The organism is Thermophagus xiamenensis, assembly GCF_900112795.1.
GTDB lineage: Bacteria > Bacteroidota > Bacteroidia > Bacteroidales > Marinilabiliaceae > Thermophagus > Thermophagus xiamenensis.
Map to the genome: position 1 here is coordinate 1 of NZ_FONA01000022.1, position 57,671 is coordinate 57,671.

49 protein-coding genes are annotated in these 57,671 nt (G+C 38.7%); 40 read left to right on the plus strand and 9 right to left on the minus strand.

What is annotated here, in order from left to right; translation table 11 throughout:
- The first annotated feature begins 217 nt into the window (after positions 1 to 217).
- Positions 218 to 1,453, plus strand: a complete 1,236-nt coding sequence (locus tag BM130_RS12520) for a M48 family metallopeptidase (protein ID WP_010528602.1) — start codon at positions 218 to 220, stop codon at positions 1,451 to 1,453.
- 223 nt (positions 1,454 to 1,676) lie between these two features.
- On the opposite strand, the gene BM130_RS12525 is transcribed toward BM130_RS12520, so the two are convergent.
- The gene (locus BM130_RS12525; RefSeq protein WP_010528601.1) at positions 1,677 to 4,664 is read right to left on the minus strand and encodes an insulinase family protein; all 2,988 of its coding nucleotides are present in this window, start codon (positions 4,662 to 4,664) and stop codon (positions 1,677 to 1,679) included.
- A 552-nt stretch (positions 4,665 to 5,216) separates the two neighbouring features.
- Between BM130_RS12525 and BM130_RS12530 the strand changes: the two genes are divergently transcribed.
- The 10 genes from BM130_RS12530 (at position 5,217) to mnmL (ending at position 16,534) form a co-directional block, all read left to right on the plus strand.
- Positions 5,217 to 5,540: a hypothetical protein gene (locus BM130_RS12530; protein WP_010528600.1), complete on the plus strand. Its 324-nt coding sequence runs from the start codon at positions 5,217 to 5,219 to the stop codon at positions 5,538 to 5,540.
- 12 nt (positions 5,541 to 5,552) lie between these two features.
- On the plus strand, positions 5,553 to 6,560 hold the full coding sequence (gene hemH / locus BM130_RS12535; protein WP_010528599.1) for a ferrochelatase: 1,008 nt from the start codon (positions 5,553 to 5,555) through the stop codon (positions 6,558 to 6,560).
- Between the two features lie 257 nt (positions 6,561 to 6,817).
- The gene (gene sucD, locus BM130_RS12540) at positions 6,818 to 7,687 is read left to right on the plus strand and encodes a succinate--CoA ligase subunit alpha (protein ID WP_010528598.1); all 870 of its coding nucleotides are present in this window, start codon (positions 6,818 to 6,820) and stop codon (positions 7,685 to 7,687) included.
- A gap of 709 nt (positions 7,688 to 8,396) precedes the next feature.
- Positions 8,397 to 9,143, plus strand: a complete 747-nt coding sequence (locus tag BM130_RS12545; RefSeq protein ID WP_010528597.1) for an SIR2 family NAD-dependent protein deacylase — start codon at positions 8,397 to 8,399, stop codon at positions 9,141 to 9,143.
- Positions 9,144 to 9,483: 340 nt separating this feature from the next.
- Positions 9,484 to 10,230 carry a 3-oxoacyl-[acyl-carrier-protein] reductase gene (gene fabG / locus BM130_RS12550; protein ID WP_010528596.1) on the plus strand — a complete coding sequence of 249 codons (747 nt, stop codon included), beginning with the start codon at positions 9,484 to 9,486 and terminating at the stop codon, positions 10,228 to 10,230.
- 204 nt (positions 10,231 to 10,434) lie between these two features.
- On the plus strand, positions 10,435 to 11,598 hold the full coding sequence (locus BM130_RS12555) for an iron-containing alcohol dehydrogenase (RefSeq protein ID WP_010528595.1): 1,164 nt from the start codon (positions 10,435 to 10,437) through the stop codon (positions 11,596 to 11,598).
- Positions 11,599 to 11,609: 11 nt separating this feature from the next.
- Positions 11,610 to 12,665: a DUF6340 family protein gene (locus BM130_RS12560; RefSeq protein ID WP_010528594.1), complete on the plus strand. Its 1,056-nt coding sequence runs from the start codon at positions 11,610 to 11,612 to the stop codon at positions 12,663 to 12,665.
- Positions 12,649 to 14,076, plus strand: a complete 1,428-nt coding sequence (dacB, locus tag BM130_RS12565) for a D-alanyl-D-alanine carboxypeptidase/D-alanyl-D-alanine endopeptidase (protein WP_010528593.1) — start codon at positions 12,649 to 12,651, stop codon at positions 14,074 to 14,076. The genes BM130_RS12560 and dacB overlap by 17 nt, the downstream gene beginning before the upstream one ends.
- A 151-nt stretch (positions 14,077 to 14,227) precedes the next feature.
- Entirely contained in the window at positions 14,228 to 14,995 is a 768-nt protein-coding gene (locus tag BM130_RS12570; RefSeq protein ID WP_010528592.1) for an amidohydrolase, read from the plus strand.
- A gap of 570 nt (positions 14,996 to 15,565) precedes the next feature.
- Positions 15,566 to 16,534 carry a tRNA modification radical SAM protein MnmL/YtqA gene (mnmL, locus tag BM130_RS12575; RefSeq protein ID WP_010528591.1) on the plus strand — a complete coding sequence of 323 codons (969 nt, stop codon included), beginning with the start codon at positions 15,566 to 15,568 and terminating at the stop codon, positions 16,532 to 16,534.
- Here the strand turns inward: mnmL and BM130_RS12580 are convergent.
- Positions 16,496 to 17,248 (minus strand): DUF4197 domain-containing protein, encoded by a 753-nt coding sequence (locus tag BM130_RS12580; protein WP_010528590.1) that lies wholly within the window; start codon positions 17,246 to 17,248, stop codon positions 16,496 to 16,498. The genes mnmL and BM130_RS12580 overlap by 39 nt on opposite strands.
- A 44-nt stretch (positions 17,249 to 17,292) precedes the next feature.
- Positions 17,293 to 19,182 (minus strand): YgiQ family radical SAM protein, encoded by a 1,890-nt coding sequence (locus BM130_RS12585; RefSeq protein WP_010528589.1) that lies wholly within the window; start codon positions 19,180 to 19,182, stop codon positions 17,293 to 17,295.
- Between the two features lie 190 nt (positions 19,183 to 19,372).
- Here BM130_RS12585 and msrA point away from each other — a divergent pair, with 190 nt between their 5' ends.
- Entirely contained in the window at positions 19,373 to 19,978 is a 606-nt protein-coding gene (gene msrA, locus BM130_RS12590) for a peptide-methionine (S)-S-oxide reductase MsrA (protein WP_010528588.1), read from the plus strand.
- Between the two features lie 12 nt (positions 19,979 to 19,990).
- Here the strand turns inward: msrA and BM130_RS12595 are convergent, their stop codons facing one another.
- The 3 genes from BM130_RS12595 to BM130_RS12605 all read right to left on the minus strand — a co-directional run bounded on the left by BM130_RS12595 (position 19,991) and on the right by BM130_RS12605 (position 21,780).
- Positions 19,991 to 20,515 carry a HEAT-like fold family protein gene (locus BM130_RS12595; protein WP_010528587.1) on the minus strand — a complete coding sequence of 175 codons (525 nt, stop codon included), beginning with the start codon at positions 20,513 to 20,515 and terminating at the stop codon, positions 19,991 to 19,993.
- Between the two features lie 67 nt (positions 20,516 to 20,582).
- Positions 20,583 to 21,293: a protein-L-isoaspartate(D-aspartate) O-methyltransferase gene (locus tag BM130_RS12600; protein ID WP_237706171.1), complete on the minus strand. Its 711-nt coding sequence runs from the start codon at positions 21,291 to 21,293 to the stop codon at positions 20,583 to 20,585.
- A gap of 58 nt (positions 21,294 to 21,351) precedes the next feature.
- On the minus strand, positions 21,352 to 21,780 hold the full coding sequence (locus tag BM130_RS12605; protein WP_010528585.1) for a hypothetical protein: 429 nt from the start codon (positions 21,778 to 21,780) through the stop codon (positions 21,352 to 21,354).
- 728 nt (positions 21,781 to 22,508) lie between these two features.
- Between BM130_RS12605 and truA the strand changes: the two genes are divergently transcribed.
- The 17 genes from truA (at position 22,509) to BM130_RS12695 (ending at position 40,806) form a co-directional block, all read left to right on the plus strand.
- Complete coding sequence (gene truA, locus BM130_RS12615; RefSeq protein WP_010528583.1) at positions 22,509 to 23,300, plus strand: tRNA pseudouridine(38-40) synthase TruA; 792 nt, start codon at positions 22,509 to 22,511, stop codon at positions 23,298 to 23,300.
- A 278-nt stretch (positions 23,301 to 23,578) separates the two neighbouring features.
- Positions 23,579 to 24,826, plus strand: coding sequence for a competence/damage-inducible protein A (locus BM130_RS12620; RefSeq protein ID WP_010528582.1), 1,248 nt, complete (start codon positions 23,579 to 23,581; stop codon positions 24,824 to 24,826).
- Between the two features lie 255 nt (positions 24,827 to 25,081).
- The gene (gene rpmB / locus BM130_RS12625) at positions 25,082 to 25,324 is read left to right on the plus strand and encodes a 50S ribosomal protein L28 (protein ID WP_010528581.1); all 243 of its coding nucleotides are present in this window, start codon (positions 25,082 to 25,084) and stop codon (positions 25,322 to 25,324) included.
- A 17-nt stretch (positions 25,325 to 25,341) separates the two neighbouring features.
- Positions 25,342 to 25,530, plus strand: a complete 189-nt coding sequence (rpmG, locus tag BM130_RS12630; protein ID WP_010528580.1) for a 50S ribosomal protein L33 — start codon at positions 25,342 to 25,344, stop codon at positions 25,528 to 25,530.
- Between the two features lie 12 nt (positions 25,531 to 25,542).
- Positions 25,543 to 25,695, plus strand: coding sequence for a DUF4295 domain-containing protein (locus tag BM130_RS12635; RefSeq protein WP_010528579.1), 153 nt, complete (start codon positions 25,543 to 25,545; stop codon positions 25,693 to 25,695).
- 283 nt (positions 25,696 to 25,978) lie between these two features.
- Positions 25,979 to 27,493 carry a RimK family ATP-grasp domain-containing protein gene (locus BM130_RS12640; RefSeq protein WP_010528578.1) on the plus strand — a complete coding sequence of 505 codons (1,515 nt, stop codon included), beginning with the start codon at positions 25,979 to 25,981 and terminating at the stop codon, positions 27,491 to 27,493.
- 84 nt (positions 27,494 to 27,577) lie between these two features.
- A complete protein-coding gene (locus BM130_RS12645) occupies positions 27,578 to 28,813 on the plus strand; it encodes a carboxylate-amine ligase (protein ID WP_010528577.1) in 1,236 nt (411 codons plus the stop codon).
- 529 nt (positions 28,814 to 29,342) lie between these two features.
- On the plus strand, positions 29,343 to 31,385 hold the full coding sequence (locus BM130_RS12650; protein WP_010528576.1) for a TonB-dependent receptor: 2,043 nt from the start codon (positions 29,343 to 29,345) through the stop codon (positions 31,383 to 31,385).
- Positions 31,386 to 31,907: 522 nt separating this feature from the next.
- Complete coding sequence (locus tag BM130_RS12655) at positions 31,908 to 32,201, plus strand: hypothetical protein (protein ID WP_010528575.1); 294 nt, start codon at positions 31,908 to 31,910, stop codon at positions 32,199 to 32,201.
- A gap of 9 nt (positions 32,202 to 32,210) precedes the next feature.
- On the plus strand, positions 32,211 to 32,501 hold the full coding sequence (locus BM130_RS12660; protein ID WP_010528574.1) for a cell division protein ZapA: 291 nt from the start codon (positions 32,211 to 32,213) through the stop codon (positions 32,499 to 32,501).
- A gap of 137 nt (positions 32,502 to 32,638) precedes the next feature.
- Entirely contained in the window at positions 32,639 to 34,177 is a 1,539-nt protein-coding gene (gene rny / locus BM130_RS12665; protein WP_081474956.1) for a ribonuclease Y, read from the plus strand.
- Between the two features lie 229 nt (positions 34,178 to 34,406).
- Entirely contained in the window at positions 34,407 to 35,411 is a 1,005-nt protein-coding gene (locus tag BM130_RS12670) for an SDR family oxidoreductase (RefSeq protein ID WP_010528572.1), read from the plus strand.
- Positions 35,412 to 35,528: 117 nt separating this feature from the next.
- Entirely contained in the window at positions 35,529 to 36,644 is a 1,116-nt protein-coding gene (gmd, locus tag BM130_RS12675; protein WP_010528571.1) for a GDP-mannose 4,6-dehydratase, read from the plus strand.
- Positions 36,644 to 37,738: a GDP-L-fucose synthase family protein gene (locus tag BM130_RS12680; RefSeq protein ID WP_010528570.1), complete on the plus strand. Its 1,095-nt coding sequence runs from the start codon at positions 36,644 to 36,646 to the stop codon at positions 37,736 to 37,738. The genes gmd and BM130_RS12680 overlap by 1 nt, the downstream gene beginning before the upstream one ends.
- Before the next feature lie 142 nt (positions 37,739 to 37,880).
- Positions 37,881 to 38,378 (plus strand): DUF4625 domain-containing protein, encoded by a 498-nt coding sequence (locus BM130_RS12685; protein WP_237706170.1) that lies wholly within the window; start codon positions 37,881 to 37,883, stop codon positions 38,376 to 38,378.
- A gap of 143 nt (positions 38,379 to 38,521) precedes the next feature.
- Positions 38,522 to 39,694: a MalY/PatB family protein gene (locus tag BM130_RS12690; RefSeq protein ID WP_010528568.1), complete on the plus strand. Its 1,173-nt coding sequence runs from the start codon at positions 38,522 to 38,524 to the stop codon at positions 39,692 to 39,694.
- A 2-nt stretch (positions 39,695 to 39,696) separates the two neighbouring features.
- Positions 39,697 to 40,806: a glycerate kinase family protein gene (locus BM130_RS12695; RefSeq protein ID WP_010528567.1), complete on the plus strand. Its 1,110-nt coding sequence runs from the start codon at positions 39,697 to 39,699 to the stop codon at positions 40,804 to 40,806.
- On the opposite strand, the gene BM130_RS12700 is transcribed toward BM130_RS12695, so the two are convergent.
- Positions 40,798 to 41,679, minus strand: coding sequence for a DMT family transporter (locus BM130_RS12700; RefSeq protein WP_010528566.1), 882 nt, complete (start codon positions 41,677 to 41,679; stop codon positions 40,798 to 40,800). The genes BM130_RS12695 and BM130_RS12700 overlap by 9 nt on opposite strands.
- A 180-nt stretch (positions 41,680 to 41,859) precedes the next feature.
- Here BM130_RS12700 and BM130_RS12705 point away from each other — a divergent pair, with 180 nt between their 5' ends.
- On the plus strand, positions 41,860 to 42,483 hold the full coding sequence (locus BM130_RS12705) for an energy transducer TonB (RefSeq protein ID WP_010528565.1): 624 nt from the start codon (positions 41,860 to 41,862) through the stop codon (positions 42,481 to 42,483).
- Positions 42,484 to 42,669: 186 nt separating this feature from the next.
- On the opposite strand, the gene ndk is transcribed toward BM130_RS12705, so the two are convergent.
- The gene (gene ndk / locus BM130_RS12710) at positions 42,670 to 43,095 is read right to left on the minus strand and encodes a nucleoside-diphosphate kinase (RefSeq protein WP_010528564.1); all 426 of its coding nucleotides are present in this window, start codon (positions 43,093 to 43,095) and stop codon (positions 42,670 to 42,672) included.
- Between the two features lie 289 nt (positions 43,096 to 43,384).
- Here ndk and BM130_RS12715 point away from each other — a divergent pair, with 289 nt between their 5' ends.
- The 10 genes from BM130_RS12715 (at position 43,385) to trpB (ending at position 56,190) form a co-directional block, all read left to right on the plus strand.
- A complete protein-coding gene (locus tag BM130_RS12715; RefSeq protein WP_010528563.1) occupies positions 43,385 to 44,407 on the plus strand; it encodes a DHH family phosphoesterase in 1,023 nt (340 codons plus the stop codon).
- Between the two features lie 53 nt (positions 44,408 to 44,460).
- Positions 44,461 to 45,003, plus strand: a complete 543-nt coding sequence (locus BM130_RS12720; protein WP_010528562.1) for an FKBP-type peptidyl-prolyl cis-trans isomerase — start codon at positions 44,461 to 44,463, stop codon at positions 45,001 to 45,003.
- Positions 45,004 to 45,259: 256 nt separating this feature from the next.
- Entirely contained in the window at positions 45,260 to 45,799 is a 540-nt protein-coding gene (locus tag BM130_RS12725) for a hypothetical protein (protein WP_010528561.1), read from the plus strand.
- A gap of 143 nt (positions 45,800 to 45,942) precedes the next feature.
- Entirely contained in the window at positions 45,943 to 46,599 is a 657-nt protein-coding gene (locus tag BM130_RS12730) for a NigD1/NigD2 family lipoprotein (protein WP_010528560.1), read from the plus strand.
- 258 nt (positions 46,600 to 46,857) lie between these two features.
- The gene (locus tag BM130_RS12735) at positions 46,858 to 48,255 is read left to right on the plus strand and encodes an MFS transporter (protein ID WP_010528559.1); all 1,398 of its coding nucleotides are present in this window, start codon (positions 46,858 to 46,860) and stop codon (positions 48,253 to 48,255) included.
- A gap of 95 nt (positions 48,256 to 48,350) precedes the next feature.
- A complete protein-coding gene (locus tag BM130_RS12740; RefSeq protein ID WP_010528558.1) occupies positions 48,351 to 49,328 on the plus strand; it encodes an ROK family protein in 978 nt (325 codons plus the stop codon).
- A gap of 202 nt (positions 49,329 to 49,530) precedes the next feature.
- Positions 49,531 to 50,097, plus strand: a complete 567-nt coding sequence (locus BM130_RS12745; protein ID WP_010528557.1) for a TetR/AcrR family transcriptional regulator — start codon at positions 49,531 to 49,533, stop codon at positions 50,095 to 50,097.
- A 152-nt stretch (positions 50,098 to 50,249) separates the two neighbouring features.
- Positions 50,250 to 52,805, plus strand: a complete 2,556-nt coding sequence (locus BM130_RS12750; protein WP_010528556.1) for a TonB-dependent receptor — start codon at positions 50,250 to 50,252, stop codon at positions 52,803 to 52,805.
- 23 nt (positions 52,806 to 52,828) lie between these two features.
- Positions 52,829 to 54,691, plus strand: coding sequence for a choice-of-anchor J domain-containing protein (locus BM130_RS12755; protein ID WP_010528555.1), 1,863 nt, complete (start codon positions 52,829 to 52,831; stop codon positions 54,689 to 54,691).
- Positions 54,692 to 54,978: 287 nt separating this feature from the next.
- Positions 54,979 to 56,190 carry a tryptophan synthase subunit beta gene (gene trpB / locus BM130_RS12760; protein WP_010528554.1) on the plus strand — a complete coding sequence of 404 codons (1,212 nt, stop codon included), beginning with the start codon at positions 54,979 to 54,981 and terminating at the stop codon, positions 56,188 to 56,190.
- 99 nt (positions 56,191 to 56,289) lie between these two features.
- Here trpB and BM130_RS12765 read toward each other — a convergent pair whose 3' ends face one another.
- Complete coding sequence (locus BM130_RS12765; RefSeq protein ID WP_010528553.1) at positions 56,290 to 57,180, minus strand: tetratricopeptide repeat protein; 891 nt, start codon at positions 57,178 to 57,180, stop codon at positions 56,290 to 56,292.
- Positions 57,181 to 57,671: the final 491 nt, after the last annotated feature.

Sequence of the window (57,671 nt, forward strand, 5' to 3'; positions counted from 1 at the left end):
GAATGCAAAAAGGCGACCCTGGATGGACGGAATATTTGCGAAAGTGGAAAGCCTAAGTCCACCTTTTAATTATTCTAATGCATAATCCGGGATAAACTGTTTATGCATTAAGTTTGCACCATCAAAGTCCGTAAAGGGCTTTTGTTGTTTAGTAACCATTATAAACCGGAATTAAAGCGCTGGATTTGGACCGGCGAGGTAAAGAATCATTCAAACTATGCATACCACACTATTTTACGTTATTATAGGTCTGTTACTGGCCGATGCCCTTTGGGGCTGGATATTGGAAGAGTTGAACCGTCGCAGTTGGGCAGAGAGTGTCCCCGACCGTCTGGCCGATGTTTATCCTCAGGATAAATTCGAAAAACAAAAGCAATATCGTCGTGTGAACCATCGGTTTGGGAAGATATCTTCCACTTTTAGTCTGGTCGTGTTATTGGTATTTTTGTGGTTTCATGGTTTTGCCCTGGTCGATAATTGGGTGCTTCAATATACCGATCATTGGCTTTGGCGGCCTTTAATATTTTTTGGTATCATGGGATTGGCATCATATATTATTGGTTTGCCGTTTGACATTTACCAGACCTTTGTGATTGAAGAACGTTTTGGCTTCAATAAAACTACGCCAAAAACTTTTGTGTCCGATCAGATTAAAAGTTTGGTGCTGGGCGCTGTGATAGGTGGTATTTTGCTGAGTTTGGTTATCTGGTTTTATCACTTTGCTGGTAAGTGGTTCTGGTTATATGCATGGGTTGGTCTTTCCCTCTTTATGATTTTTATTAGTAAGTTTTATACTACCCTTATACTTCCGTTATTCAACAAACAAACCCCTTTGGAAGAGGGCCCTTTGCGTAAGGCCATAGAGGAGATGAGCCAAAAAGCGGGGTTCGCCCTTGAAAACGTCTATGTGATGGATGGTTCAAAACGCTCAACAAAGGCGAATGCCTTTTTTAGCGGCTTCGGAAAAAATAAGCGAATTGTACTGTTCGATACCCTGATTAATGATTTGGAAATTAATGAAATTGTTGCTGTGCTGGCTCATGAAATTGGTCATTACCGACTTAAGCATATCATTTGGGGAACCATCTTAAGTGTATTGCAAACGGGACTTACGCTCTATTTGTTAGGCTGGTTCGTTAATGAGCCGGCGTTGTCACAAGCCCTTGGGATTAATGAGCCGGTGTTTCATATCGGACTTATTGGCTTTGCAATACTATATAGTCCGGTGAGTGAAATTTTAGGTTTGGGAATGAACATCTTTTCTCGCCGCAATGAGTTTCAGGCCGATGCTTTTGCCGGTAAACATGCCGATGCTGCAGCATTGCAGTCGGCCCTTAAGAAAATTTCGGCCAATGCGTTAAGCAATCCAACGCCTCATCCCTGGTATGTCTTCTTTAACTATTCACATCCACCTTTGCTGAAACGTCTGGAAGCGTTGGATAAGGTAGATTGAAGAGATTTGTGAGATTGAAGAGATTGAAGCGGTTGATGTGCTAAATAGACTAATCACTAATCCCTAACCACTAACCACTAATCACTAACAACTAACCACTAATTACTAACATTTATTCCATTCTACCAATAACTTAGGTAAACTTTATGCAAAACAAAATCCCCTGCCAAATAAAATGTTTGACAGGGGATAGCTTTATATTTACAAATTAGTCTTGCTTAATTTATTTCACTACGGCACGGGTAGATTTAAACAGTTCTTTATTGTCATTAATCTTCTTGTCATTACCATAAACACACCAGATGTTTTGTTTCATAACGTCAGAAATCATCGGTGCGAAAGCTCTGATGTCTTCCGGTGTGGTGTTGAGTATGGCATTTCGTTCCGCTTCCATCTCTTCTTTTGTGGTTTTTGTTAAATAGTAATAATAGGCTCTTGCCCCACGAATAGATGGGGTCGTGGGACCATCAATATTAGCTATAGTACCAATAATGTATCTCGTCATTTCGGTAGAATCGGCTTCAAAATTTTTGATATAATCCACCGCAGCATCGTAATTTTCAAGTGTTTCAGATAAATTGGGATCACGATACGACCCAAAATAGATATTTCCCGAGGGTGAAACAGAGGCCCAACCGCCATAAGCACCACCTAAAACTCGAATCTTGTTTTGCAGGTATTCTCGCGATAATATTTGATTTAGAACCCTCATTTTTCCGTCCCATTCATATCCAAGCTTTTTGTAATCATATCCCTTAACAACATATTGTACCATCGATGAGGATGTTAACCCTTCGTTTTTAGCATTCAAATCAAAGGTCCATGTTTGGGGGGTTACCTCCCTGTCGGGAAGTTGACCGATAAATTGAGATACGGCACCCTGTATGTCTGTATAGTTTTTATCAGAACAGGTAATACCGAGAATCAGATTTTTCTTTTGGAAAAGTAATGCTGCAGCTCTTTCCAGATTTTCAATAATTTCATCATTTTTTGAATTGAAGTTATCGGTAATATCGGTTACGAAGTCGTAATAGCTTAAACCATTAACCAATTCGTTAAACATTCCCTGATTAGAATAATAAGAACTCAAACGGGTTGTGGCATAACCGATACCATTGTTTTTCGCCATAGCCTCGGTTTGGGAATGATGGCGTATGAGTACTTCTTTTAATCGTTCTTTATCATTTAATTTAGAACGCTGAAGAATTTCCTCTGTCAATTCATATAATTTGCCGGCCTTGTCAACTGTTGCTTTGGCCGAAATTCTGAATTTGGCGATTAATTTATCATCGGAATTATTCTCCAAATAGGTGCTTAAGTATGTATTAAATCCTCCCGTATGGATGTTTAGTGCGTTATCTAATTCTCCATAGGAATAGTTTTCGGTATTCATTTTTCCAAGCACTTGTGTCAGTAGACGTCCATAGGGGATAAGCTCTTGCGGAAGGGTATGAAGATCAAAAAATAAATCGGTGTAAACGATGTTATTGGTAAAATCTTCATAATGCAAAACCGGAATTCCGTTGATGCTTTTTTCTGTGGGTTCATACCATTGCACTTCTTTACTGATATCTTTAAGCGATAGCATGGGGATAGAAGCCAAAGCTTCGGGGTCGTCTTTTTGCTGTTGGTATTCTTTTAGGGCTTTGGTCTCTTCTATTAATTGATTTAATTCTTCCCGGCTGAGCGATGCTTTATATTCGGCCAGTTTTTTTCTGGTTTTTTCGGCAATTTTGTTTTCCAGTCCGGGTTCCGGTTTAAAGACCATCAGCAGTGCATGTGGGTTGTTGATAAAGTGTTCTTTAACAATGTTTTGAAGCAGGCCGCTTTTTATGCCTTCTTTTACTCTGGCCAGTGGCTTTTCAAACTCCAAACCGGCAAAGGGATCATCTCCAAAGAATACACTATTTTTCATAGAATAAAGATACATTAGCCCTTTTTGAGGGGTGTCACCTTCTCTCAGGCGGAACTCCATCCGGTTGATAATACCATCGATGGTTGCTGAATCCAGTCCTTCGCTGACAACTTTCTGCAGGGTGCTAAAAACAATGTCGTTAAAACGCTCCTTATCCGCCGGATTGGCATTTTTTACCATTATCTGAAATACATTTTGCTGAATATCTCTCACCCATGCGTTCACATCTTTCCCAATACCGGCCTCTTGCAGTGCCAAACGCAGGGGGGCCGACTGGTGGTTCACCAGGGCATCGCTTAAAATATCCAGTGCCATGACCAATTCCTGATCAGTATTTCTCCCTATTACAAAACTATAGCTCAAAAAGGTTTTATCTTTAGTATCCGTACCTTCGGGAACACTGTAACTTTCTTCGGCCTCTTTCCTTGCCTTAAAAGGTGCCTGCAGCGGAATTTCTATTTTCTTATCTGATTTCTGATAGTGCGAAAAATATTCTTTATCCAAAAAAGCCAGTTCTTTGTCTAAATCGGCATCACCGTATAACAGTACAAAAGAATTGGAAGGATGATAATAGGTCTTATGGAACTCTTTAAAATATTCATACGTTAACTCCGGTATTGCCTCTGGGTATCCGCCCGAAGAAACACCATATGTGTTGTCGGGGAATAGGATCTTGTCAATATGATAACCCAACTGTCTTTCGGGACTTGAGAAGGCACCTTTCATTTCGTTGTATACTACCCCTTTTATTGTTATTTCGCCTTCCGGATCGTCCAATTCATAGTGCCACCCTTCCTGCTTAAATATTCTGGGGTCGCTGTGCAAAAGAGGATTAAAAACAGCATCCATATATACATGCATCAGGTTAAAATAGTCGGTCATATTCATACTGGCTACCGGATAGGTGGTATAATCCGAACCCGTCATGGCGTTTAAAAAGGTGTTGAGCGATCCTTTTGCCAATACATCGAAAGGACTCTTTACAGGAAAATTTTTAGAACCATTCAGTACCGAATGTTCCATGATGTGCGGGGTGCCATAATCCTTCCTGGGGGTGGTTTTAAACGATATGGAAAAAAGCTTGTTGGCATCATCCGCAGCAATTTTCATCAAACGGGCACCACTCTGCTCATGCTCGAAATAAAGACAATGGGCATTTACTTCTTTAACAAATCGATTTTCAATCAGTCGAAATCCATGATAAACTTTCCCTTCTTCAAAGGCCGGCTTTTCTGTGCACGACCATAATAATAAGAAAATTAGCGAAAGAAATACGGCTAAAATGTTGTTCTTCATTTTTCGATTTAATTTAAAATAGGTTATTGATTAATTTGTGCCTATAGGTGTTCGTCCGTTATTGAAATATTAAACTAAAAATTAGTTCATATATTAAATTTTTTTGCCTTAATTTTTTCATATATTCCATATCAAATTAATAATTCCCTGTGGCTTTTTTATGTCTTTATCTGTTTTTATGAACTTGAATGTTTTGTTTTTCAGTTAAAAAATATTGGGCAAAAATGATAGGATTTACCAAACAGATAAAATGTGTATAATTATATATTTTGTATTTTCTTTTTTTTCAGAGACTAAAAATAATATTTTTCTGTTAATTAAATTTTCTGACATGCAAAAAGAAACCGAAATTTTTAAGAAGTAACCTACTATTTGCTTAATTTTTTATTTTTTTTAAGCTTCCCTGCTTCTATGAGCTGATAACTTTTTTCATTGAATTTAATGTCTCAAGGGATTCTGTTCCGGGATAATTTAAGTTAGCTATGGCAATCTTTTTTCGTGTAAGATTAATTGTTCTCTGCTGTTAAAATAGTATCAACGCATCAGGCGTTAATGCCCCGTTTAGAGATGTTTATGCGTAGCCCGGAAAGGCTTATGCGCAACCCGGAGGGGTTTATGCGAAGGTCGGAGAGGCTTATGCGAAGGTCGGAGATGATTATGCGCAGCCCGGAGAGGTTTATGCGCAACACCGAGACCTTTATGCGCAGCACTGAGAGGTTTATGCGCAACACCGAGAGGCTTTTGCAGACTTTTAAGTCCGAATTGCAAGCCTTGTTGCAACAAATTAAGTGGCTTTGTTGTTCTTTATTTTTTGAAAAGCGCGTTTGTAATATAGCTAATAAGGGCCGGAAAAGCATTAATTTAGATGCCGCATAAAACAAAAATATCATGTCCAAAAAAGTAATTCTATTAACCAACCTTGGTTCACCCAATTCGTTTCAGGTTCGAGATGTACGAAAATATTTGCGGGAATTTTTAATGGACAAGCGGGTTATCGACCTTCCTTTTCTTTCTCGATGGTTATTGGTCAATGGCATTATTGCGCCTTTCAGGGCGCCGCGAAGTGCCAAAAAATATAAAACCATTTGGACCAAAGAGGGCTCGCCATTAATTGTGTTAACCCAAAAACTGGTTGAAAAGGTAGCTCATGCAACCGGTTTGTCAACCTATATGTGTATGCGTTATGGTTCGCCCTCGCCCAAAGTGGCATTCGAAAAAATTGTGTCTGAAAACCCCAATGTAGAAGAGGTGGTTTTATTTCCACTATACCCGCACTATGCCATGAGCAGTTACGAAACGGCAGTGGAGCATGTTAAGCAATGGTGGCAAAGAGGCAACTATAATTTTAAACTGACGGTTGTTGAACCATTTTATAATCATCCGTTGTACATCAAGGCGCTGGCAGAAACTATTAAGCCTTTTCTTGAGGATGAATATGATCACTTATTGTTCAGTTATCACGGCGTTCCGGAAAGGCATATATTAAAGAGTGATCCTACCGGTCAACACTGTTTAAAGACGGAAGATTGTTGCCGGCAGCCATCCGGGGCACACAAATATTGTTACCGTCATCAGGTTTTTGAGACTACTCGCCTTGTTGTCCGACAGCTGCAAATACCCGACAACAAATATAGTGTTTCTTTTCAGTCGCGCCTGGGAAACGATAAATGGTTGGGACCTGCCACGGCCGACGTTTTATCGCAGTTGCCTATGCGTGGCGTTAAAAATTTGTTGGTGGTGACACCCGCTTTTGTCAGCGACTGCCTTGAAACATTAGAGGAAATACGCCAGGAAGGGCGTGAGACTTTTTTATCTGCCGGCGGGGAAAAATACCAGCATATCCCTTGTTTGAATTTGGATGACACTTGGGTGAACACCATCGCTAAACTGATATAGGATTATATTTTTGGTCAGTGTTCATTTATTAATGGTCGTAGTCTGGTTAATAAAAATGCACCAAAAAGTGCTGTCACGGTTAATACAATATCAAACCCCAGTACCAATTTGTAATGGATTTTCAAGGATTGCCGGTTCATAGGATGAGAATCTTTTTTGGGTTTTAAAACAAAATTAAACTCTTTGGTGCCTTGGTGTGTTAACTGTATATTATGAATTATTTTAATTTTAGTTCAAACTATTCAAATTAGTATTATATGAGTGTATTGATTGACCAAACCTCCAAAGTATTGGTACAGGGGTTCACCGGCAAAGAAGGGACCTTTCATGCAGGATTGATGATTGAATATGGCACAAACGTATGTGGAGGGGTAACCCCCGGAAAAGGGGGAACCCGGCATTTGGGTTTGCCTGTTTTTAACACCGTATCAGAAGCGGTAGAAGCAACCGGAGCCGACACTTCGGTTATTTTTGTGCCTCCTCAGTTCGGGGCCGATGCTATAATGGAAGCCGCCGATGCAGGCATTGCCCTTATTGTTGCCATTACTGAAGGAATTCCCGTAGCCGATATGGTGAAAGTGAAACATTATCTGGCATCACGTAATAGTCGCCTAATCGGGCCTAACTGTCCGGGCATTATATCACCCGGTAAAGCAAAAGTGGGCATAATGCCCGGCTTTATTCATCAACAGGGAAATATTGGTGTTGTAAGTCGTTCAGGCACCTTAACCTATGAAGCCGTAGACCAGTTAACCAAATTGGGATTGGGGCAAAGTACTTGTATTGGTATCGGTGGCGACCCCGTTATTGGCACCTCAACCCTCGATGCGGTAAAACTTTTAATGGATGATGATGATACCGAGGGCATTGTTATTATCGGTGAAATTGGGGGTGATATGGAAGTGGAAGCGGCCCGCTGGATTAAAGAGCACGGTACCAAACCCGTTGTTGGCTTTATTGCCGGACAAACAGCACCTAAAGGCCGTAGAATGGGACATGCAGGTGCTATTATTGGTGGCAAGGAGGATACTGCCGCAGCCAAAATGAAAATTATGAATGAGTGTGGCATTCATGTTGTGGAATCACCTGCTCTCATCGGCGAAACCATGGCTAAAGTTCTAAAATAGGCCGATTGTCGGAAAAATTTAGAGCACCATTCGAAAATTTGTGGAAGTTTTAATGGATTACATTAAGAATTGGCGGGCTTTGCCGATTAACATATGTTCACCCTTAAAGGATGTTAATACCGGTTTTCAGTAGGTCTTTTCCACTTGAATTTGTAATTTTGACAGAACATATTGGATAGGTTATTAGGCCAAATTAGGCCAATAGGCTATTAGGCCAATAGGTTATTAGGCCGATAGGTTATTAGGCCGATAGGTTATTAGGCCGATAGGTTATTAGGCCGATAGGTTATTAGGCCGATAGGTTATTAGGCCAATAGGTTATTAGGCCGATAGGTTATTAGGCCAATAGGTTATTAGGCCAATAGGTTATTAGGCCGATAGGTTATTAGGACAATAGGTTATTAGGCCAATAGGTTATTAGGCCAATAGGTTATTAGGCCAATAGGTTATTAGGCCAATAGGTTATTAGGCCGATAGGTTATTAGGCCGATAGGTTATTAGGCCGATAGGTTATTAGGACAATAGGTTATTGGGTCGATAGGCTGATAGGTCATTAGGCGATGAGATTGAGTGGATTAAAGAGTCTGGCGAGATTGATGTGCTAAATAGACAATTGACTAATCACTAATGACTAATCACTAATCACTAATAACTAATCTTTTTAGTCCCATTAGAATTAGACCAATAAGTTTAATAAACGATATAAATAATGGAAGACGATCTTATTGAAAAATCGGTAGAAAGCCTACGCCATTCTAAGTATACCTTTGCTTTTACGGGTGCAGGCATTTCCGTTGAAAGTGGTGTACCCCCTTTCCGCGGGAAGAACGGAATATGGTCCAAATACGATCCAAAGGTATTGGATTTGGATTATTTTTATGCTAATCCTTTGGAGGCATGGAAGGTTATTCGAGAAATTTTCTACGATTATTTTGGAAAAGCGAAACCCAATCCTGCCCATTCCATATTGGGTGAATGGGAACAAAAAGGTTTTCTGAAGTGTGTTGTAACACAAAATATCGATAACCTTCATCAGGCCGGAGGCAGCAAGAAAGTTTATGAATTTCATGGTAATGCCCAAAAGATGATTTGTACCAAATGCTCGTATCGTTTTCCGGCCGATGAGGTAGATTTTGATAAACTTCCCGTTGCCTGTCCCAAATGCGGAGGTTTGGTAAAACCCGATTTTGTCTTTTTTGGCGAAGCCATCCCCTCCGATGCATATGCCGGAAGCCTCGACGCTGCACGTAATGCCGACGTGTGTATCGTCATTGGTAGTTTGGGGGAAGTGATGCCCGCAGCAATGATTCCTATGGAAGCCAAACGTAATGGCGCCACCATTATCGAAATTAACCCCGAAACAACAAACTTTACAAATCAGATTACCGACTATCACTTGAAAATGGGTGCTTCCGATGCAATGAAAATATTGAATGACAAACTTTTCTCTAATTGATGCCCGTTTTTGGGGGATGCTATATTTGAAACGACCATGGCGACTTTTGCCACAAAAGAAAAGGTATCGGCAGAATGGGTTTTAGTCATTAGGCATAGTCAATAGTCACTTGTGTTGGGTAAGCTAAAAACTAATGACAAATCACTATTCACCAACCACTAATGACTAATTACTTATGACTAGCCACTAATATGGATCGTTTCATTAAAAAAATAAAGTTGATAGAAGTTAACTACCAACTTTTTTCTTTAAGAGGGTTTCTATTTATAAAACTTTTAACATCTTTACCCCGCCAAAAATTTTATTAACAAACAATTTTGGGAATTAAAAACAAAGAATAATGAAGTTATTAGAAGGAAAAACTGCAATTGTTACCGGAGCAGCCCGGGGAATAGGCAAAGCCATTGCCCTGCGGTTCGCCAAAGAGGGATGTAATATCGCTTTTACCGACCTTGAGTATAACGACCAGGCCAAAGCTACGGAACAGGAAGTGGCCGCCTTGGGAGTAAAAGTAAAAGCCTATGCCTCTAACGCTGCTAATTTCGAAGAAACCCAAAAAGTGGTTGAAGAAATTGTTAAAGATTTTGGGCAAGTAGATATCCTGGTTAACAATGCAGGGATTACCAAAGATACATTACTGATGCGCATGACCGAAGAACAATGGGATGCCGTTATTAATGTAAACCTTAAATCAGCCTTTAATTTTACCAAAGCTGTTCAAAAAACCATGCTTAAACAGCGGTCCGGTTCCATTATCAATATGAGTTCGGTTGTGGGGGTAAGTGGTAATGCCGGACAAGCTAACTACAGTGCCTCAAAAGCTGGTTTGATTGGGTTCACCAAGTCTGTCGCAAAAGAATTAGGTTCTCGTGGCATTAGAAGTAATGCAGTAGCACCTGGATTTATCATTACTGAGATGACCGGGGCTTTACCCGATGACGTAAAAAAAGAGTGGGAAAGCAAAATTCCTCTGCGTCGTGGCGGTACGCCCGAAGATGTTGCCAACACATGTCTTTTCCTGGCTTCTGACCTTTCATCTTATGTTACTGGTCAGGTTATTCATGTTTGTGGTGGAATGAATACTTAATATTCCTTGTTTTTTATTATTTTAGAAGGTGCTTTCAACCGAAAGCGCCTTTTGTTGTTTTATTATTGATACTCTTTTTAATACCAGTAATTTAAATGTTAAATACTGGATTGACTTTTGAGGTATCAAAAATAACCAGTTTGCAGTGTTAATATTTTCTAAAATTATATCAGTATTGGTTCAGATTATTAAAATATTATCCCTATGAAAAATTTTAACTTTCACACACCTACCAAAATTTTGTTTGGTAAAAATAAGGTTAGTGAAATTGGACCTGAAATTAAACAATTTGGTTCAAGAGTTTTGTTGGTTTACGGCGGTGGTTCTGTTAAAAAAATCGGGTTGTATGACCAGGTGGTGGAACAGCTGCGTAATCACAACCTCTTTTTTGTAGAACTGAGCGGTGTTCAACCCAACCCCCGAATTACGTCGGTACGCGAAGGTGTCCGGCTATGTCGTGAACATAAGCTTGATTTTATACTGGCTATGGGGGGCGGTAGTGTTATTGACGCTTCAAAGGCGATTGCTGCAGGGGTGAACTATCAGGGTGACCCATGGGATTTCCCAATGCGTAAGGCACGTGTCGAAAATCCGTTACCAATAGGGACCATACTCACCCTTGCCGCTACAGGTTCCGAAATGAACGGAAATGCCGTTATTACCAATGAAGAAACACAGGAAAAGAGAGGCATGGCCAGCGATTTGTTAAAACCTAAGTTTTCTGTTTTGGATCCGGTCTATACCTTTAGTGTCAATCGTTATCATACTGCCGCAGGTACCGTCGATATGATGAGCCACCTTTTTGAAAACTATTTTGCTCCCGGCGAGGGAACATTCGTTCAGGATTCAATTGCCGAGGCAATCTTAAAAACCTGTATCAAATATGGCCCTATAGCTCTTGAAGAACCTGAAAATTATGAGGCCCGCGCCAACCTTTTATGGGCGGGAAGTCTGGCTCTCAATGGGCTGACCGTAACAGGCAAACTGATGGGTGATTGGGCCACACATGCCATTGAACATGAAGTGAGTGCCATTTATGACCTTACTCACGGGGCAGGGCTGGCAATTATTCATCCTGTATGGATGAAATATGTTTTGAATGAAAAAACTGCGCCTAAGTTTGCCCGAATGGCACGAAATGTGTGGAATGTCGATGACCCCAATGACCTGTCGGCAGCTGAGAAAGGTATTGATGCTATTCGGAAATTTTTCAGCTCATTAGGTATGCCCGCAACCCTTTCGGAGGTCAATATTCCCGATGAACATTTTGAAGAGATGGGTCAAAAAGCATGTGTTTTTGGTCCGATAGGTACCTTTAAAAGACTCAATGCCGATGATGTGGTAGCCATATTGAAAAAGGCCATTTAAAAATATACTTCATGTACCGAATTAAAAATTGGTTTTATTTTGTCATTGCCCTTCTGTTTTCAGGGTGTGTTTCCTATTCTACAATAGGTATTGATGTTTTAAAGCCTGCCGGAGTCGAAATTCCTGTAGAAATAGCATCGGTGGTTTTGGTCGACAATTCACCGGGATATTTCAAAAGTGATACAGGGATTCACAAAATTATCCTGCCGGGCCGAAGAGCTTATACAGTAGACACCATTCGTTTTAAAGATTTTGGAAAAGTAGCGGTGCTTACCCTGGCAGAAGCATTGAAAGATAAAGCTTTTTTTGATTCGGTATATGTCTATCCCGGGAAACCGGTTTCCAATTCCCGGGATAAAAATAATTTTTCTTTGTCAGAAGAAGTTGTTGATTCGTTATGTAATCGTTTTAACGCTCAGGGAGTAATCTCATTGGATTATTACGACTATAACACGGTGCTTCGTGTTGATAAATCGTCTGAACTATATTATTCCACCCTTGATGCCCGAAGCCGAACTCGATGGACTATCTATAATGGCCTGAACGGAGGGAAGGTAGATGTTTATGTGCAACGAGATACCATCTTCTGGGATGCGGCAGATTATTCAATGAATAGTTCTGTGGCTCATCTTCCCCAATACAGAGATGCCTTAAAAATGGCCGCTCAAAATGCAGGTGTCAAGTATGCCGATTATGTTGCTCCATCCTGGGAATTACAATCAAGGAGGTTTTATATTAAAGGCCATCCCTTGTTTTATAAAGCTTCAGAAATGGTTTCCGAAGGGAAATGGGAAGAGGCCGGCAGAATTTGGTATTATGTCTATCAAAACGGAAAAGGTAAGCAAAAGGCCAGAGCAGCTTTTAACCTGGCATTAAGCAAAGAGATGCAGGGCGATTTTCTTGAAGCGGCAGCCTGGGCCTGGAAAGGATTGGAGGAATATCAAAATTTGAAAAGCCTTTCGGCCAATCAAGCGGAGAAAGACTTTTGTAAGTTTTATTACATGCTTTTGGCCCGTAGGATGCAGGAAAAGAAAAAACTGGATGCCCAATATGGAGTTGAACAATAAAAAGTACTACGCAGGTACTTTACTATTCTTGATGATATTTTTTGTGTTTTCGGGTCGAGCCCAAAAACCGGAAGGTATTCCCCGATATGCTTTGGTATCGGCAATTATTAAGGACCTTTCTTCCCGAAAAGTATTGGCAGCATATAATCCTGAAAAAAATATGCTTTCTGCCAGTTTAATGAAACTGGTTACTACTGCAACAGCGCTGGACCTTCTGGGTAAGGATTTTAAGTATTCCACTAAATTTTGGATATCGGGCCCCGTCAAAAATGGAATTTTAGAGGGCGATCTAATTATCGAAGGCGGCGGGGATCCTACTCTGGGTTCTAAATATTTCCCTTCCAGTTATCCCGATTCGGTTCTTCTTTATGTGAAAAATATCTTGAATGCAAACGGTATAAACAAAATCAACGGTAAAATATTGGTTGATGAAAGCTATTTAAAAGGTTCTCGATATCCTTCCCGTAGACTCTGGGAAGATATGGGCAATTATTATGGTGCTCCGCCAGCAGCACTGTCGTGGCGAGATAATACTTTTACTATAGTTTTAAGGTCACCTGAAAAAATTGGGGCCAGATGTTCTGTGGTTTCTGTTTCACCATCCGTAGAAAATGTCTCTTTCGATTGTCAGGTAATAGCGGCCAAACATGATAAGGATAGTGCCTATATTTATGGTCTTTCAGGCCTTGAACGCTGGGAAATTAGAGGGTCCATTCCCGCCGGTCGAAATCACTTCAGAATTAAAGGGGCACTGCCCGAACCCGGATTGATATTTGCTGCCGAAGTGGGCAAATTGTTGGATGATAGTGACAATATTGTAATTGAAAAGATAAATAATGATGATTGGCGGGCTAAAGCCCAACTAATAGGGCAGTTATATTCACCCCCTTTATCCGATATTGTACGGGCTATAAATCATTACAGTATTAACCTGGCGGCCGACCATTTACTTATTTCAATAGGTCAAACAGCAAGGCAGGAGAATGCGCCGGATTGGGATGTAGGAATTCAACTCATTAAAAACTATTGGGCTAATAAAAAGCAGTCATACTTTCTCAATATAAAAGATGGAAGTGGCCTGGCACCACAAAGTAGTGTGTCGCCCGCCTTTCTGGTTGATATGCTGGCTGATATTTATAGTGATAGTTCACGATTCGAAACCTTCAAAAATTCATTGGCCATAAGTGGTGTAAGCGGTACTCTGAAATATATCTGGAACCAGTCTGCATTAAAGGGTATGGTGTATGGCAAGAGCGGTTCCATGAAAGATGTGTTAGGGTATGCCGGTTATGTTTTCCGTGACGGTCAGTCTCCATTGGCTTTTGCCGTAATGGTTAACCATCACGGCAAGGATAATAGTGAAATAAAAAAGTATATTGAACGCTGGTTGGAAAAGATGGTTGATATGTAATATATAGGCCAATAGGCTGATAGGCCAATAGGCAATGAGGTTGAGAAGATTGAAGAAATTGATATACGAAATAGACAATTGACTAACTACTAAGTACTAATGACTGCTTTTAAGAATCTAAATTTCAATTATGTAAGTAAATTTTATGCTAATGAGAATAGCCTTGATAGAAACTTCTTTACATTGGGGTGATGTTAATAAAAACTTGAATCATTATGAGGAACTATTAAAAAGTGTTGAATCAGGTTGTAGAATGGTTTTTCTCCCCGAAATGTTCTCTACCGGTTTTACTATGGAGCCGGAAAAATTAGAGCCCGGAGCTATTGAAAAAGTTCCTCAATGGATGAGTGATATGTCGGTCAGGTATAACATCGCATTGGGCGGTAGTACCGTTGCTGCAGGTAAAGAGGGATTTTTCAATCGTTTTTACTTTTGTTTGCCGAATGGTGAAATGTTTTATTATGATAAACGACATCTTTTCCGGATGGGAGAGGAGGACCAACATTATCAGCCCGGAAAAGAACGAAAGATATTTTATTTTGAGGGATGGCGTATTTTACCACAGGTCTGTTATGACTTACGTTTCCCGGTATGGAGTCGAAATAGGGGCGATTACGATTTGATGGTAAATGTAGCCAACTGGCCATCGGCCCGTCAGGATGTTTGGTCTGCCTTGCTTAAAGCACGAGCAATAGAGAACCAGTGTTATGTTGCCGGGGTTAATCGAACAGGTTCCGACCCTAATGTGAATTATGCAGGAGGCTCTGTTGTTTTTTCACCTAAAGGTGAAATTTTGAGTTCTTCTTCCAAGAAAAATTCTCAAATCATTTATGCCAATTTAGACCTGGATGCTTTAAACCATTTCCGCCAAAAATTTCCCGTCTGGAAAGATGCAGATGAGTTTGAGGTTAAGCTTTAAAACTCTAATAACTGCAACTATCGAGAAACATTGATTTTTTAGATTTTAAGATATCTGAGTTCCTTATGGATGTTGAGACTCATATGGTTCAAAATAGATAGAAAATTGATTAAAGCAATTTTGAAAAGGTGTTATTTACTACTCATCCTTCTTGGAATTATCATAACTTCAAGATTAACAAACTAGTATTAGATAAAATTTTTGAAAAAAATGTGGTTGTTGTTTGACAAATGCTGTATTTCAATTTTTTAGAATCATCATAATATGATAGCCAATTATTTTCCTAAATATCAGATTTTTCCTGTTGACTTAAGCACTCTTTAAAGAATTTCAATATTTCTTGTCTGACCCATTCCGGATGTTCGTGTCCTGGGTTCTCATAGTTTTTTATCCTTGCATTTATATTTTTGCTATAATAAATTTTTTTACATGCTTCCAATCGGTTGGGAAACATTTTCCGTCCAATATATTGATAAATTAATTTTCTTTCCTCAATATCATATCCATCTTCATACGGGATGGCATTATTATTCTTGATTGAAAGAATTCCTTATCTTTGAAAATAAAACCATGCCGCTTATTTATCCGTGGGGTAATGATAATCCCTTTAATGATTACAGCAGTTTTTTGAAAAACAAGTTTCATCGGAGGGTGCAGAAACTTTCTTTAAATGTGGGATTTACCTGTCCTAACAGAGACGGTACTAAAGGAAGAGGGGGATGTACCTTTTGCAACAACGATTCCTTTAACCCCGATTATTGCGAACCTCATTTTAGTATTACCGAACAGCTTAATAAGGGAATCGAAAAATTTAATGAACGGTATCCCGACCAGTATTATTTGGCATATTTCCAGGCCTATACCAATACGTATGGTCCGTTAAGTTATTTAAAAAGTTTGTATGAAGAGGCGTTGTTACATCCTAAAATAAGAGGATTGGTAATTGGTACCCGACCCGACTGTTTGCCTGATAGTCTCATTGATTGGCTTTCGAAGTTACAAAGCAGGTATTATATTGTTGTAGAGTTGGGCATTGAATCTACTAATGAGGATACGTTGATAAAAGTTAACCGTGGACATACATTTGCTGAAACATGCGATGCTATTTTCCGATTGAATAAGGCCGGTATTCCGGTGGGTAGCCATCTGATTTTAGGTCTTCCCGGAGAAACCGAGCAGATGATGCTGCAACATGCCGAGCGTCTCTCGACCCTTCCTTTAGACTACCTGAAAATTCATCAACTTCAATATATAAAGGGCTCTGCCCTGGGGTATCAGTATTTAAAAAATCCGGAAATGTTTCATGTTTTTGACATGGATGAATATGTTGAACTGGTGATAGCTTTTCTGGAACGATTGAATCCTAATATTGTTATTGAACGATTAGCCAGCCAGGCACCTTTTAACTTATTAATAGCCCCCAAATGGGCTTTGAAAAACTACCAGATGACTGAACTGATTAAAAAGAGAATGAAACAACGAAATACCTGGCAAGGAAAATTATTGGGCGTTTGTACTGCCGAAAACCCTGCGAAGTAGATCTGTTACCCGTGCTTCGGCATTGGTTCGTATTTCTTTCTCTTCATTGGCAAGCTTTAAAAAGAGACCATCCAGGGCTTTCTCTGTAAGATATTGATCTAATTCCATTTCCACGCTCTCTAAATCGGCCATTTGACCTATAAATGATTGTGCAACACGATTCCACTGGCTGGTAAGGGTTTCCCACGCTTCAGCAGTTGAAATATTACCTGCCAATTTTTTTTCTACGCTGGCTTTTATTTTTGGCTTATACAAGTCATACAGTTCATCATAGGTTTGCATTCTTAAATATTGTGTTGCGGCATCAGTTTCGCCATTAAGAATTTTAAAGCCATCCTGTATGGTCATTTGGGAAATGGCTTTGGCAAATATTGGTGCTGCTTCCCTGGCCGCATCTTCTGCTGCACGATTGATGCGTAACAAAACATCTTCCACCATTTTTTCGCCACCGGGAATTTTTGATAGATTGTCAGTGATGGTTTGTGCCTGTGGTGGCAGGGTGATCTTTACCAATTCATCACCATAATAACCATTGGTTTTGGCCAGGGTTTTGGCAGCAGAATCGGCACCAATTACAAGGGCCTGCTTCAACCCGCTAATGACTTCACTTTGAGTTAGTGGTTGATTAGCACCGAAATCTTTTACCACCTGAGACAATTCGGCACAGGACATAAATATTAACAGGATGGGAAAGGATACGAATAATTTTTTCATATTATAATTTGATGATTAATAATTTTTGTTTTGTTGTAACTTTTTTATTTACACTGTTTTGTGTTCCGGCCTTTTCTGGAATTATCATTGGCTTTAGGTTCCAAAAGGCGTTTGGCTAAATCGTGCCAGCCGGCTTTTTGCATCCTTTTTATTAACTGCTTCCGTTTCCGGGGTTGATACCAGAAAAAATATTGTCGTTGGTTCTCTTTTTCTTGACGGGAACGGGCAACAAAGACTTTTTTTAGATTGTAAGGATTTAAGCCGCTGTAATACATTACGGTGGCTAATGTCATAGGGGTGGGTGTAAAGTCTTGAATTTGTTCTAGTGTAAAGTTAAGGTTTTTGGTTTCAATGGCAAGTTGGGCCATATCCTTTTCTTCGCAATCCGGATGACTTGAAATAAAATAAGGGATGAGTTGTTGATTGAGTCCGCTTTCCTGATTAATTTGGTTGAATAGGTTGGTGAACTTTCTGAAAAGAGTAAATGATGGCTTGCGCATCGCTTTTAATACTTTATCGGAAGTATGCTCGGGAGCCACTTTTAACCGTCCTGAAACATGATTTATAATGAGTTCTTTCAAATATTTTTCATGAGAGGGGTCCTTTTTGCCGTTTGGTGGAGTTTGTAACAACATATCGTAACGTACGCCACTGCCTATGAAAGATTTCTTTATTTCTTTTATCTGGTCAACTTTTTTGTATATGTTAAGCAAGGGCTCATGTGAAGTATTTAGGTTAGGACAGATTTTGGGTGATATGCAAGACGGTTTGGAACATTTTTTACATAATGAGATATTCTTCCCTTGCATGCGATACATATTGGCACTGGGTCCACCCAAATCAGATATATAGCCTTTAAAGTGATTGCTTTGGGTTATCTTTTTTACTTCCTGAAGAATTGATTTTTCGGAACGTGACACAACAAATTTACCCTGATGGGCAGAAATGGTACAAAAACTACATCCTCCGAAACAGCCACGATGCAGGGTTACCGAGTGTTTAATCATTTCAAATGCGGGAATGGCACCCTTCTTTTTATATCTTGGATGTGGTAACCGGGTGTAGGGAAGGTCGAAGGCATAGTCCGTTTCTTTTTCATCGGATGGCGGGAAGGGTGGATTTACCACTATTCTTTTATTGCCTGTGATCTGATGCAAACGAGCCGGATACATTTTGTTGGATTCTTCTTCTATATGCCTGAAGTTTTTTGCAAATTTTGCCTTATCGTTTAAACATGCTTCGTGAGAATACAATTCTATATCTGAACTGCTCCATTTTTTATGTTTGGGAAGAGGTTGGTCTTTGTCTGTCAAAATAGCTGTTTGGGGAAGTGTGGTGAGGTTTTGTAACGGAACTCCTTTTTGCATGAGTTTCACCATGTGTTGGATCGGTCGTTCCGCCATTCCATAAATTAACATGTCGGCGCCTGACCAGAAAAGCATATTGGGTTTTAGTTCTTCACTCCAGTAGTCGTAATGGGTAAAACGGCGCATGGAGGCCTCTATGCCGCCAATAATTACAGGAATATTAGGGTATAACTTTTTGAGTATTCTCGTGTAAACAACGGTTGCATAGTCGGGACGAAAACCTGCTTTTCCTCCGGGTGTGTAGGCATCGTCCGAACGTAGGCGTTTCCCTGCAGTATAGTGGTTCACCATGGAATCCATGTTCCCGGCTGTTACGGCAAAAAATAATTTTGGTGCACCTAATTTCCGGAAGTCTCGCAAATCATCACGCCAGTTGGGTTGGGGGACGATTGCCACACGAAGGCCCATGTCCAGTAATACGCGTCCTATGACTGCCGCACCAAAAGATGGGTGGTCAACGTAAGCATCTCCCGAAAATAGAATGACGTCCAATTCATCCCAGCCATGGGCTTCTACTTCTTTTACTGATGTAGGTAGCCAATCGGTAATGTGATATTGATGTTCCAATGTTTTTTCTGCAAAGATAAGTTTTTGATATACTTTACCCTATTCATCTCAGTTTTATCCAAACTTTTAGCTTTTAATATTGTTCCATTATCAGACTCTTGGGTGAAAAATAAGTGTTAAGGCCGGGTAAAGGATGTCAGGATGTGGTTGTTAGCCGGTTTAGCTCAGTTAACCATTAAAGTTTTAAAGAATGAAGCTTATATTTGCAATATTCTTAATGATTAATTTTAGTTTCATTGGTATGACACAAAATACGAATAAATCGGGTTATGAGATTGCCACCTTTGGTGGCGGATGTTTTTGGTGTATGGAGGCTATTTTTGATGGTGTTCGTGGCGTTGAGAAAGTAGAATCGGGATATAGTGGAGGTAAAGTTCCAAATCCTACCTACAAAGAAGTTTGCAGCGGTTTAACAGGCCATGCAGAGGTGGTTCGAATTTATTTTAATCCGAATACAGTTTCTTATGAAGAGCTGCTTACAATCTTTTTCTCGGTTCATGATCCTACTACCTTGAATCGTCAGGGAGGAGATGTGGGGGAACAATATCGTTCCGTCATTTTTTATCATGATGAGCAGCAAAAGAAAAGTGCTGAAAAAATGATTAAAGAATTAACTGAACGAAAAATATTTTCTGACCCCATAGTAACTCAGGTAGTTCCGGAAGCTCCTTTTTACATAGCCGAAGATTATCATCAAAATTACTATGAAAACAACCCGTCACAATCTTATTGTCAGTTGGTGATAAACCCCAAGATGAAAAAATTCAGGGAACAGTTTAAAGAAATACTAAAATAATAGCCGTTAGAATCAAGGCACACCAACTTGTTCTATTTGTTTTAACAGGTTACGTGCCTTGGTTTTAATTCCTTTGTTTTCATCATTTAGTGCCGTTTCCAGGCATAGAATGAATTCATTTTTTAACTCGGGATAAGAGGGAAGGAGTTGGCTGATGTAATGCATGGCATGAACACGAACTGCCGTTGGTATGGTGGGAGAAACAATCCATCGGAAACATTTATCCAGCAACCGGCCATCTTCAGTTGCAGACGGCGGTTCACTTTGAATAATTTTAAGCAGTGAACGACGAACTCCATTGTAGGGTGTCTCTAAAAGGATGTTAAGCAATTCTTTAATATATGGCTTAATCAATGAGGGTTTATCTCTGTATATCAGGTCAATAATCCAGGCGGCACGCCATGCACTTTTTTCAGACGACTGCTTTATTATTTTTATCATATTAGGAATTTCCCCGGGATGCGAAGAAATAAAAAGTACAACTTCTTCTTTACTGACAGTTTCAAAAAGTTTGTCTAGCTGATATTGCCAATCCATATTTATATTAATAGATTTTGCATTTATATACGATAGTACTAATGGTTCAAATTTTTTGTTGGATTATTTAATTATACGATTTAATCATAGGAACAAAACGCACCGGTAGCAGAGTTGTTTCCTTGATACCATTATCTTTTTTGACAACTTTTTTTAAGGTTTGAATACTATGAACCGGTCCGACGGGTAATACCATTGTTCCGCCTACTTTTAATTGGTCTATCAATGTTTGAGGAATACTTTCAGGGGCAGCAGTAATAATGATGGCATCGAAGGGTGCTTCTTCGGGCCAGCCATTGTAGCCATTACCACATTTAACCTGCACGTTTTCATATCCGTTATTGCGTAAATTTTCACCGGCCATTTCCGCCAATTTGGGAATGATTTCAATGGTATAAACCTTCATGCCCATCTCGGCTAATACCGCTGCCTGATAGCCGGAACCCGTCCCAATCTCTAATATTTTGTCGCCCGGTTTTACATCTAATGCTTCCGTCATATAAGCAACGATGTATGGTTGTGAAATGGTTTGGTTATATCCGATATGAAGAGGCCTGTCGGCATAGGCATAATCACGCATATTGTAGGGAACAAATAAATGCCGGGGCACTTTTCGCATGGCTTCGAGGACTGCTTCGGACTTAATTCCTCTGGCTTTAATCTGAGACCGTACCATGGCTTCACGTTGTTCCCGGTATTGTTGTGCTTTGGTTTGTGACATAACCGTTGGAAGGTATAGCGTAAAAGCGATGAAAGAAAGAAAAAATATGCCTGCCATGTTAGTGCAGGCATATTTCTTTGAATGCTTTTTTATTGAAATTAAGTGAAACCTATTATCAGCTTTTATGGCCATTGTGTTGGAAATGTTTTTTTACTTGTGCAATCATTTGCGGATGGGTCATCTTATCTGCTGTCTCTGTTTCCAATTTAACGGAACAAAAATGAGCATGTTTTTTTAATTCTTTTTCAAAGTGTTTCTTAGCATTTGAAGGACCAAATATATAAATTTCTGAGGTGTCAGGATTGATAGAATGGATGACTTTCTCATAAAATTCGCGTAGTTGTTGATTTTTTCTCTGTTTCATCTTTTTATTAACATCTACCAGAACTGTACCGGTACGAGAGCCCGGTTTAGCTTCGCGCGGGTTATGGGCCCTTTGTTCTACAAGCGATTCTATGGTTTGAATCTGCTCCTCTTTTCCATCCATTAAACTCACCAATACAGCTCTATTGGTGTTCATCCAGATGCCGACTTGTCGTTTCATGCGAATTTGTTTTTGGTTAATAAATGTTGTCTTTCATTTTTGATATTCAATATGGTGCGTGATTAATGCTTTATCCCTTTTTCTGATTCTATTTAATTGGGTAAGGGGTTTTTACTAAATATTAATGTCATTAAGATGAAGTTTATTAATTTAATCCTGTAAAAGGGTCACATTTTTGGAAAGAAGGAATATTTTTAAAAATTAAAAACCCATTCAGTGCTTTTCAGGCATCAGATATTCAGTATATTTAATGGTTTAAATTTGAGTAGATTTTATTAGTACAAATTTTACGTATTTCGTTGATATATTGTTTCTTAAAAGTAGTCATTAGTGGTTAGCCCTTAGTCATTATTTAATCAACACTAGTCACAAATGACTGTTGACCATTGACTAATCACTAATGACTATTGACTTCTTCTGCCTTCTGCCTGAGCACTTCTGCCTTGGTTTTTTATTACGTGCTTATTTGTGGCAAAGGTCGCCCTGCTCGTTTCATTAGTAATATAAATACCTTAAATTTTATTTTTGATGTATTTAAAATACAAAATGGAACTTCAACTGTCAATGAAAAAATACTTAATAATGTTTTCCTTTTTCTGAGCCCTCTGAAAAGGGGTATTGAATTGTCGGATTTAATTTTCATCCTTTCGAATAAATAATTTTATTGTTCCCTGGTTTGCGGGATTATCTGTTTCTTTGCAAAAAAATAAATATTAAAACAACGCATTATGCCCAGATATTTTCTGGAACTGGCTTATATGGGAAGCCACTTTCATGGCTGGCAGAAACAACCCAATGCTGTTACCGTTCAAGAAACTCTTGAGAAGGCAATCTCTACCATTATCTCTTTTCCTGTAACCATTACAGGGGCAGGCCGCACCGATACTGGTGTTCATGCATCTTATTTTGTGGCTCATTTTGATATGGAAGAGGTGTTACCTTTTGACGAAAGGGTTTTTATAAACAAGTTAAATGGTTTACTTCCTGCATCTGTTTCGGTTTTTTCGGCAACACAAGTTGCGAATGATGCTCACAGTCGGTTTAATGCCATTCGTCGTACCTATGAATATCATTTGATTTTGTACAAGGATCCTTTTTTAAACGAGTTGACCTACCGTCCGTGGTTTATCCCCGATTTTGAGCAGATGAATCGTGCTGCAGAGTTGTTGAAAGAATATACTGACTTTACCAGTTTTGCTCGTCTTCATGGCGGGAATAAAACCAATATTTGCCATCTGGATGAGGCATATTGGGTAAGGAAAGAGAACCGTTATGTCTTTGTTATTAGTGCCGACCGTTTTTTAAGAAATATGGTTCGTGCTATTGTTGGTACTTTGCTCGATGTGGGAAGAGGTAAAATATCGCTCAGGGATTTTTGTGATATCATTGAGGCTAAGGATAGAAGCCGTGCAGGTACTTCGGCGCCCCCTCAAGGATTATATCTTACAGATATTCGTTATCCGGAAGAAATTTTTGTGCGAAGGAAAGAGGATATGATTGATAAAATAGTACATAAATAGCTTGTTTTTATTCGGATTAAGATTTCTTATTTTGCTGATCTATTGGTTCTTAAATTGGTAATTAGTGGTAAGCATTAGTTAATCAACACTAATCACTAATGACTATTGACTAATCACTAGAAACTTCTTCTTCCTGTGCACTTCTGCCTCCTTACTGCAAATATTTATAAGTTTGCCATAATAAACATTGGCAATTATTGGTTTTTAGAAGAATAATGGGGCTTCAAATCATTTATATTTGCTTTTTGCTTAAATCGAGTCTTAAAATTCTAAATTACATGATAGAGATTATTACAATTGGTGATGAGTTATTGATAGGTCAGGTAATTGATACCAATTCGGCCTGGATGGGTAAAGAGTTGAACCTGGCCGGCTTTGAAGTGGTAAGGGTTACATCAGTTCGTGACCGTAAAGATGAAATAAAAGAAGCCTTAGCAGGTGCCACGCGTCGTTCTTCTGTTGTTTTGATTACCGGTGGGTTAGGCCCAACTCGCGACGATATAACCAAACAAACACTTTGTGAATTTTTCAATACACGCTTGGTTTTTAATGAAGAGGTATATAATGATGTTAAAACCTTTCTGAAAGGAAGGGTTTGCAGAATTAATAACCTAAATCGGGGGCAGGCCATGGTCCCGGAAAATTGTGAGGTAATTCGAAATCCTGTGGGGACAGCACCTATTATGTGGTTTGAGAAGGAACAGAAAATTGTGGTGTCGATGCCCGGAGTGCCGGCCGAGATGAAGGAAGCTATGTCTAAACACATTATTCCTCGCTTGAAAGCTCGTTTTAATCCGGGTGTGATTATTCACAAAACGGTCTTGGTTTATGGCATTACCGAAGCTCATTTGGCCGAGAAATTATCAGGTTGGGAAGAGAACTTACCGAAAGAAATTAAATTGGCTTACCTGCCGGCACCGGGGCGTATTCGGTTAAGACTTACCGCCAGAGGGCATGAAGAGGAAATACTTAAAAATAATATTGATAAGGCCGTTAAGGCACTTGATAATATTATTGGGGAACACATTTATGGTTATGAAGACCTGGAAGCAGCAGAGATTTTTGGTCAGTTTTTCCGTTCTACCGGGAAAACCCTGACAGTAGCCGAAAGTTGTTCCGGAGGGTATCTGGCTCATTTAATTACCTCTATACCTGGAGCTTCAAACTATTTTAAGGGTAGTGTGGTTGCTTATTCCAATGAATTAAAGGCAGCGCTTTTAGGCGTTGAGCCTGACAAAATAGCTAAATATGGTGCTGTAAGCCAACCGGTGGTTGAAGAAATGGCCCTTGGCGCACTAAAAGTCACGGGTGCTCATTATGCCATTGCTACTTCCGGCATTGCCGGGCCCGATGGAGGAACACCTCAAAAACCTGTTGGTACCATTTGGATTGCCTGGGTCGGACCAAACCAACAGGTAGTTAGTAAATGTTTTCAATTTGGAAACAACCGGGAAAGAAATATCATTCGTACCTCCGAAACAGCACTCATTGAACTTATGCAAATGATTAAAGAAAAACGTTTGTAAATTTTGATTTATAACAGCATAAACTATTGTAGCTCGCTGGGAAAATCGGCTTACTTACTGTTTGTAGTTTATCTGCTTGTTAGCTAATTTTTTAGGGTGATAAGATGTCTGGAGATAGTCGATACGAGGAGACAACTCCAGTCTTTGTAACTATGTTGTTTTTCTGAAAAATAAAAATAGAAAAGTTTGTTTTTTTTAGGAAAAATGCCGTATTTTGCGCTCTGTTTGAAAAACGTATCGAAAAACGGTTGAGCAATGTCAAAAGTTTGTGAAATAACAGGTAAAAGAGTTTTGGTGGGGAATAATGTTTCTCACTCAAAAAGAAGAACTAAAAGAAGATTTAATCCTAATCTTTTAAAAAAGAGATTTTATTTGCCGGAAGAAGATCGCTGGATTACCCTGAAGGTCTCGGCTGCAGGACTCAGGCTGATCAATAAATTAGGATTGAAAGGCGCACTGGAATCAGCCAAAAAGAAAGGTTATATTTCTAATTATTAAAAAAGGGAGGGTTAATCATGGCAAAAAAAGGTAAAGGTAACCGCGTGCAGGTAATTTTAGAATGCACAGAACATAAAGACAGTGGAATGCCCGGAACTTCAAGATATATTACTACGAAAAATCGTAAAAACCATCCGGAACGTCTTGAGTTGAAAAAGTATAATCCAATTTTGAAACGTTATACCATTCATCGCGAAATAAAATAAAATCGATAAAAAATGGCTAAGAAAGCAGTTGCATCAGTACAAAAAGGTGGTGGGAAAGGACATACCAAAGTCATTAAAATGGTTAAGTCTCCCAAAACCGGTGCTTACACTTTTATGGAAGAAATAGTTCCTAACGAAAAAGTTAAAGATTACTTTAAAAAATAATTGGCAGTTTGCCGAATATAAGGAATTTATTGATCTTATGGGAAATTTCATTCATGGAATTTCCCATTTTTTTTTTGCCCCTTTATAGCCGGGAATAAAAAACTGTTTTGGGATTAAATAATTATGACTATTGGGTGAACAACCAATTCAAATTTGTTATAATATTACACCCTGTTTTCAAATAATTCTTTCCCATTAATACAGTTATTTCATATTGCTATGAAACGTCAGATTAGGTGCTTAAGGGAGGTTGACAAAGTATTCAAATTTTATTCTAACTACGATGAATAAAATCATTGTTGTCAACCAACCCTCACGTTGGCTTTTGAATATCCCCGGTGTTGAAGTTGTTTCCTCGCGTCGCTACCTTAGCGATAAAAAATTTTCAACGTTAAAGAATGTCAGAATATTCAATTTATCTAACGATTATGCCTATCAATCGCGAGGGTATTATGTTTCACTTTTGGCCGAAGCCAGGGGGCACAAAGTAGTTCCTTCGGTTAAAAATATTCTTGACCTTAAAGAGCGCTCATTGGCACAAAGTGTGTCTGAAGATTTGAATGACCTGGTTCAGAAAAGTTTGAAAAGGATACGTTCTAAGGAGTTTATTCTGAGCATCTATTTCGGAAAGAATGTTTCCAATCAATATTCGAAGCTTTCCAGAGAGCTGCACAAATTGTTTCAGGCGCCGTTTTTGCGTGCTCGTTTTGTACATATCGGAGATAAATGGGAGATCTATTCTGTCCGAACCATTCCTTTTAAAGAAATTCCGGAACATCATTTGCCTTTTGTTCAGACCTTTGCAAAAGAGTATTTTGGCCGAAAAAGGTATGATTCTGCCCGTAAGGGAAAACATCTCTATGATCTTGCCATTCTCACCAATTCAAAAGAGGTAGCTCCTCCATCTAACAAACGGGCGCTGGAAGCCTTTGCTGAGGCCGCCGAAAAACTGGGTTGTTACGTTGAGTTTATAACACGTGACGACTATAACCGTATCCCAAAATTTGATGCCCTCTTTATCCGCGAAACAACAGCTGTTAATCATTACACTTATTGTATGGCCAGAAGAGCTCAAAGCGAAGGACTGGCCGTTCTCGACTCCCCCGATTCCATCCTGAAATGTGCCAACAAGGTTTATCTGGCTGAATTGCTTAGCACCGCAAAAATTCCAACACCCAAAACAGTGGTGCTGTCATCCGATAATCCCAAAGAAGCCGATAAGATGGGATATCCCTGTGTGCTTAAACTGCCCGACTCTTCTTTTTCCAGAGGGGTAGTTAAAGTTAGAAACAGGGAAGAGTTCAGGACTAAAGTGAGGGAAATGCTTAAGACCTCTGACCTTGTGCTTTTACAGGAATATATGCCCACAAAATACGATTGGAGGGTAGGGGTGCTTAATAACGAGGTGTTGTTCGTATGTAAATATTACATGGCTGCCGGGCATTGGCAAATTTACAACTGGAATAGTCCTAAAAAATCCGATGTGGAAGGAAACTTCGACATCCTCGAGCCCTCTCAAGCACCGCCACAGGTGATCGACATCGCCCTTAAAGCCACCAGGCTTATCGGAAACGGCCTTTACGGAGTGGATATTAAGATAGTTGATGGTAAACCTTATATTATTGAAATTAACGATAATCCAAATGTCGATGCCGGCGTGGAAGATAGTCTGCTAAAAGAAGAACTGTATAATAAAATTATCCGATTTCTGCTCGACCAGATTAACAAGGAGCCCCTTTTTAACCAAACGGAAGTCAAGTCTTTTGACGTAACAAAAAAATCTTCAGCATTGCATTAATGTGAGAGCCCAAAGGGTGCTTTTTACTATAAGATGTGTAATTCAAGTCGTATTAAACCAATAATTTAATTAATCCTTTTTCGAATGCTGTCGAACCCATACCATCTTTTTGAAGTAACCGGAATCGAGCTGGAATATATGATTGTAGATCGTGAGCGCCTGAATGTTTTACCCGTATGCGATGAACTATTGCGGCAGGTAACCGGTGAAATCACGGCCGATTATGAAAATGGTCCCATCGCCTGGAGCAACGAATTGGTCAACCATGTGGTGGAATTAAAAACTAATGGTCCGGTAAAACAAAGGGACAATGTTCATCATCTTTTTCACGATAATGTTGTTGAAATCAATCGTATTCTTGACGGATTTAATGCCATGCTTTTGCCGGGTGGCGCTCATCCCTGGATGAATCCCTATGGTGAAACACATCTGTGGCCCCATGAATACAACGAAATTTACAGACTTTATGATCGTATTTTTAATTGTAAGGGGCATGGGTGGAGTAATCTGCAAAGTACACACATTAATCTGCCGTTTTTCGATGCTGAAGAATTCAAACGTCTTCATGCTGCGGTGAGAATGGTTCTTCCTATTATTCCCGCCATTGCGGCTTCTACCCCTTTCCTGGATGGAAAATTTACCGGGTACCACGACAGCCGGATGGAAACCTACCGGCATAACCAGGATAAGATCCCTTCTTTAGCTGGGGTAATTATTCCCGAAGCTGTGTTTTCTGAAGAGGACTATCAAAAACGTATTTTTGAGCCCATAGTACGTGATCTCACGCCTTACGATCCTGATAAAGTGATGGATAAATATTTCCTGAATTCCCGTGGCGCCATTGCTCGTTTTGACCGTGGCGCCATCGAGATACGCATCATCGACAACCAGGAATCGCCTCTGGCCGACATGGCTGTGGTCGAGGCCGTAATAAGTTTAATTAAGATGACGACTGAAGGATACTTTCAGTCACTCAACGCCCAGATGAAATGGCATGAAAGCAAATTATCAGAAATATTTTTGGCTACCATTCGCGATTCGGATAAGGCCGTTATTCCGAATCCGTCCTACGCTGCATTTTGGGGGTGTTTTCAGAAAAAAGTTTCTGCTGGCGATTTGTGGCAGTTTTTGTTACCTTCTCTCAAATCGGTTATGAATGCTGATTATTTTTCTGTTTTTTCTAAAATAATTCAAGAAGGCCCTTTGTCTCGAAGACTTCTGACTGCCATGGGAAAGGATTATTCGCAGGAACATTTTCGATGGATTTATAGCCAATTGGCTCGATGTCTAGCTGATAACACATTGTTTATGATTTCCTAATAAAAAGAAGTAAAATGCCATTTGGATCCACATTGAGCACTCGATAAAGAGCGGCCATTTTTTACATGCATCAATGGTTCCTGCTTTTAATGAGACACATCTTGTTGCACAATAATCGTAAAAATCATTTTCCATTTCTCTTTACCCCAAACATCTTTTATCTATTGTTTCGCCTTTAAGAACCCTAATTTTGATAAATCTAAATTGATTGAATTGTTTCTTCAATGCCGACACAGTCGACTGTTTATGACACATTCGCATCAGGCATGCGATAGAGTCGCCTTTATGCATGCGATTACGTCGCATCGGAGCATGTGATTGAGTCGCATTGAAGCATGCGATTGGGTCGCATCGAAGCATGTGATAGAGTCGCATCGGAGCATGCGATTGAGTCGCATTTGACGATAGAAAAGAATTCTTTGTCGACAATTAAGGGAAATTAATCGTTATCATAATTATGTTAGAGATGATTTACATAGGAAAGGATTTTTCTATCTTTGGGGCGGTTTAATTTTAAAAATTAAAAATTATGAACATTAAAAAGTTTTTTTCATTTTCAGAGAAGCTGGTGTTTACACGCTGGCAAAATCGTGGTTATGCGGTCTTTAATACACTACACCGCGAAATAAAAATAGGTGTTTTGGCAGCTACCTATTTTATCAGTCTGGGGTATATGAATACTTTTGCGAGGACTGAAACCGATTCAATAAGTAAAAAAATTAGTCTGGCCGAGGTAGAGGTAACGGCGCGACGGGCACCATCACTTTATACAGAGGTGGGACGATTAATTACCGTTATCCCCAGGAGCGAAATCGAAAAACTGCCGGTACAAAGTGTTCAGGGGTTGCTAAAGTATTCAATGAATGTTGATGTGAAGGAGCGTGGTCCGTTGGGTATTCAGGCCGATTTGAGTATTCGTGGAGGCTCTTTTGACCAGGTGATGATATTGCTTAACGGTATCAATATCACCGATCCTCAAACCGGACACCATAATTTAAATTTACCGGTCGATTTGAACAGCATCGAACGTATCGAAATTATTGAAGGACCGGCATCCAGGGTATATGGCCCTAATGCTTTTAGCGGTGCCATCAATATCGTTACAGCCACATCCGACAGAAATAAGGTAATGGCTGATCTAATGGCTGGTGAAAACGGATTATATCGTTTAGGGACTACCGTTAATCATAATCTGGGGAATACCACTACTTATTTTTCGGTAAATAAATCTGCCAGTGATGGTTATATTGATAATACAGATTTTGACATTCTTAATCTTTTTTATCAGTTTCGCTTTCAAAAGGGCCACGAAAGCCTAAATTTTCAAACCGGATACACAGAAAAGGCCTTTGGGGCTAATTCTTTTTACACATCCCTTTATCCCAATCAATTTGAAAAGACGCGTACCCTCTTTTCTTCTCTTGGATTCCAAACCGGAAAAACAATTCAGGTAAAACCTGCTATTTATTGGCGACGGCATCACGACAGGTTCGAACTTTTCCGAGATGGCAAAGATGCAGCCGATTGGTATGCCGGACACAATTACCATATGACCGACGTTTTTGGGGCAAGTGTCAATACTGTTATTCCATGGACTTTGGGTAAAACTTCTTTAGGAGGAGAAGTCCGTTCTGAAAATATATGGAGTAATAACATAGGTTATGACCTTGATGAGCCGTTGGATGTTCCCGGCGAATCGGGTGCTCTGTTTACTAAAAGTTATAATAGGTCTAATGCATCGGTATTTATTGAGCATAACATAAAGGCAGGTAATCTTTCTGTGTCCGGGGGCGTAATGGCAAATTTTAATTCGGGCCTCGACTACCGTTTGAAATGGTTCCCCGGTTTGGATATCAGCTACTGGTTTTCTTCTCATCTTAAATGGATGGCCAGTTACAATCAAGCCTTGCGTATGCCCACCTTTACCGACCTCTTTTATGAAGGACCAACCAATAAAGGAAATCCCGACCTAGAGCCCGAAGAAGCTACAACTATTGAAAGCGGTTTCCGGTTTGTGAACGCTTTCTTTTCAGGGCATATCAGTGGTTTTTACAGGAAAGGGACTAATTTGATTGATTGGGGACGAAAAAGCGATGAAGATGTTTATACCACCTCAAATGTGAATAAAATAAATGCCATAGGTGTAGAGGTTGGAGCAACCTTCTTGACCGCTACATTGAATTTGCCGGTTTTGGATAAAATTGAAGTAAATTATGCCTGGCTCGACCAGGATAAAAAAGCACAGGAAGGTTATGAGTCGGTTTATGTCCTCAATCATTTAGCTCATAAATTAAATATAGGCGTTGATCATAAAATTTTTCGAACCTTCTCTGCACATTGGAACATATTATTTCAGGATCGGGTAGGCGGCTTTTTCCGGTCATCAGATAATGTTAAGGTAAATTATGACCCTTTTTGGTTAACGGATGTGCGCCTCATGTGGAAAAAGAAAGGTTGGATAATTTTTGCGGAGGCATCTAATTTGTTTGATAATCAATATTATGATGTAGGCGAACTTGTTAGACCCGGCCGATGGATTAAAGGAGGTATTAATTTCACCATTAATTATTGAAGAATTTTATAAAAACACAGCAAGTTTTATATTTTCTTGTTGAAAAAAGTTTGCTGAAAATGCAGGCTGTCCCAAACACATAAGGGCAGCCTGTTTTCTGATATATGATTTGCAACTAATTGATATAGACGTTTTCGTGCTTTGGGGCAATTTTATGACAACAGCAAAATTGGGTGTAACCTTATTAATAGTATTTTATCAAATATGAGTGTTTTGCTTTATGTTATTTGTTTTCTTGATTCAAGGATTTTTTTTATCCGGGATTTTGGGTAATTTTGAAACAATATTAATTTTGTCCTTGAAAATTCCACTAAAAATCGACATTTTTGAAATTATTGTAAAAGAAAGATTGACTAAAACAGGTATTAATCGTTGTATTTGAGTGGGAAGTTTGGACTTTTATTTAATATTAGCATCATATAAACAAAATTCGAAGAAATTAGTTATAATCAACCAATATAGTTGAGGTGAAAAATTCTTTGAGGGTTTTGGGATAAAAATTAGAGATTATTATATAAAACAATGGTTAATCCAAATTTAGAATTGGTAGCTGAATTGGGGAATCGGATTGACCGATTGGCAGAGTTATACTTGAATGTAAAGCGTGAGAACGAAATGTTACGCAATGAAGTAGCGCAACTCACCAGTCAGCTGAAAGAAGCCGTGGCATCTAAAGCAGAGATGGAAAAGAAATTGGAGTTGGTCAAAATGTCCAAGGTGATCGAAAGTGGGGCAGATGATATTCAGCTTACCAAAAACAGGATTAACCAAATTGTGCGGGAAATTGACAAGTGCATAGCACTTTTAAATCGTTAAGTACATTAAATGGATGATAAGCTTTCCATACGCGTAAATGTTGCAGACCGATATTATCCCTTACGTATTGACAGGGAAGATGAAGAGAAAATACGGAAGGCTGCACGTCTTATTAATGAAAAGGTTTTACAGTATAAACAACGGTATCATGACAAGGATGTCCAGGATTTTCTGGCCATGGCTTCATTGCAATATGTTATTAAGTTGTTGGAGCTTGAAAATAAACAAGATTATTTACCTGTAATTGATGCCGTTAAAGACTTAAACGATAAATTGGATGCAATCTTGAGCGAAGAATAACAATATTTGCATTAAATAGAAATTAAGTACCCGCACTTTATCCTGATGGCATCGGACAAATTATGTTGTCTGGTGTTAAAGATGTTTCAGGAGAAAGTTGCGGTTTTTTTTGTTTCATAAGTTTAAATTAGATAGTAATGGGAATAATGGAAATAGTAATAGCAATTGTTGCTTTTGTTTCAGGTGGAGGCTTGACATGGTTGCTTATTAACAAGGCATGGGATGCCAGATCGCGTAAAATAATACGTGAAGCAGAGGCTGAAGCTGAAGTGATAAAAAAAGATAAAATACTTCAGGCTAAAGAGAAATTCCTGCAACTTAAAGCGGAGCATGAAAAAGAAATTAATGCCCGTACTGCCAAAATTATTGCTGCTGAGAATAAACTCAAACAAAAAGAGGCAGCCTTCTCTCAAAAGATGGAAGAATTCCAACGAAAGAAAAAAGAGAATGATGCCTTACGTGAAAACCTTGATCAACAGCTGGAACTGGTTGAAAAAAAGAGCGAAGACCTTGAAAGAGCTCATAAACGGCAGGTAGAACAATTGGAAGCCATTTCTGGCATGTCGGCCGAGGAAGCCAAAGAAATGCTTATTGAATCTCTTAAAGCAGAGGCAAAAACTGAAGCCATGTCCTATATTAATGATATAATGGACGAGGCGCGTATTAATGCCAATAAAGAGGCAAAACGTATTGTTCTTCAAACTATTCAGCGAACAGCTACCGAAACAGCCATCGAAAATTCGGTAACTATCTTTCACATTGATTCGGATGAAATTAAAGGACGTATTATTGGTCGCGAAGGTAGAAATATCAGAGCGTTGGAGGCCGCTACCGGTGTTGAAATTATTGTTGATGATACCCCTGAGGCAATCGTGCTTTCCGGTTTTGACCCTATGCGGCGTGAAGTGGCGAGATTAGCTCTTCATCAGCTTGTAACCGATGGGCGTATTCACCCTGCTCGTATCGAAGAGGTTGTCAATAAGGTGCGTAAGCAAGTGGAAGAAGAGATGATTGAAAACGGGAAACGTACGGCCATTGACCTCGGAATTCACGGTCTTCATCCTGAGCTGATTAAACTTATTGGTAAGATGAAGTATCGTTCCTCTTATGGACAAAACCTGTTGCAACACAGCCGCGAAACAGCTAATCTCTGTGCTATCATGGCTTCTGAATTGGGCTTGAATGCCAAAAAAGCCAAAAGGGCAGGTCTTTTGCATGATATCGGAAAAGTTAGCGATGAAGACCCCGAACTTCCGCATGCCATCCTTGGTATGAAGCTGGCTGAAAAATATAAAGAGAAACCCGAGATCTGTAACGCTATTGGTGCTCACCACGATGAGATAGAGATGACAAGTATGATTTCGCCTATTGTACAGGTTTGCGATGCCATTTCCGGGGCCCGTCCTGGTGCCCGGCGAGAAGTGGTGGAAGCCTATATCAAACGACTTAAAGATTTGGAAACCCTTGCTTTGTCATATCCAGGGGTATTGAAAACCTATGCCATTCAGGCCGGACGTGAATTGCGCGTCATCGTTGGTAGCGAAAAAGTTAGCGACCATGAAGCCGACCAGCTCTCAGCTGATATTGCTCGACGTATTCAATCCGAAATGACTTATCCTGGCCAAGTCAAAATTACAGTTATCAGAGAAACCCGGGCTATAAGTTATGCAAAATAAAAGATAAATATGTCCGATATTTTAGGAGATTTATCAAATAAAGCGGTCATTGGCCGCTTTTTTTTCGGATATTTACCATTGTTCAATTATAAAATTTAATGGGCTTTTTATTATCTGTTTGAATTTATAGATTTAAATTTTTGTTTTGTTGAAAGAAAATAAAGATCAATAAAATATACCGTAGACGGAAAAGTCTTATTTTAAATATTTAAAATCAAAAACTCTAAATATGCGAATAATTACAGGGAAAAAAGTTTTGGTAACAGGAGGGGCTGGATTTATTGGTTCAAATTTGATTGAAAAACTTTTACAACAAAATAACTACATAAGATGTTTGGATAATTTCTCTACCGGAAAGAGGGAGAATATAGCTGAATTTCTCTCTAACAAATCATTCGAATTGTTAGAAGGTGATATTAGAGATATAGATACTTGTAGGTTGGCAGTTAAAGATATTGACATAGTACTTCATCAAGCGGCTTTAGGTTCGGTACCTCGTTCCATTAATGACCCCATAACTACCAATGATGTAAATGTTGGTGGATTCCTCAATATGCTTGTGGCCGCCCGCGATGCCGGAGTAAAACGTTTGGTTTATGCCGCCAGTTCTTCCACTTATGGTGATAGTGAGGTGATGCCCAAAATTGAAGAACGTATTGGCAAACCTCTTTCCCCATATGCCATAACCAAATATGTTGATGAATTGTACGCCGATGTGTTTGCCAAATTATATGGTATGGAACTTATTGGGTTGCGTTATTTTAATGTTTTTGGTCCAAAACAGGATCCCGACGGTGCCTATGCTGCGGTCATTCCTAAATTTGTTAGCTCATTAATTAAAAAGCAACAACCTGTAATCAATGGGGATGGGTCTTTTTCCCGGGATTTTACCTACATAGCTAATGTTGTTCAGGCTAATGAACTGGCAGCTACAGTTGAAAACAAGGCCGCTATAAATACTGTTTACAATGTGGCTTATGGTGAGCGTACTTCACTGAATCAGTTAGTAGCTTTGCTTAAAGAGCTTCTTTCCGAATTTGATGAAACTATTGCGGACATTGAAGTTATCTATGGTCCCGAGCGAAAAGGAGATGTTCCGCATTCTATGGCATCAATCGAAAAAGCGAGGAAATTGTTAGGTTATAGTCCTGAGTACGATGTTGCTCAGGGTCTTAAAGCAGCTATTCATTGGTATTGGAATTCTCTGTCTGAAAGATGTTCACAAAAAATATAGATTTGTTTAAGTATTTGTGCTTAGCAGTTAAGTAATAATTATGATCTGTCCCAAATATTATAAGAATTTTTATTTTTATTATTTTTAAAAAGCAAAAAACGTTAACAATATTAAGTTATGTCTAAAGTAGCATTAATTACCGGAATTACCGGACAGGATGGCGCTTACCTTTCTGAATATCTTTTAAAAAAGGGCTATGTCGTTCATGGTATTAAACGTCGCAGTTCACTCTTTAATACGGAGCGAATAGATCATCTTTATCAGGACCCACATGTAGAGCAAAGAAATTTTTATCTTCATTATGGTGATTTGACCGATTCTACCAATCTGATCCGGATAATTCAAGAGGTACAGCCGGATGAAATATACAATTTGGCGGCCATGTCGCATGTACAGGTGAGCTTTGATACACCGGAATACACTGCCAATGCCGATGGTATTGGTACCCTCAGGCTCCTAGAGGCCATTCGTTTGTTAGGGTTAACCAATAAAACGCGTTTTTATCAGGCATCCACCAGCGAATTGTACGGGCTGGTTCAGGAAGTGCCCCAAACCGAAAAAACCCCTTTTTATCCTCGATCCCCTTATGCTGTGGCAAAACTTTATGGTTATTGGATAACAGTTAACTACCGTGAAGCCTATAACATGTTTGCCTGTAATGGTATTCTGTTTAATCATGAATCCCCCATTCGCGGTGAAACTTTTGTTACTCGTAAAATTACCAGGGCGGTGGCACGTATCGCATTAGGACTACAGCAGAAATTATTTCTGGGGAATTTATCTGCCAAGCGTGACTGGGGACATGCAAAAGATTATGTGAAGGCTATGTATCTGATGTTGCAACAGGACCAGCCCGACGATTATGTGGTGGCTACCGGCGTAACAACATCGGTACGGGAATTTGTGGTGAGAGCCTTCTCTGAAGTGGGAATAGAAATTGAATTTAAAGGTGAAGGTGTCGAAGAAAAGGGGTATGTGGTAGCCTGTAATAATCCGGAATATAAATTGGAAAAAGGGGCCTGTGTCGTCGAAGTCGATCCTCGTTATTTTAGACCAACTGAAGTCGATTTGTTAATAGGCGATCCATCAAAAGCCAAAAGCAAGCTTGGATGGAAGCCTAACTTTGACTTAAATGCTTTGGTTAAAGATATGATGAAAGAAGATTTGAAACTTATGAAACGTGATAAGTTTTTGAATGATGGAGGATACCGAACTTTAAATTATTATGAATAATGGATAAGAATAGTAAAATATTTGTTGCAGGTCATCGAGGTTTAGTTGGTTCAGCCATCACACGGGAATTAAAAAGACAGGGATTTAATCATTTAATATTAAAAAGTAGAAGTGAACTAAATTTGTTGGATCAAAAAGCCGTTGAACGTTTTTTCGAGACAGAAAAACCTGAATACGTTTTTTTGGCGGCTGCAAAAGTGGGTGGTATTATGGCAAATAATACCTATCGTGCTGATTTTATTTATGAGAATATTCAGATTCAAAATAATATCATTCACTTTTCCTGGAAAAGTGGGGTAAAAAAACTGCTGTTTTTGGGCAGTTCTTGTATTTACCCCCGGAACTGCCCGCAACCGATGAAGGAAGAGTATCTTTTGACAGATGTGCTGGAATATACTAATGAGCCATATGCCATTGCCAAAATAGCCGGCATGAAAATGTGCGAGGCCTATAATCTTCAATATGGCACCAACTATATCTCGGTTATGCCTACCAATCTTTACGGCCCTAATGATAATTATAATTTGATGGGTTCGCACGTCCTTCCTGCGATGATTCGGAAGATGCATTTAGCCAAATTGTTAAAAGAAAAAGATTTTGAAAATATTCGCAACGATTTCAGAAAGAATCCCGTAGAAGGAGTTGACGTTAACAAGAGCGATGAATATTTGATTGATGAGCTTGAGCAGTTTGGAATTTTTTATTCTGGCAACGGCGAGGTGGAATTAAGACTTTGGGGAAGCGGTAAACCAAGGCGTGAATTTTTACATTCCGACGATTTGGCAAAGGCCTGTGTTTATCTTATGAAGGAGGTGAATTTTGAGGATATTGTTAAGGAAAGAGGGCTGGACGAAGTTAGAAATACGCATATTAATATTGGTGTAGGAGAAGATTTATCCATTGCCGAATTGGCCGGAATTGTTCAGGAAGTAACCGGTTTTAGTGGTAAGATTACCTGGGATGCGACCAAGCCTGATGGCACTTTTCAAAAACTATTGGATGTTAGTCGGCTTAATAATCTTGGATTTAAGGCTTCCATAAAATTAAATGAGGGTATTGAAAAAGTATACCGGGAATACAGAAATTATTATTGATTATAACTTTTTTATCAATGATAATTTTGCGGATTTAAAAAATTGGAAAATCAATCCAACTTGCTATTTTTGAAATGCCAACTTTTCTATACGGCAATAAATATAAAATGTCTAATTCAAAAGTTTTGTTAAAATGAAATTTATGAAAAAAAATTTCCTTTACTTTTTGCTGATTACCGCTTTATCCACTTTTACTTTTGTTGCCTGCGGCGGGGATGATGATCCCGATCCTGAACCAGATCCTGATCCGGTAGAAGACGTTGATAAAGAAAAGCCTACCATTTCACTTACCACACCCAAGGCAGGGGATGAGTTCGAAAATAACGGCACAGCTTCTATTCTTTTAAACGGCACTCTGAAAGATAATAAAGAATTGGATAGTTGTTATGTTTCTGTATCCTATAATGATAAAAGCGCTTCCTCATTGAAGAGTACAGATGATCTGGTCGAATTTAATGATGAAAAATCATATTCTTTATCAGGGACAGAACATACATTTACAAATGAGGATCCTTTCGAAACTACTATTGAAAATGCTACTCCCGGTGAATACACTTTCACCATTAAAGTATTTGATGCTGCAGGAAACAAAGAAGAAGATAGTTTTAACATTACAATAAAGGAACCAACTACTGAGTAATTCTTAAACATGCTTAATAGTGTTTTTGTAAAAAACAAAGTCTGTTTTGTATCATGTTTTGAGATTATTTGATTTTTTATTTTAGCATCCGAAGCGCAAGCTTCGGATGTTTTTTTATGAATCAAATTGAAAAAGTAATTGTAATGGATTTTGACAAAGTTATTAATCGGGAAGGGACCAATGCACTAAAACTGGAGTTTCGTGAGCGGCTCTTTGGAACCAATGATGTTTTGCCTTTATGGGTTGCCGATATGGATTTTGCGGTATCTGACGAAATTGTAAAGGCCATACGCAAGAGGATGGAACATCCCATTTTTGGTTATACCACCCGAGATGAAGAGTTTTTTAATGCTATTGTAGAGTGGGTTAAGAAAAAGCATAATTGGGATATTAAGCATGAATGGGTAGAGGCATCACCCGGGGTAGTTCCTACATTAATACTAACGGTATTAGCTTTTACTGAACAAGGTGAAAAAATTGTTATTCAGCCTCCTGTCTATTCACCTTTTTTCGATGTTATTAAGGACCATAAAAGGGTGATAAAAGAAAATCCCTTGCTGAATACACCTGATGGTTATCGCATGGACTTTGACCATTTGGATCAAGTAACTTCCGATCCGGATGTGAAAATGTTCATTTTTTGTAATCCTCACAATCCGGTAGGAAGAGCATGGACCCGGGAAGAGTTAAAAACTGCCGGAGAAATTTGTTTGAAAAATAACGTCTTGATTGTTTCAGATGAAATTCATGCTGACTTAGTTTTACCCGGGTTTTCCCATATTCCTATGGCTTCTATAAGTGAAGAAGTTGCTAACAATACCATTACCTGTATGTCTCCCAGTAAAACCTTTAATATTGCAGGGCTAAATACGGCTTATTTCATTACATCCAATCCCCGCTTACTGAGAATGATGCGTCGAAAGTTGCAAGCCTATCATTTGTTCATTGGTAATATGTTTGGGGCTGAGGCGTTAAAAGTGGCTTACAAATATGGTGAACCTTGGTTAGAGGAACTTTTAAAATACCTTCAGGAAAATATAAATTATGTTTTGGCGTTTGTAAAAAATAACATGTCCGAAGTTAAGGTGCATCGGCCCGAGGCTACTTTTTTGATGTGGTTAGATTTTGCCGAATGGGGATTTTCTCCTGCCCAATTGAAAAAATTTATTATTGAAAAGGCTCGATTGGGTTTAAATGATGGTCCTACCTTTGGTACACAGGGGCAAGGGTTCCAGCGTTTAAATATTGCATCACCTCGTCCAGTCATTGAAGAAGCCATGCATCGATTATTAAAAGCCCGAAACTTAATCCGGTAGCCGTGAAAGTTTTAATTGCTCCTGATTCATTTAAAGGAAGTATATCTGCTTTTGACGCGGCAGAAGCCATAAGGGACGGCCTCAGGGAAGTTGTTCCAAACATAGGGTGCAGGTTATTTCCTTTGGCAGATGGTGGAGAAGGTACTTTACAGGTTATTTCTCGGTTTTGGAAAGGTCAACTAATAATAGATGAGGTTCCTAATGCATTAGGACAGGATGTTTGGGCCAAAAGAGGAAGTTTTAATGATGGTTCTACTGCTGTTATTGAGTTAGCTGAAGCTTCCGGAATAGCTGGTTTAGAGCAAAAGAACCCTCGAAAAGCTTCTACCTATGGGACTGGCATACAAATAAGAAAAGCTATAGAAGAGGGCGCAAAAGAGATTATTCTCACCTTAGGAGGAAGTGCTACAGTAGATGCCGGAACCGGGTTAATGGAAGCATTGGGATGCCTGTTTTTTGATTTTTATGGAAATGTTTGTTCCATAAGACATAATCATTTATATGGTTATTCACGTGTTGAATTGAAGTTTGCTCGGCAATTTTTGGAACAAGTAAAGTGGACTGTATTGGCAGATGTCGTTAATCCTTTAATAGGTACGGCAGGGGCTTTTCGAATTTTTGGACCTCAAAAAGGGCTTAGAGTAGAGGAGGTTCCTCTGCTAGAAGAAAGGGTTCGGAGATGGGCCCTGATGCTTGATCCTGAAAGAGGACTTTCCACACTTCAGGTCAGCGGTGTCGGAGCGGCCGGAGGAGCTGCCCTTCCTTTGATTTTGATTGGTCATGCTAAAATATGTAATGGGTTTGAATGGTTGTCAAGGCAGATGAATCTTGAAGCGCATATAAAAGATGCAGATTTAATCATTACAGGTGAGGGGCATATTGATGATCAGACTTTTATGGGGAAAGGTACTGGACAACTGGCTATGTTGGCCCGCAAATATGGAAAGAAAATTGTTGCTATTGCTGGTCGTGCCAATGTTTCAACACCCGTATTTGATGAAATATATACACTCGACAGATTTAATAAATCAATCGAAGAGCTGATGACCAATAGCAAAGTTTACCTGAAGAAAATATCCCGGGATATTGCTTGCGGTTTAAACTTATTTTAATGCCGTGAGTTTACGACTTATAATAGGGTATAGAAAAACAGCCAAAAGAATTATTATAGTTCCGAGGTAAAAGCCTCCCGACATCAATTCTGTTTCGCCAAATATGGCAAAGGCCAGTAAAATCCCGTAAATTGGTTCAAGATTTATGGTTAAAACTACGGTATAGGCCGACAAGGTTTCCATCACTTTCACACTTGCTGCAAAGGCATAAGCTGTACACACAATGCCTAAGAGTGATAGGTAAAGCCAATCGCTTCCTGTTGGAAACTGCAAACTCAAGTTAAAGGTTCCGTTAATCCACAGAAATATGGTGATTCCTATAAAACCACTTCCCATTTCATAAAAACTGATAAGCATGGGGCGGTTCTTGGAAATCATCAATTTATTTAATACGGTAAATAATCCCGCCAGGAAAGCAGAGGTTAAAGCAAACACTATGCCTTTGATATGGCCGGGCTCAAATCGGAAAATGGTATAAAGTCCTAAAATGATAATGAATCCGGTAATTACTTCCAATAAAATTAATCTACGTTTGGTAAAGATAGGTTCCAGAAAACTGGTAAATAGTGTTGTAGATGCTAAACACCCCAAAGCAACAGAGATAGTGCTCACTTTTACGGAATAAAAGAAAGTTATCCAGTGTAAGGCAACTATTAAACCTATGCCTCCAAGACGTAGGATGGCAGATCGCTCTATTCTCATGCTTTTTTTTTGCATAATAAGTAGGCATCCTATCGCGATAAAAGCAATAAACATACGGTACCATACCAGAAGGATGGCATCTAATGTAATGAGTTTACCAAGGATTGCTGTAAATCCATAGATGAATACGATTAAATGTAATTTTATGAGGTTTTTCGTATCGGCTTGCATAATGCTTATTTATCACAATTTATGTTGACGTTTTTTGAAAGGTCAAAACTCTCTATTTCCATAAAGAAGAACAATGATGTTTTTCTTGTTTTTGGTATAATTATTGAAGATTAAATATTTCAAACCTTGATGGTTTAAATGCTTAATATTCATTGTTTCCGGTTTTTAAAATCTACTGCTATGAAAAATAAATCTATTCTTTTCATTTCCTTAATCTTAATGGGAATGATGGTGGTTAATCCGGTTTTGGGGCAGTTGTTACAGGTTCAAAGTGAAGTGGATAAGGAGCCTGCCTTTAAAGGAAAACCAGCGAAAATTCATCGATTTTTTGATGAATATATGAAATATCCCAAAGAGGCACGAATTAATCTTATTGAAGGAGTGGTGGAGGTTTCGGCACTGATTACAGACGGAGGAAAACTTCTCGAACCTCAAATTTATAAAAGCGTTGATCCATGGTTAGATGCAGAAGCCTTGCGGTTGGTAAGCCTGATGCAGGAGTGGAAACCGGCTAAAAACAATAAACAATTTGTTGATTGTAAAGTCATAATAAAAGTTCCGTTTTATCTTTCGGAAGATACCAAAATGTTAATGGAAACGTTGCATGAATATGGGCTGGACAAAAAAATGCCCTTATTTATTATTGATGATAAAATTGTTAAAGAGTATATTGAAGTGCCTCATTATAATGTGAAATCGGTTAGGGTTTTGAAAGGCGAAAAAGCAATTCAACGATATGGTGATGCTGCAAAAAATGGGGTAGTAATCATTACCACTAAACGTGGGACACCACCTGTATGGTAAATCTTTTTTATTATAAAACCGGAATGGTGTCTGTTGGCGTAACTGGAAATTTTTTTTAGTTTGGTAATACCAGCCAATTTCCAATTGGACAAAATCGTAAATTAAAGTGGAATCACCTTGCTAAAGGTGATGCTGGCTTATTTTTTAAGTTTGTAGCTTTAGTGTAATTCAGTCTATCAGAATATATTAAAGGAAAACTTCTAATTCATTAAAAAAGAAGCGTGCTTCCCTTTCTGCACTTGCATCGCTGTCGGAACCATGGATGGCATTGTGCCCTTTGTCTTTGGCAAACATTTTACGGATGGTTCCTTCTGCTGCTTCTTTGGGATCTGTAGCACCTATCAGTTTTCTGAAATCCTGTACAGCATTTTCCTTTTCAAGAATTGCTGCTACTACAGGCCCTGACGAAATAAATTCAACCAGTTCATTAAAAAAGGATTTTCCTTGATGTTCTGCATAAAATAAGCGGGCTTTTTTTTCAGATAAATGAAGCATTTTTAGGGCTATTATTTTAAAACCCGCTTTTTCTATTACAGAAAGAATATCGCCAATATAATTATCCTTTACCGCGCAAGGTTTAATCATTGTAAAGGTTATGGTTCCTTTGGTCATAATGCGAATTTTTTAATATTATATAAATTATGTCGTCTATTTTCGCTTTTAGATTATTAATTGAATTCGAGGTTGAAGAATGGTTGAAATTATAGTTTTCAGAATAAATAAAACCTTCCAAATTATTATTTACACTTAAATTAGAATCATTTCATCAACTCATTCAACCATTTCCATAATATTTCAGTTATTAGTTTATTTTCCTAAGTTTTAAAATTAAGTAGATATAAAAATAATAATTTTTCTTTAAGGGCGGTTTTACTACCTTTGCCATTTATAATATTTTTTTATGGAAGTAAGCAAAAATCAATTACATAGCTTCAGAAATTTGTTAGATAATTCAAGATCAATAGTTTTAGTTCCTCATAAAAACACTGATGGGGATGCTATAGGAAGTGTTTTGGGCTGGAGAAAAGTCTTAACCAATAAAGGTTATAAGGTAACGGGGATAGTGCCGGATGATGTGCCGTCCAATTTGCTGTGGATGGAGGGTGCCGATACTATTATTGTTTACGGAAAAAATAAATCGGAGGGAGACTCTGAACTCAATAGTGCTGACTTATTAATCTTTCTTGATTTTAATACAATTGAAAGATGTGGTGAGATTGCTACCGTTGCCCGAAAATTGAGAATCCCCAAGGTAATGATTGATCATCATCCCTATCCTGACCCAGAGCTGGCAGAACTTCAGTTTTCCCAAACTTCTGTCTCTTCTACTTGTGAACTGTCTTGTCATATCATTGAAGCGCTTGGATGGAAAGAACTTCTTGATTTAAAGGCTGCAGAATGTTTTTATTCCGGAATAATTACAGATACAGGATCATTGAGTTATAATTCCTCCGATCCCGAAACGTATCGAATAGTCGGGCAATTAGTAGAAAAAGGTATCGATAAAGAAAAAATACATAAAGAGTTGTTTCAAAGTAACTCGGTTAACCGAATGAAACTTTTGGGACATGTCTTATGTTACAATTTAAGAGTGATGCCCGATTCGGAGTCGGCCTATATTTTTATTTCACATGAAGAGTTGGAACGATTTTCCTATCAACCGGGAGATACGGAAGGGTTTGTTAATTTTCCTCTTGCTATTAAGGGTATCAAGGTTTCTGTATTATTTACTGAAAGAGAGAAGGATAAGTTTGTGAAAATTTCATTTCGTTCTCGCAACAATATACCTGTTAATAAGTATTCTGAACGTTTTTTTTCTGGGGGTGGGCATTTAAATGCGGCAGGTGGAGAATGGCATGGAACGCTTGAAGAGGCATTGAAGCGTTTCAAAGAAACTTTTCCTGGATTTTTAGCGCAACTCTAAAACTGGTATTGATTTTGTTATTTCCCGTAATTAAAACATTGAGTAAAATAAATATGAGAGCTGTTCCTGCCTTAAGCAAAGTGATTTTATCCTTCTTTTTGGTGTCATTTTGCAGCTGTTCCGGGTCTCAAAACCGGGACGAGAGAGGGAATTCGGTAAATATCCCCCTCGAAACTTATATTAAGGTCAATCGAAAACTCGTTGAAAAAGAGCAGGAAAAAATTAAGCAGTATGTTGAGGATAATCAGCTTGATATGCATGCTACAGGCACTGGATTATGGTATCGAATTGATGAACCGGGAACGGGCGATTTTATCCAGAAAGGGCAAATTGTAACTCTAGATTACAAAATAAAGTTATTAGATGGGACATTATGTTATGACTCAGAAGAGCTTGGACCCAAAGAATTTCTCGTAGGACGCGGAGGGGTCGAATCTGGGCTTGAAGAAGGTATTCTAATGTTAAAAAATGGAGGACGGGCTTTATTTATTATGCCACCTCATTTGGCTCATGGCCTGATTGGTGATGATGAAAAAATACCATCCAGAGCCATTATTATTTATGAAGTTGAAGTGGTTGATGTGAAATTTCATTAAGTTTAGACAGATTTTCTATTTGTACACTAAAATAAATTTCTTTTTTTTGTACGCTAATAATGAAATAACAATGACCAAGAGGGTTTTTCACAACAAAATCATGTATAAAAGTATATAGGCAGAAGTGCCCAGGCAGAAGAAGTCAATAGTCATTAGTGAACAGTCATTAGTATAAATGGACTAGAGACTAATGACTAACCACTAAAGACTACTTTTAAGAAACAATATATCAATGAAGTAAGTAAAATTTATACGGATGAAAAATATTATCTTGACTTTTCTTATTGCAGCTATTATGATACTGTCCTCTGTGTTTCTCAATTCCTGCGATGAGGGATATACCATTAATACCAAGGAGCTGCTTCGAGAAGAACAAGTACTGATGAATATTTATTATGACCTTGTGGCCGACACATTGAAAGATGTGAGCTTCCATGTGGTTGATACCGCAGAGGATAAAACATTCGTTTATTTTGAATTAGAACAGGGAACCGACGATTCTGTACAAGTAGGGAAATTAGCCGGTTTCAGGTATGTTTTTTATGAAATTTTAGAAGATACTGTAGGTTCAGCATTTCTTTATCCTTATTCAAGTAATTATCATTCTGATGAACCTTTTGTTTATACTGTAGGAAATACCAGTATTTATCAGGGTGGAACTTATCCGGGTATAGATTTGGCTTTGAGAAATATGGCTTTAGGGACAAGGGCAAGAGTTTTTATTGGTTCTGCACTGTGGACCAATGATTTTGTTCCAAGAGTAGTTGACCTGGAAGTAACTTATGTGGAAAAATAATTTTTTATTTCATTCTTAATTCGCGCAACCAATTTATTTCTTTTCCATCTTCTGTTTAAATGATTTTAAAATGAATTAGGCTTGCCCAAAAGCCTAACCAAGAGTTTTTAATTGTTTAATTAAATTTGATGGAGAAGAAAACGATGAAAACGATTTTGAGAACGGTTGTTGTATTTACCTTAATGTTGGTTGTCGCTTCATGTCTGGATGATGATTCATCGCCTCAGTATTTAGAATTGGGTACCACTGAATTAGGCCCTGATGATCAGCCATTGGTCATAACTGATTCAGAAAATACTTTACAATTAGTAAACCCCCCTTCTAATTTTGATGATAGTGTCCGGGTTTTATTGCGTTATTCGGTTGAAGAGACCGGTGATGAAAATAATATTTACGACTATTTGGTAAAGGCTCACAGTATTCAGGATGTAGTAACCAAAGATATTATTGAACTGAATGAAGAGAACCGCGACACAATTGGCTCTGATGATATTTATATAAATGATATTTGGATATCGGGTGGATTTCTGAATGTTGATTTTGCTTTTTATGGTAATGACGAGGTGCATTACATTAATGTGGTTAAAGATCCTGAAGAGCAAAGCGAGGATGAATCGGTAGTTTATCTGCAGGTGCGTCATAATAATCGTGATGATGAAGAAATTTATCGATATCGTGGGTTGATGAGTTTTTATATTGATACTCTTCAAGTCGAAGGTTATGAAAAAGTAAAGATTGTGTTTGAAGAACAGGAGTTTTACAAACAATTTGAAAAAATTGAACTGGAATATAGTTATTAATTCTTGTATTTGAAAAAGTTAGTTGGGGGCACTAATCATTGAGTGAAGCGATTTGGAAAAATTTTTAATCAGGGTTATCCTACAGAGGACGGCCCTGATTTTTTATTTTTAGATAAAATAATTTGTCGTCTTTTAGTTTTTAGATTCCCGATAAATTTTTTCTGTATACCGAATTTATTGCTGTTAACTATTGTAAAAAAAGCAAATTTCCGGTATAATTGCAATTATTAAAAACACACAACTAATAAAACATAATGTATGGAACAGAAAAACAGTAACTATGGTCTAGGAATGGGCATTTTTGGTGCCGTTTTTTTTATTTTTGGTTTTGCAACCACCTTCATCATCACTATGACAGCACCGGTAAAAGCCATTTTTAATTTGTCAGAATGGGAAGCCCAACTTTTATCTTCTGCCTTTTTTATTTCTTATCCAATTTTATCAATTCCCTCTGGGAAATTGGTTGCAAGGATAGGTTACAAATGGACGGTTGTCTTGGGGTTGTTATTAATGGGAGTAGGCAGCTTAATTTTTTGGCCTGCCGCCAGAATTCCTTCTTTTCCGATGTTTTTGTTGGCCACTTTTATTTTGGCAGCTGGTGTAGTGCTTTTGCAGGTTGCAGCAAATCCTTATGTTACTGCACTTGGACCTGAAAGTTCTGCTTCCAGTCGGTTAAACTTAACTCAAGCGCTGAATTCAGTTGCTACCATGATTGCCCCATGGATCATTTCTGTGGCTATTTTTAGGGGGCTGGGTATTCCGGCAGATGAGTCTTTGATGACACCCGAGCATGGTATGGCTGCTGCTCAGCGGGTTCCTGTGCCATTTATTACCATGGCCATTGTTGTTATAGCTGTTGCAGTAATACTTCTTATGCTTAAGCTTCCTGTTTTGGAGGTTAAGGATAAAGAAGGCCGTAAAAAGAGCGTATGGAAATATCCGCATGTTATCCTTGGTGCCTTTGCCATTTTTGCCTATGTAGGGGCTGAAGTTGGAAATGCCGGTTTGATTGTTAATTATTTACGAGATTCTGCCGGTATTGACCCTGAAAAGGCATCTACCTATGCCGCCATATATTGGGGAGGAGCTATGGTTGGTCGTTTCTTTGGCGCCATCATGTTTTCGGGGATTTCAAATCAGCTTAAAAAATACAGTATGGTAGTGGCGGTATTGATATTAGCTTTAATTTCCGGAGCCTTTGTTACTGCGGATGGTTATTCCTTTAGTTCCTGGAATTTTAATGCTGGTCAAATATTTATGCTGGTTGCAGTAGTAAACTTTATTATAATGCAAATTGGTAAAGGTAAAGCTGCCCGTACCTTGGGCGTTTTCGCTCTTGTTGCCGCCGCTTTGGCATTAATTACTACATTCACTACGGGCGATGTCGCTTTATGGACAGTTATTTCAATCGGATTATTCAATTCTATCATGTTCCCCAATATTTTCTCATTAGGAGTAAAAGACCTTGATGGAGAAGAAATGGCATCTGCTTCCGGAATTATTAATTCTTTTGTTGTGGGAGGTGCTGTCATCCCATTACTGATGGGGGCTATAGCCGATGCCACCAGTTATACCTGGGCTTTTGTAGTTCCCGCTATCTGCTATCTTTATATCTTTTTCTATGCAGTTAAGGGACATTCTATTCGTACCGAATAACAAAATTTTATTATTTTTAAAGCCGGAAATATTCTTATTTCCGGCTTTTTTTATGGCAATAAATTCACAAGACCAACGATTTAAAAATATTACGGATGAAAAAAATAGCAATTGGAATTGATATTGGAGGCACAAATACCGTTATTGGTGCTGTTGACCAGGATGGTAATGTCATGGTAAACCGTTCGATGGACACTCCTAAACATGATGATTTTGAAAAATACATTAATGATCTTTCTGGTGAGGTAAAAGAACTCATAAAATCAGTTAAGCTATTAAATGAAGATATTACCATTTTGGGAATAGGTGTTGGAGCACCAAATGGAAACTATTACAATGGTACTATAGAATATGCTCCAAATTTATCCTTTAAAGGCGTGGTTCATGTTGTGGATGCCTTGAAAAAGAATTTCCCGGATTCATATGCCATAGCATTGACCAATGATGCCAATGCTGCAGCAATCGGTGAAATGGTTTATGGTGGTGCCAAAGGGATGAAAAACTTTGTTATGTACACCCTAGGAACCGGAGTTGGTAGTGGGGTTGTGGTTAATGGTGATTTAGTTTACGGACATGATGGCTTTGCAGGTGAATGCGGGCACACTATGTTAATTCCGGGTGGTCGTCTTTGCGGGTGTGGTGCTCGTGGCCATCTGGAGGCTTATTGTTCCGCACCGGGAATGAAACGAACTGCATTTGAATTGCTTGCCCTTTATAATGCTGAGGATAGTTTGTTAGCTAATAGATCATTTAATGAGTTAACTTCCAAAATGATTTATGAAGCCGCCGTTAAAGGTGATAAAATTGCTATTGAAGTATTTGAGAAAACTGGTGAATATTTAGGACAAGGGTTGGCCGATACGGTGCACCATCTTGCCCCGGAAGCTATTTTCCTTTTTGGTGGACCTACCGCCGCCGGCGATTTTATCTTTAAGCCTGCTTACGAGAGTATGAATCGGCACCTGTTACCAATTTTTAAAGACAAAATAAAACTCTTGCCTTCAAAATTAAAATTAGGTGATGCCGCTATTGTTGGTGCCAGTGCTTTGGTTTGGAAAGAGATTGAAAAATAATTCGATAAATTGGGATTTTAAGTTTTTTAGACAGCTAGTGAAAAAAGATTGTCGTTTGATTTTTTGTCTAATATTTCAAAATTGTATTGTAATTACGGAAGATAAGTTATCTTATTAGGTTCGGTCGCTCTTTTCAGAGCGGCCTTTTTTGTTGAATATTGGTTTAAGAAATTATATATTTTCAGAGGTATATAATATTCCTATGGAACGTACAAAGACTAAAAATAAAATTTTTGCTGAAGCCTTAGAATTGTTTATTAATAAGGGTTTCTCTGCCTCTGTTAATGAAATTATTTTAAAGACAGGAATCGCAAAAGGTACCTTTTATTACTATTTTAATACCAAAGAAGAACTTATCGTTGAGCTATACAAAAAATTGATGTTCGAGATTGAAGCTGAATGTGTAACCGAATATGGTGGTGAATCAGCCCGCGATTATTCCAAAAATATTTTCGGTGCCATTGTAAAATGGTTTATTTTAAATCCTGATAAATTTAATTATATATTAATATTCGAAACCAGTCCTTTTATAAAAAAAATTGTAGGCCGCGTTCCTGAAACATTAAAAGCACCGGTTGAAAACACTATGAAAAAAGTTAATATGGGAATGTTAAAGGCATACCCTCCGGAAATGATTACTTTTTTTGATTTTTCCTTCACTCGAGCTGCTGCCAATTATTTTCTTAGTCATTCTGACCCTTTATCTGCTTTTAAATCAGATTTTAATATGGTTTTTGACCTGTATTGGGATGGTGTCTCTGGTAAATGAAAAATTAACACAATATTCATAAAAAAAATACCGACCATTTGGTCGGTAAATTGTATATTTGTTATATGTTTTTAATATACATTAAGGTTATTTATAGATTTTATTAATTGTTATAAACTACCGTAAAACAACCTTTAAACATTTAAGTATTTATGGGAAAATTAAGTTTTTTTCTATTGATGTCTTTCCTGTTTTTGTTCACAGCAGGAATTAAAAGTCAGGTCAGTGTGACCGGTAAGGTCGTTGACCAGGAGACCCAGGATCCCTTAGTTGGTGCAGCAATTGTAATTGAAGGCACCAGTCAAGGAACCGTTACCAGTTTAGATGGGACATTTGAGCTGGAAGTTAAAGAGGGTCCCAATAATCTTATATTCAAGTATCTTGGATATAAAGATTTACGAAAAACCATTAATGCAGAAGGCGAAAGTGCCATTGACTTAGGCGTTTTGGAAATGGCCTCCAATGTTGTTGGACTTAATGAGGTACTAATTTTAACCTCATTCGCCAGAGATAAGCAAACTCCGGTGGCCCTTTCTACAATTCAACCGACCACAATCGATGAAAAGTTAGGTTCTTTGGAGTTTCCCCAAATTCTTAAATCTACCCCCTCGGTTTATGCTACTCGTGGAAGCGGAGGTTTCGGAGATTCACGGATTTACCTGCGGGGATTTGATACCAACAATATTGGGGTATTGATTAATGGAGTACCCGTAAATGATATGGAAAACGGGAAAGTTTACTGGTCTAATTGGGCTGGTCTTTCTGACGTAACTCAAACAATGCAGGTACAACGTGGTTTAGGAGCTTCAAAACTGGCCCTGAGTTCTGTGGGTGGAACCATTAATATCTTAACTAACAGTACTGAGGTGGAAAAAGGCGGAACATTTTATAGTGGAGTTGGTAACGATGGTTACAGAAAACAATCTTTTGCTGTTTCAACCGGATTGATGGAAAATAACTGGGCGGTTTCGCTTTCAGGAACCCATACCTATGGCGATGGTTATGTGAAAGGTACAGATTTTGACGCCTGGACTTATTTTTTGAATATCTCAAAAATCATTAATGATCGGCATCGGATTTCACTTACCGCTTTTGGAGCCCCTCAATGGCATAATCAGCGAAGTACTGCTTATAAAATTGAGGATTATCGGAATGACCCCGATGGTGCGCGCAGAAACATTAGCTACGGTATTCGCGACGGAAAAATATATGGCGGGGGATATGCCTACAATGAATACCATAAACCACAAATTTCTTTAAATCATTTTTGGAATATTAATTCCAGCACCATTCTTTCTACTGCTGTTTATGCCTCTATATCTCAAGGGGGCGGAAGAAGAGTTGATGGTGAAAATTCTCAATGGCTTAATATTAACTATGATACCGGCGAACCATATGCCAACACATTGCTAACCCCTGACGGACTCCTTGACTTTGATGAGGCTGCCGCCCGAAATGCTGAATCGCTTACTGGTTCTCAGGCTATTGTGGGTATGTCAGTTAATCAGCATCAATGGTATGGTATTTTGTCTACTTTAAACAAAGAGTTTGGCAATATCAATTTTACCGGAGGGTTTGACGGACGGTATTATATCGGTGAACATTACAAAGAGATTGTCGACCTTTTGGGTGGAGAATATTATCTCGATAGTTACAATATTAATCGCCCGGCCAGTACTCCATTAAAAGAAGGAGATAAATATTCCTATCATAATGATGGAGTTGTTGGTTGGGCCGGCTTATTTGCTCAGGCAGAATATGTGGGCGACAATTATTCTGCATTCCTTACATCTTCTGTTTCCCGCAAAAGTTATAGGAGAATCGATTATTTTCAGTATGAACCCGGTAACCAGAAATCCGACTGGGTTAATTTTACCCCGTGGAGTGTTAAAGTTGGGGCCAATTATAATCTGACGGAACAACATAACTTCTTCGTAAACGGTGGTTATTTTACCCGTGCTCCTTATTTTTCATCCATTTTCCTTAATTATACCAATGAAATTAATGATGGAGCCAAATACGAAAAGGTGCTTTCATTCGATTTAGGTTATGGATTTTCATTGCCTAACCTGGAAGCACGTATTAACGGGTACTGGACCAACTGGAAAGATAAAGGGCTGGTTCGTTCCTTTAGCGGCGAAACCGCTAACATTCCGGGTATTAATGCCCTGCATACAGGAATTGAATCGGAAATTTTCTGGAAACCCACCCCCGAATTGTTTGTTAAAGGTATGTTTTCATGGGGAGATTGGATTTGGCAAGACGATGTTAACTTTTCTCTTTTCGATGATGACAATAATTTGATTGGTGAATACAGTGCTTATATTGGTGATGTGCATGTAGGAAATTCTGCACAAATTACCTCTTCGCTCCGGGTAGATTATGAATTGGTTCCCGGGCTTAAAGTTGGGGCAGATTTTAATTACTACGGAAAAAACTTTGCTGAATTCGACCCTACCAATCGAACCATTGAAGGCGAAAAAGTCGATTCATGGCAATTACCCGACTATACTACCTTTGATATGAACCTGAAATATGACTTTAATATTGGCTCACTGAGAGCTTCCATTTATGGAAATGTTTACAATCTGTTTAATACAGAATATATTGCCGATGCAACTGATGGCGACAACCATGATGCAGAATCGGCTTTGGTATATTATGGTTTTGGTACTACGTGGTCTACCGGGATTAAGATTAAGTTTTAAACATAACTAATAGAGAATTGATCATGAAAAAATTAATATATATTCTGACCTTCGCATCTTTATTCTTTTGGGGATGCGATCCCTTAGAGGATGTTTATAACGAATTGGACCAGGAAAAAGGTGATTACAGCGCTGAAATAGAAGTAGTGCTGGAAGAAGCTGATTACAGCTCACTGGCTGATATTGCCGAAGCTTTGGGTAATTCCGATGCTGCCGATTTCATTGATGAATTTTTGGCTTTTAGTGAAGAATACCCTGCTTCTGAATTTATTCCTGCATATTTAGAGGATGAATATATTGCCCTTAAAGGTGGATCCAGAGCTACAGTTACATTCAATTATATGGTTTCCGCACCCGATTATCTGGATGATTATACGCTTACCTATGAGCTGGATTCTGCTGATTATGCCGATTCCGATGAAGCGCTAAAAAATCTAAAAGCCTTTTCACCAGCCTATCCTGTGGAAAATTATATGTCCGGTATTTTAAATCGTGCATTTGAAGATAAGCCTGATGGTTCTGTGGTTTATACTTCTTTCAGAGTCTCGGACATTGATCCTGATGATGTGGGAAGTGAATCTGCTGAAATCTTAAGGGAAGATTTTAACGGTTCATTGGGCGTTTTTACAGCCTTTAGTATCGTGGGAGATGAAGAATGGACCGACCGCAGTTACGGGGGAACCGAATATGCCTTTATGTCCGGTTATGTAGGTGGTGAAGGTAATAAAGAAAATGAAGATTGGTTGGTGTCCCCCGCCGTTGATCTTTCCGACTATAAAACGGCATATGTGGTAGTGAACCAGGCGGTAAATTTTTTGGATTCCTGGGACCACATTCAGTTAATGGTAAGTACCGATTTCGATGGAACCGATATTGAATCAGCTAATTGGGATGAATTGACCATTAATACCAAACCTGACGGTGACAGCTGGACTTTTGTGGAGTCGGAAGAGGTCGACCTTTCGGAATATGTGGGTCAGACTATTCATTTGGCTTTTCGTTTCCGTTCTACTGATTCCGGTTCTGCCAGCTGGGAAATTGACTGGATTGAAGTTGGTACCAATGACGTCCGCTCACCTGAATTCACCTATCACGATGAATTTTTTGAAAAAGACGGAGATACCTGGACAATGATAACTGAAGATGATTTTGAGGACAATAAATACATATTATCGGCCGAAGATTATGATGCCATGGGTGACCCCGGGAAATACAATAATTTTGATGATGATTTAGATCCCGATTTATATTTGCCTCAATTTATTGCTTTGAATAAACCTTTTGCTCAGGTTGATGATAAAGTGGTGGTTGTCTATATGTATTATGACGGCGGAACTTTCCCGAAGGCAAGTGAGTATGTATTTAACGGTACTGAGTGGGTCAATAGTGCTCAAATCGTTGAGCGCAGTGAACAGTTTGTTCATAATGGACAACACTGGGTATTTGATCCTACCATTGTTTTCACCATGACTTCAGCCGACTACCAGATGATTGTTGATTATGTTGAAACCAATATTGATAATGGTAGTGATTACATCAATAATTATGGAACGGGTGAATATTATTATGGTGCCGATGCTTATTATGAAAATTTCGACCTGCGTATTTCCAATCGCATTGAATATGGAGTTCCCGGTTTCGAAGGGCTTTCTACTGAAGATGCCATTGCATTGACTTATGAGCGGCTGGCTGAGGCTGTGGAAGTTCTTTTAAAAGTTAAATATCCCGATGCTGTTCCTCAAGTCAATGGGGTAGATGTCTTTTATGTTGTTACCCTGGAAACCTATGAAAATGATTTAAGCAGAGGTAATTATACCTATACATTCCAATGTGTATCAGACCAGCCCGAGTTTGAACTGATAGAAGGACCTGATTTTGGAGAATAATTTGAAAGTTAATTTTGATTTTTTTGAACAAATTGATATCTTGCAGAATCTTTAAAGGCAGGAATTAGTATGGTAAAGAATTATTCATATTTCTGGTGGTGGCTTAAGTTCAGCTCTTTAGAGGTGGAATAGGCCGTCATGAACCATATCGAATCAGTATTAAGACCGCAGGCATTCCACCTGCGGTTTTTATTTATTTGTGAATTGTGTTTTAACAGCAATATTAAAATTTGTAAGATTATTTTTTAAAGAATTTACTTAACTAAAGGATTAATTAACTTGTAATTATGTCAGAGAATTATTTGAAAAAGTATCCTACCAAAGAGGGATTTTACAAAGAGTATGGTGGTGCCTTTTTACCACCCGCCCTGGAGGAAGAAATGAAAAAAATTACTGATGCCTACTTTGCCATCAGTAAATCGCACAACTTTATTTCGGAGCTCAGAAGCATCCGTAAACACTACCAGGGTAGGCCAACTCCAGTCTATTATTGTAACAGATTGTCGGAAAAATATGGCGGACGCATCTATTTGAAACGGGAAGATTTAAATCACAGCGGTGCCCATAAATTGAACCACTGTATGGGCGAGGCCCTGTTAGCGCGTTATCTGGGTAAGAAAAAACTGATTGCCGAGACCGGTGCCGGACAACATGGCGTGGCTTTGGCTACTGCAGCAGCCTATTTTGGCCTTGAATGTGAAATACATATGGGGGAGGTGGATATTGCCAAAGAACATCCCAATGTTGTACGCATGGAAATTTTGGGGGCAAAGGTGGTGCCGGTATCAAAAGGTTTAAAAACACTCAAAGAAGCTGTGGATTCCGCTTTTGAGGCTTATTTAAAAGACCCTGTTAATACCATTTATTGCATTGGCTCGGTCGTTGGACCACATCCTTTCCCAATGATGGTGCGTGACTTCCAGCATGTGGTGGGGGTTGAAGCCCGTGAACAGTTTCAGGATATGACCGGTGAACTGCCCGATAGTGTTGTTGCCTGCGTTGGTGGCGGTAGTAATGCCATGGGCATTTTTTCCGGATTTATAGATGATGAAGAAGTAGCCCTTTATGGCGTAGAACCGGGTGGTCGTTCCATGAAGACCGGCGACCACGCTGCAACCATGATGAAAGGTAAACCGGGGATTATTCACGGATTTAAATGTTATTTGCTGCAGGATGAAGACGGTAATCCCAGTCCGGTATATTCTATTGCCAGTGGTCTGGATTATCCGGGAGTAGGACCCGAACACAGTATGCTTAAGGATATAGGACGTGTTAACTATGATATGGTGACGGATAAAGAAGCCATTGATGCCTTTTTTGAGTTAAGCCGGCTCGAAGGTATTATCCCGGCGTTAGAGAGTGCTCATGCAGTGGCTTACGCTCTTAAACTGGCACAGAAAGACCCGCGAAAATCTGTTTTGGTTAACTTAAGTGGCAGGGGGGATAAGGACATCGACTTTGTGGTAGAAAATTATGGCAAGCAATATGGAATAGAATAATAACTCTCTAATTTTACCCTTTCACTATTTTATTATTGTTTCAAAAATTATGACGGCACCTAAAGCTCAATATTTTGTCTGTAGGTGCCGTCACTATTTCTATCTTTGATTTTTCAGCATCATGTCCATTTTTGCTGCTTCTTTTTTCATGTCAAGACGGATATAAATATTTTTCAAGTATTTTATATATGATTGCTCTTCCGGATTTTCCTGATGAAGCGTTTTAAATAATTCCCGACTTTGGCGGTATAGAGAAGAAATTTTCTTTAATTCACGTTTCAGATATACATAAGCAGTATAGTTGGGGTTTTTATTATATTTTGCCATCTCAGCTTTATACCACTCTTCAGCCCTTTTGTATAAATCTTTTGCTTTCCATTCCATGGCCGGTTGAAAGTCGGGATGTTTTTCAAGCAAGCTGTTACAAGTTGTTCGGGCTTCTTCCGTTTTACCGGTGGCCTCCATAGCCTTTATTTGCAACATTACCATTCTGGGATCTGATATTGGTGGCATTTTACGACTTCTTTCCAAAGCTTTTTCATACTCGTTTCTTTCCATTTCAATGGAAAAGAGTTTAAGACCAACTTCGCTTTTTAGTTCGGGAGATTCTATTTTATCCCAATAATTATTCCACAACTCATATTTTTTATTTTGTTGGCCGGTATTCTCATAAACCCTTGCAAGTAGTTTTACAGCCTCAATATCGTGGTCTCTGTTTAACCATTCGCTGAGCAATGTTTCGGCAAGAGCATAGCGTTGCAATTGAACTGCCGATTGTGCCGCCATTTTCAAATTTTCTGTTTCAATTTGAGTGCCGTGTTCTGTATGATAAGCTTGTATTTTTTCATAAGCCGATAATACTTCGGCATTATTTCCCGCTTCATAAGCATTTTGAAGGGTTAACTGAGCCGTCTGGAGCTGTTGTAATGGGTTGCATCCGACAATAACTGCTGGAAGCAAAAGGGTTGCAATTAATTTTCCTATCTTCATGTTTGTGTTTTTTCGTATTCAAATAATGGTTGTTTGTGCCGCAAAAATAGTACGGTACTTTAAGCCTCACAAGTTTCCGGAAAAAGCTTTTCTAAAAAAAGGGAAAATATTAGCCAATTGCAAAGAATCTATGCTATTTTCAAAATTGTTAAGAGAAATAAAGAACTGATACGAGCATAACCAACAATGATGATACTACAAGTACATGTAAAATAAGTGCACAGGCAGAAGGCAGAAAAAGTTTATAGTCATTAGTCAACAGTCATTAGGGATTAGTATTGATTTACTGACGACTAACCACTAATGACTAACTTTAAGTTCCATTAGACCAATGAATAGATAAATTTTATACGAATGATTGATTCATTATTTACTTTTTTGTGATAAAAAGATTGATAAGTGAGGGATTTTCATTGTGTTGGACTATATCCTTTACATATTCTGCGATATTCAAAAACAAAAAGGCTAAAATATCTTTACAAAGTTTGCGG

Bases quoted from the DNA above. Each gene is read 5' to 3' on its own strand.
- BM130_RS12650 (WP_010528576.1), top strand. From the start codon at position 29,343: ATGAACATTAAAAAGTTTTTTTCATTTTCAGAGAAGCTGGTGTTTACA.
- BM130_RS12600 (WP_237706171.1), bottom strand. From the start codon at position 21,293: ATGGCAGGCATATTTTTTCTTTCTTTCATCGCTTTTACGCTATACCTT.
- BM130_RS12605 (WP_010528585.1), bottom strand. From the start codon at position 21,780: ATGAAACGACAAGTCGGCATCTGGATGAACACCAATAGAGCTGTATTG.
- ndk (WP_010528564.1), bottom strand. From the start codon at position 43,095: ATGACCAAAGGAACCATAACCTTTACAATGATTAAACCTTGCGCGGTA.
- BM130_RS12745 (WP_010528557.1), top strand. From the start codon at position 49,531: ATGGAACGTACAAAGACTAAAAATAAAATTTTTGCTGAAGCCTTAGAA.
- mnmL (WP_010528591.1), top strand. From the start codon at position 15,566: ATGCCGCTTATTTATCCGTGGGGTAATGATAATCCCTTTAATGATTAC.
- BM130_RS12520 (WP_010528602.1), top strand. From the start codon at position 218: ATGCATACCACACTATTTTACGTTATTATAGGTCTGTTACTGGCCGAT.
- BM130_RS12705 (WP_010528565.1), top strand. From the start codon at position 41,860: ATGAAAAATAAATCTATTCTTTTCATTTCCTTAATCTTAATGGGAATG.
- BM130_RS12700 (WP_010528566.1), bottom strand. From the start codon at position 41,679: ATGCAAGCCGATACGAAAAACCTCATAAAATTACATTTAATCGTATTC.
- BM130_RS12725 (WP_010528561.1), top strand. From the start codon at position 45,260: ATGAAAAATATTATCTTGACTTTTCTTATTGCAGCTATTATGATACTG.
- fabG (WP_010528596.1), top strand. From the start codon at position 9,484: ATGAAGTTATTAGAAGGAAAAACTGCAATTGTTACCGGAGCAGCCCGG.
- BM130_RS12660 (WP_010528574.1), top strand. From the start codon at position 32,211: ATGGATGATAAGCTTTCCATACGCGTAAATGTTGCAGACCGATATTAT.
- BM130_RS12645 (WP_010528577.1), top strand. From the start codon at position 27,578: ATGCTGTCGAACCCATACCATCTTTTTGAAGTAACCGGAATCGAGCTG.
- truA (WP_010528583.1), top strand. From the start codon at position 22,509: ATGCCCAGATATTTTCTGGAACTGGCTTATATGGGAAGCCACTTTCAT.
- BM130_RS12640 (WP_010528578.1), top strand. From the start codon at position 25,979: ATGAATAAAATCATTGTTGTCAACCAACCCTCACGTTGGCTTTTGAAT.
- BM130_RS12545 (WP_010528597.1), top strand. From the start codon at position 8,397: ATGGAAGACGATCTTATTGAAAAATCGGTAGAAAGCCTACGCCATTCT.
- BM130_RS12580 (WP_010528590.1), bottom strand. From the start codon at position 17,248: ATGAAAAAATTATTCGTATCCTTTCCCATCCTGTTAATATTTATGTCC.
- BM130_RS12680 (WP_010528570.1), top strand. From the start codon at position 36,644: ATGGATAAGAATAGTAAAATATTTGTTGCAGGTCATCGAGGTTTAGTT.
- msrA (WP_010528588.1), top strand. From the start codon at position 19,373: ATGAAGCTTATATTTGCAATATTCTTAATGATTAATTTTAGTTTCATT.
- BM130_RS12765 (WP_010528553.1), bottom strand. From the start codon at position 57,180: ATGAAGATAGGAAAATTAATTGCAACCCTTTTGCTTCCAGCAGTTATT.
- gmd (WP_010528571.1), top strand. From the start codon at position 35,529: ATGTCTAAAGTAGCATTAATTACCGGAATTACCGGACAGGATGGCGCT.
- dacB (WP_010528593.1), top strand. From the start codon at position 12,649: ATGGAGTTGAACAATAAAAAGTACTACGCAGGTACTTTACTATTCTTG.
- BM130_RS12755 (WP_010528555.1), top strand. From the start codon at position 52,829: ATGAAAAAATTAATATATATTCTGACCTTCGCATCTTTATTCTTTTGG.
- BM130_RS12570 (WP_010528592.1), top strand. From the start codon at position 14,228: ATGAGAATAGCCTTGATAGAAACTTCTTTACATTGGGGTGATGTTAAT.
- BM130_RS12595 (WP_010528587.1), bottom strand. From the start codon at position 20,515: ATGGATTGGCAATATCAGCTAGACAAACTTTTTGAAACTGTCAGTAAA.
- BM130_RS12555 (WP_010528595.1), top strand. From the start codon at position 10,435: ATGAAAAATTTTAACTTTCACACACCTACCAAAATTTTGTTTGGTAAA.
- BM130_RS12525 (WP_010528601.1), bottom strand. From the start codon at position 4,664: ATGAAGAACAACATTTTAGCCGTATTTCTTTCGCTAATTTTCTTATTA.
- BM130_RS12750 (WP_010528556.1), top strand. From the start codon at position 50,250: ATGGGAAAATTAAGTTTTTTTCTATTGATGTCTTTCCTGTTTTTGTTC.
- BM130_RS12730 (WP_010528560.1), top strand. From the start codon at position 45,943: ATGAAAACGATTTTGAGAACGGTTGTTGTATTTACCTTAATGTTGGTT.
- trpB (WP_010528554.1), top strand. From the start codon at position 54,979: ATGTCAGAGAATTATTTGAAAAAGTATCCTACCAAAGAGGGATTTTAC.
- rpmG (WP_010528580.1), top strand. From the start codon at position 25,342: ATGGCAAAAAAAGGTAAAGGTAACCGCGTGCAGGTAATTTTAGAATGC.
- BM130_RS12740 (WP_010528558.1), top strand. From the start codon at position 48,351: ATGAAAAAAATAGCAATTGGAATTGATATTGGAGGCACAAATACCGTT.
- rpmB (WP_010528581.1), top strand. From the start codon at position 25,082: ATGTCAAAAGTTTGTGAAATAACAGGTAAAAGAGTTTTGGTGGGGAAT.
- BM130_RS12530 (WP_010528600.1), top strand. From the start codon at position 5,217: ATGCCCCGTTTAGAGATGTTTATGCGTAGCCCGGAAAGGCTTATGCGC.
- BM130_RS12635 (WP_010528579.1), top strand. From the start codon at position 25,543: ATGGCTAAGAAAGCAGTTGCATCAGTACAAAAAGGTGGTGGGAAAGGA.
- rny (WP_081474956.1), top strand. From the start codon at position 32,639: ATGGGAATAATGGAAATAGTAATAGCAATTGTTGCTTTTGTTTCAGGT.
- sucD (WP_010528598.1), top strand. From the start codon at position 6,818: ATGAGTGTATTGATTGACCAAACCTCCAAAGTATTGGTACAGGGGTTC.
- BM130_RS12655 (WP_010528575.1), top strand. From the start codon at position 31,908: ATGGTTAATCCAAATTTAGAATTGGTAGCTGAATTGGGGAATCGGATT.
- hemH (WP_010528599.1), top strand. From the start codon at position 5,553: ATGTCCAAAAAAGTAATTCTATTAACCAACCTTGGTTCACCCAATTCG.
- BM130_RS12620 (WP_010528582.1), top strand. From the start codon at position 23,579: ATGATAGAGATTATTACAATTGGTGATGAGTTATTGATAGGTCAGGTA.
- BM130_RS12670 (WP_010528572.1), top strand. From the start codon at position 34,407: ATGCGAATAATTACAGGGAAAAAAGTTTTGGTAACAGGAGGGGCTGGA.
- BM130_RS12720 (WP_010528562.1), top strand. From the start codon at position 44,461: ATGAGAGCTGTTCCTGCCTTAAGCAAAGTGATTTTATCCTTCTTTTTG.
- BM130_RS12690 (WP_010528568.1), top strand. From the start codon at position 38,522: ATGGATTTTGACAAAGTTATTAATCGGGAAGGGACCAATGCACTAAAA.
- BM130_RS12685 (WP_237706170.1), top strand. From the start codon at position 37,881: ATGAAAAAAAATTTCCTTTACTTTTTGCTGATTACCGCTTTATCCACT.
- BM130_RS12560 (WP_010528594.1), top strand. From the start codon at position 11,610: ATGTACCGAATTAAAAATTGGTTTTATTTTGTCATTGCCCTTCTGTTT.
- BM130_RS12715 (WP_010528563.1), top strand. From the start codon at position 43,385: ATGGAAGTAAGCAAAAATCAATTACATAGCTTCAGAAATTTGTTAGAT.
- BM130_RS12735 (WP_010528559.1), top strand. From the start codon at position 46,858: ATGGAACAGAAAAACAGTAACTATGGTCTAGGAATGGGCATTTTTGGT.